This is a genomic window from Nonomuraea candida (assembly GCF_000725485.1).
GTDB classification, from domain to species: Bacteria; Actinomycetota; Actinomycetes; order Streptosporangiales; family Streptosporangiaceae; genus Nonomuraea; species Nonomuraea candida.
Map to the genome: position 1 here is coordinate 1 of NZ_JOAG01000036.1, position 54,356 is coordinate 54,356.

A 54,356-nucleotide genomic window follows, 5' to 3' on the forward strand; every position below is an offset into this window, starting at 1 on the left:
CCCTGCCCGCCCCGCCCCTGCCCCACCCCCACCCGCCGGGCCCACCGCCCGCCTCCCACCCGTCCCCCGGCCTTTCGGGGCCCGGGGGATCGGGGCCGCCCGGGCAGACCGTGCCGCCCGGGCACGCGGGTCCCGCGCCCTGGGGGACGGGGCCGGTCAAGGACGCGGGCACCATGGACCCGCGCCGCCCTCCGCGAGGCCGCCGGGGCCGCTCGCGGGCGGTGGCGGTGGCGGTGGTGGTGTCCGTCTCGGCGGTCGTGGTGGCCGGCGTGCTGGTGTGGCAGGCCCTCCCGCCGGTCACGGCCGGCGGGCCGGGGGACGACCGCGCCGCCGCGTCGGGCACGCCCACCGGCGCCCGGCCCAAGCGGGCCACGGAGCTTCCCCTCGACGTCCGGCAGCCCAGCGCGGAACCGACCGAGGAGCCCGTCCCGGAGAACCTGCTGACCCCGGACGCCATCCGCGCCATGATCGCCAAGCTGAAGCCGGTCATCGGCGGCACCAGGGTCGTCGATCTGACCGTGCACACCACGCACGCCTCCGTCGACGCCCCGCTGAAGGACGACCCGAAGCTCTACGACACCTACGACTACCGCGACGGCGAGGTCGGCGAGCCGCGCACCGGCGGCGAGGTGGACACTCAGCTCCTGGACCTGGCCGCGTTCGACTGGGACGCGCTCCCCGGGCTGCTCAAGAGGGCGGAAAAGGACCTCGGCGTGCCGAAGCCGACCTCGCGCTACCTGATCGTGGACCGCTTCACCTTCGTCTCGAAGGGACCCGTCATGCGCGTCTACGTCACCGACGACTACCACCGCACCGGCTACCTGGTGGCCAGCCCCCAGGGCAAGGTGCTCAAGCTCTACCCGGAGAGCTGAGGCCCTGTCAGCAGCCCTCCTCGTAACCGCTCTCCGGGATCAGCCGGCTCCACTCCGCCCTGCTCAGCGGCCCGCCCGCCCTGGCGCACACCTCGCGGGCCGTCAGGGCGGGATCGACCGCGATCTCCCTCACGGTGCCGTCCACCGCGACGCCGCGCAGCCGGGTGCCGTCCTGGCTGAAGGCCAGCCCGTTGGCCCACGAGGTGACCTTGCCGACCTCGCGCAGCGCCCGCGTGTCCCAGAGCGACATGCGGGCGGCGTCCACGGCCAGCAGGTCGCCGCCGGGGGAGAAGCGCAGCTCCTCGACCGGGGCCGTGCCGGTCTCGACGGCGCCGATCGTCCTGCGCTCGCGTACGTCCACCAGGAGCACCCGGCCGCCCTCCAGCCCCAGCGCCAGCCGGCGCCCGTCGGGAGAGAAGGCCAGCGCCGTCGGCGCGTCCCCGCCGGGCGGGACGGTTTCGCCGGACACGCCGGACGGCGCGGCGCCGCCGGCCGGGTCGAGCGGTGTGACGCGGCCGGTGGCCAGGTCGAGCAGGCCCGCGCCGGCGGCCAGCGTCGCGCCGTCGGGGCTGAAGGCCAGCGCCAGGTCACCCGCGCCCTCGTATGTCTTGAGCCGGCGCCCCGTGAGCACGTCCCACGTCTCCAGGGTCCCGCCGCGCGCCGTGGCCAGCGTGCGGCCGTCGGGGGACAGCGCCACAGCCGGCACGTCGCCGCCCGCCTCGATGGCGGCCACCTGCCTGCCGCCCGCCACCTCCCACACCGTCACCGGGCTGCCCGAGACGGCGAGCAGCCTGCCCGCCGCGTCGAAGGCCAGGTCGCCGGCGGTGGCGATGCGGCCGAGCTTCCTGCGCTCCTCGGTGTCGGTGAGCTCGATCGTGTTGCCGATCTCCTCGGCCGCGACCCGGCCGTTGCCCGAGAAGGCGGCCGCGTGGCCGTCGTCGGACGGGACCGGCAGGCCGGAGACGTCGAGCGAGACGACCGTGCCGGTGCCGCTGAGGTAGCGCAGCACCCGGCCGTCCGCCGAGAAGGACAGGCCGTGGCCGGGGTCCTTGAGGGGGTAGGAGCCGGCCAGGCGGCGTTCGGCCACGTTCCAGACGCGGACCTCGCCGTGGCCGGGCAGCGCCAGCAGGGTGCCGTCGGGGCTGAACACCAGCGGGCCCGCCGCGCTGCCCGGCGGCGTCTCCATCCCGTCCACGACCTCGACGCCCCACGCCCGGTCCGCCGCCCGCCCCTCCCGGGAAGCGTCCCCCTCCTCGGGAGCACGCCCCTCGGCCGGCACCGCCGCCTGCTCGCCTCCGCCCGGCCGCGCCGTCCGGGGCGCGGTGGCGTCGGGCAGGGGGGTGGCGGTCGCGCGGGCCTGGGGTGGGGCCGCGGAGGTGGACGACGGGGAGGCCAGGGCGAGCACGCCCGTGCCGGGTGAGGGGGTGGCCACCGGGATCGGCGCCGCCTCCCGGCGCGTGCCGCGCGCGTCCCCGCGGGTGCCGGACCTGTCCCGCGCCGACACCAGCGTGACCCCGTCGCGCCCGGCCACCGCCAGCGTGGTCCCGCCGGGGCTGAAGGCCAGGGCGGGCGCCGCCGCGTCCGGGCCGGTGAGCGGGGCGACCGCCACGACGCCCGTCCTGACCCGGCGGGGGGACAGCTCCCACAGCTCCACCCGCCCGTCCGGCCGCGACAGGGCCGCCCTGGTGCCGTCGGGCGAGAGCGCCACCTTCCGGTCGGTCACGTCGAACAGCACCCGCGTGCCGCGGTAGACCTTCGTCCGGTTCCCCCGGGCGAGCGTGTAGACGACCTCGGCGGGCGGCTGCCCGGTGGCGACGTCGAACGGCCGGCCGCCGGCATCCTCCGCGTGGCGTCCGTCCTCGCTCAGCGCCGTGCTGCCCACCGGCATGGCGTACGACGCCGTCCGCCGCCCTGCCGCCACGTCGTAGACCGTCACCGCGCCGGCGTCCCACCGGACCAGCTCGTCGCCGCGCAGCAGGTAACGGGCCCGCGCGTCGGCCGCCGGATCGGTGAACACGGCCAGCTCCGGCTGCACGAGCGAGTTCTGCAGCGCCGCCCGCGCCTCGAACACCGGCGACAGCCGCCACGCCGCCACGCTCAGCCGCATCGCGGTGCGCGGGTCGCTCTCGCGCAGCGCCTCGGCCCGGGCGGCCACCGCTCTGGCGTCGGCCTCGATGAGGCGTTCGCGCAGGTCGTTCTGGCCGTGCACGGAGACCACGGTCATCGTCACCGCCACCGCGAGCACCGCCCCCACCGTGGCCAGCGAGGGCACTAAAAGCTTCCTGCGCTGCTTGGACAGGGCCACGCTGTCGTTGAGGAAGTCGCGTTCGAGCTGGTTGAGCCGCAGGTGGCGGCGCTTGGTCGCGGCCCAGCCGAGCGCCGAGTCGAGCTCCGCGCCGCGCAGCAGGTGGCTGCGTCCGCGCCGGTGCTCCGACCAGTGCCGGGCGGCCTCGCGGATGCGGCGGTGCGCCGGCATGCCCTCGCGCTCGTCGGCCATCCAGCCCCGCAGCCGCGGCCAGGCGCGGTAGAGCGCGGCGCTGGCCGGCACCACCCGGTCGTCGCTGACGGCCACGAGCTTGCCGACGGGGGTCTCGGTGGACGGGACGCGGACGCTGCGGCGCACCAGCAGGCCGGCCTCCATGAGCGGGCGCAGCACGTCGCCCTCGTCGTGCGGGCTCTCGCCGTCGAGCAGCCGCAGCAGCGCCCCCGGCACCGCCTCCTGCTGGCCGGGCGTGAGCGACAGGTAGACCTCCTCGGCCAGCTCGCCCAGCGATTTCGGGCGTACGTAGGCCGGCGGCGGGCGCAGCTCGCCCGCGCCGTCGATCCGCAGCTCGCCGGCCGCCGGCCGCTGGGCCGGGTCCTTGGCCAGCGCCCGCCCGACCAGCTCGCCCAGCGGCTCGGGCAGGCAGCTCAGGTCGGGGTCGAAGGTCAGCAGCCGGCGCAGCACCGCGCCGAGGCTCTCCCCGTGGAACGGGTCGCGGCCGGTGGCGGCGAACAGGACCACCGCGCCCCACGCGAACACGTCGGCCGCCGCCTCCGCGCCCTGCCCGGTCAGCACCTCGGGCGCCTGGTACGTGCACGTGCCGCCCACCGGCGGACTGGCGGGCAGGCCCAGCTCGATCACCTTGGGGCCCTCGTCGGCCAGCAGCACGCTCTCCGGGTTGAGCCCCCGGTGCGTCAGCCCGGCCGCGTGCAGCGCGTCGAGCGCGACCGCCAGCGCCGCGGCCAGCGCGACCAGCTCGTCACCGGAGTAGGGGCCGTGCAGCTCCACGGCCTGCCGCAGGTCGGGCCCCGCCACGAACTCGCTGACCACGAAGGGCACGCCGTCGTCGGACCCGACGGACACCACCTCCGCCAGATGGCGGCAGGTCACCCGCTCGAACCGGCTTCTCACCTCGCCCCGGGGGACGGTGACGGCGAAGCGCCGCCCCTCGTCGTCGTACGCGTCGTAGACGACACCGCGCCCGCCCGCGCCCAGCCTGGCGGCCAACCAGCAGCCGCCAAGCCTCTCGGGGTCACCTGGCACCAAGCGCATCGTCACTGATGCTTAGATGCACGACACCGCCCATTGGTTGTCCGGATCCGCGTCACCGGAAAAGACGCCACAGGTCCCCCGCGCGCCTCGGGGGACCCATGCGTCATGATCATTATGCCAGGCTTCCGGATCTGGCCTGCCACTCCGGCCGCAGGATGGACATGAGCACGGCGTCGTGCCATCGGCCGTCCCACAGGAGGGCGTCGCGCTCGACGCCCTCCTCGACGAAGCCGACCTTCTTGTAGACGTGCCGCGCCCGCTCGTTGAAGGCGTAGACGCCCAGGCTGATGCGGTGCAGCGGGGTCGTGCCGAAGGCGTGGGCCAGGACCAGCTCGATCGCCTCGGTGCCGTAGCCCTTGCCGGCGGCGCGCGGGCCCAGCATGATGCGCAGGTTGCACGCCAGGTTGTCGGTGTCGAGCTCGTTGAGCACGATCTCGCCGGCGTATTCGCCGCCGGCCGTGATCGCCAGGTCCAGCCGGTCGGCCTGGCCGGCCCGCGTCGAATACCACAGCCGCAGGCTCTCGGCGTCGAACGGCGCGTGCGAGCCCGTCAGGCGGCGCACCTCGGGGTCGGTGACCGCTTCGAGCAGGCCCGCGACGTGCTCGGGACCGACCGGGCACAGCGTCACGCGCTCACCCTTCAGCGTGGGTTTCTCGGCGAACATCCCCTTTGGCTATCAGTCGCGATCAACGGCGGGCAAACCCATTTTCTCCAGCACCTCGTCACGGACCTGCTCGGGCCGGAGCACGCCGACGTCGCAGATCAGGTCGGCCACCTCCTGGAAATAGCGCTCGCGGCGGGCCCGCATCTCCGACGGGTCGTAGTCGGGGCGGTGGTCGCTGGTGCGCATCCGCTGGAGCAGCACGTCGTCGTCGGCGTCCACCCAGACGACGAACGCCCCGCGCATCGCCTCGCGCACCCGGGCGTTCTCCAGCGTGCTGGCCGCCGCCGCGATCACCTTGGGCTCGCCGGCCAGCTCGTGCAGCACGTGCTCGGCTTCGTACCGGTGCAGCGCCTCCTTCCCCTCGCGGGCGGCGATCGGCGCGGAGGTGGCGCCGTGCGTGCGCTGGAGGTACTGATCACTGTCGCTGAACGGCAGCCCGAGCGCCTCAGCGATCAACCTGCCCGAGGTGGTCTTCCCCGAGCCCATGAGTCCGATCATCACGACTGGTTTGTTTTTCGACATGTGGATAGAGGTTCCTTCGTGTCAAGGAGGTAAATCTGATGACCATCGCCGGAAGCATCATCCTCATCATGCTCGGTGCGATCCTCACCTGGGCCGTCGAGTTCGACCTCGCCGGCCTCGACATCAACGTAGTGGGCGTCATCCTCATGCTCGGCGGTCTGGTCGGACTCCTGTTCGGCATCTACCGGATCAGGGTCACCCGGCGGGCGGTGGGCCCGATCGACGAGCCGGTCCATCGGCACGAGATCCACGAGGAGCCCGAGGCCCGCAGGACCACGGTGTACGAGGAGCGCCGCCACTACGACGAACCGCCGCTGTAGGAGGTGAATCGACATGCCAGCCGTTGAAGAGCTGCCGTCGACGATCAAGCGTTCTCCCAAGAAGGCGCAGAACACGTGGATCAAGGCGCACGACTCGGCCGTCAAGGAGTACGGCGAGGGGCGGCGCGCCCACATGACCGCGTTCGCCGCGCTCAAGCACTCCTTCGAGAAGGTGGGCGACCACTGGGAGCCGAAGGAGAAGAAGGGGCCTTCCGACAAGGGCGCCACGGATCGCTCCGGCCGGACGGCCGAGGGAGTGGACGCCAACGCCAGCAAGGAGCACCTGCAGAAGGTGGCCGCCGAGCTGGGCGTGACCGGCCGGTCGAAGATGACCAAGCAGGAGCTGGTGACGGCCATCAAGAAGGCCAACAGGAAGGCCACGGCCAAGGCCCACTGAGGGCTCTCCGAGACATGGGGCCGGCGGGAGAGGACGCGCGGAGCGCGCCCCTCCCGCCGGCCCTCGTTCATGTCGCCGGCGGGAGGGGCGCGCTGTGACGGCACCCGGGGAAGCCGTCACAGCAGCCGCTTGACCGCCTCGGCGATGGCGCGGCGGTCGATGCGGGCGTCGGCCAGCTGCTCCTGCGGGGTCGCCGAGCCGGGCAGGTCGGTCACCGCCAGCTTCACCACCCGCGGCCCCAGCTCGCTCACCGCGTCCATCACCGCGTCGCCCAGCCCGCCCTCGATCCGGTGGTCCTCCACGGTGATGAGGTTGCCGGTGGTGGTGGCGGCCTCGGTCAGCACGGCCGCGTCCACGGGTTTGATCGAGTACAGATCGATCACCCCCACCGGGATGCCCTCCTCGCGCAGGTCGTCGGCGGCCGCCAGCGCCTCGTGCACGGTGACGCCGGCGGCCACGATCGTGGCCCGGTCGTCGGGGGTGTGGCGCAGCACCCGGGACCCGCCCACGGGGAACCGCTCGCCCGGCGGGTAGATCACCGGCGTGTCGCCGCGCGTGGTGCGCAGGTAGGAGACGCCCTCCAGGTCGGCCATCTCGGCGATCAGCGCCGCGGTCTGGTTGGCGTCGCACGGGTAGAGCACGGTGCTGCCGTGCACGGTCCGCATCATGGCCAGGTCCTCCAGGCCCATCTGCGACGGGCCGTCCTCGCCGATCGCGACCCCGGCGTGCGAGCCGACCAGCCGGATGTCGGCCCGGCTCACCCCGGCCATCCTGATGAAGTCGTGGGCCCTGGTGAGGAAGGCCGCGAACGTGGCCGCGTACGGCTTCCAGCCGCGCACCTGCATCCCCACGGCCGCCGCCACGAGCTGCTGCTCGGCGATGTACATCTCGAAGAAGCGCTCGGGGAACTCCTTGGCGAACGTCTCGGTCTTGGTGGAGTCGGCCACCTCGCCGTCCAGCGCCACCACGTCGCCGCGGGCCGCGCCGACCGCCGCCAGCGCCTCCCCGTACGCCGTGCGCGTGGCCACCTTCTCGCCCACCGGATAGGACGGCAGCTCCATCCCGTCGCTCTCGAACCGGAACGGCGTCACGTCCTCCTCCGGCCGGTTCACCGTGACCCGCACGCCGCGCTGCCCGCCCAGCTCGTCCACGGCCTTGCCGGGGTCCTTGAGCGCCTTGCCGTGCACGCCCTCGCGGTTCTCGACCTCCAGCACCCCTTCGCCCTTGCGCGTCTTGGCCAGGATCACGGTCGGCCGCCTGCGCGTGTTGCAGGCGTCGCCCAGCGCGAAGTCGATCTGCCCCGGGTCGTGCCCGTCGATCTCGATGGTGTGCCAGCCGAAGGCCCCGAACCTGCGCGCGTACGCGCCCGTGTCCCACCCGTGCCGGGTGGGACCGCGCTGGCCGAGCCGGTTGACGTCCACGATGGCCGTCAGGTTGGCCAGCCCCTCGCTCCCCGCGTGCTCCGCGGCCTCCCAGATGGACCCCTCGGCCAGCTCGCTGTCCCCGCACAACACCCACACCCGGTACGGCAGCCGCTCCAGCCGCCCGGCCATGGCCACCCCCACCCCCACGGGAAGCCCCTGCCCGAGCGAGCCGGTGGCCACGTCCACCCAGGGCAGCCGGGGCGTGGGATGACCTTCCAGCCGGCTGCCCCGCTTCCTGAACGACAGCAGCTCCTCGTCGCTGATCACGCCCGCCGCCTTGTAGAGCGAGTAGAGCAGGGGAGAGGCGTGGCCCTTGGAGAAGATCAAGTGGTCGTTGGCGGGGTTGTCCGGGTGGTCGAAGTCGTAGCGGAGGTGGCAGGCGAACAGCACCGCCATCAGGTCGGCGGCGGACATGGACGAGGTCGGATGGCCGGACCCGGCCTGGGCGGCGGCGCGCACGGAGTCGACGCGCAACTGCGCCGCCAGCTCGGCCAGGTACGGTAGATCGCGCTCAGGCATCATGACTCCTCGGAACGGTTTCTGCCCCGCCTACCCGCGCGTGGCCGCTTAACTCGGCCCGCCGGGCCCGCCGGAGGAGCGGATCCGGGAGGGCTAGGAGCGCCTGGCGCGCAGCAGCGCGGCGGCCCCGGTGGCGGCGCCGGCGGCGAGGGCGAGGAAGACCTTGGCGCGGTGCTGGGAGAGCCAGAGCTGGGGGCTGCGCCCGCTGGAGCGGGAGTCGAACGCCCCGTGCGCCCCGTAGTCGCGGGACTCGTCGGCCGGCTGCCACAGGTTCGCCACGCCCGTGGGGGACTTCTCGTCGGTCTGCTGGGAGTCCAGGCCCGTCCTGGCCAGATACCGGTCCACCAGGGCGGGGGCGACCCGCTGGGCCAGCAGGGTGGCGGCCGTGCTGACGCCGACCCAGTATTCCTTGCGCTCGGGGTGCTCGGCCGCGTACACGATGGCCCGGGCCGCCACCTCGGGCTGGTAGATGGGCGGGACGGGCTGGGGGTGGCGGCGCAGCTTGGACAGGACCCATTCGAACTGCGGGGTGTTGAGCGCGGGCAGTTGCACCATCGTGACGTGGATGCCGCTGCGGTCGGCCATCAGCTCCGTGCGGACCGACTCGGTGAAGCCCTTGATCGCGTGTTTCGCCCCGCAGTACGCCGACTGCAGGGGGATGGCGCGCTGTGACAGGGCCGAGCCGGCCTGGACGATCGCGCCCGCGTTGCGCGGGCCCATCAGGTCCAGGGCGACCTTGGTGCCCCAGACGTAGCCGAGGTAGGTGACGGCGGTGGCGCGCTCGTACTCGTCGGGGGTGATGTCGGTGAACTTGGCGAAGACCGAGGAGAAGGCCACGTTGATCCAGACGGAGATCGGGCCCAGCTCGGCCTCGATACGTTCGCCCGCCCGGCGCACCTGCTCGTAGTCGGCGACGTCGGCCTCGTAGACCTTGCCCGTGCCGCCCTCGGCGCCGACGTCCACGGCCGCCGCGCCCAGGCCGGCCGTGCCTCTGGCGATCAGGGCCACCCGCGCGCCCCGCGCGCCGAGCTCGCGGACGACCGCGCGCCCGACCCCGCCGCTCGCGCCCGTCACCACGACCACCCGCCCTCGAAGTGGTGCCATGACGCGATCAGCCCGCCTCTCCGTGGTGTCTGCTCTTCTGCCTCCGTACGGCCAGCGTGATGTCCACGACCGTCACCACGGCCAGGACCACCGCGATGCCCGCCAGCACCCAGGCGCGGGTGAGGATCCCCAGCACCGTGAACGCGAACAGGAACACCAGGATGAACGAGCCCGCCCTGATGTGCATGACGTCGCGCGGGGTCGCGGGCACCATGGCGTGGCCCTTGCGGTCCCGTTCTTCGTGCCATTCTCCATTGTCAGACATGCGGCTCACCTGCCCCTGCCGTTTGCCGCCTAACGTCGGGGGTAGCCCGCCTCGCGTGCCCGAGCGCGATCACAGTGACGCCGGACCCGGCTACGACCTGCGCCCCAGCGACCAGAGCGAGCCGGGCATCCGGCGGCGGCGGCGCGGGCGCGGGTTCGGCTACGAGGGCCCCGACGGCCGTCCGGTGCGCGACCCCGCCACGCTCGCCCGCATCAAGGCGCTGGCCATCCCGCCGGCCTGGCAGGACGTGTGGATCTGCGCCTCGCCCAAGGGCCACCTCCAGGCCGTGGGGACGGACGCGGCGGGGCGGCGCCAGTACCGCTACCACGACCTGTGGCGCGAGCAGCAGGACCGCGCCAAGTTCGACCGGGTGCTGGAGGTGGCCGAGCGGCTGCCCGCGTTCCGCAAGGCCGTGGACGAGCAGCTCCAGGGGCGCGGGCTGACCAGGGAGCGGGTGCTGGCCGCCGCGGCCCGGCTGCTCGACATCGGCTTCTTCCGCATCGGCGGAGAGAGCTACGACACCTACGGCCTGGCCACGCTGCGGATGGAGCACGTCACCTGCACGGGCGGCATCGTCGTCTGCTCCTATCCGGCCAAGGGCGACATCTCGCGCGAGGTGGAGGTGGCCGATCCGGGCGCGTGCAAGGTGCTGCGCTCGCTCAAGGCCCTGGGCGTGGAGGGAGAGCTGCTGCGCTACCGGCGCGAGGGCGGGTGGGGCGACATCAGGAGCGAGGACATCAACGAGTACCTGCGCGAGACGATCGGGTACGAGGTCACCGCCAAGGACTTCCGCACCTGGCACGCCACCGTCCTGGCGGCCGTGGGCCTGGCGGTGTCGCGGCCGGCCCGCCGGGCGGGGCCCACGAGCAAGAAGCGGGCCGTCACCCGGGTGATGCGCGAGGTCGCGGAATACCTGGGCAACACGCCGACCGTGGCCAGGGCGTCGTACGTGGACCCGAGGGTGGTGGAGGCGTACGACCAGGACAGGACGATCGCCGCGGCGCTGACCGAGCTGGGCGCGGACGCGGACTTCGGCCAGCTCGCGACGGCGGGCCCCGTGGAACGGGCGGTCATTGACCTGATTCGCGCCGTTTGAGCTGTTCATCCCCGGGCATGCGGCGACAGAAGAAGGAGGCGAGCGATGGAAGCTCCGCAGTACGTCGTGGCCCGCGTCCAGCAGGCGCTGGCCGAGGACGGACGCACGCACGAGCTCGGCATTCGCGTCGACATCAGAGGCGACCAGCTCTTCCTGCGCGGCCAGGTGAGCGGGGCCGAGCAGCGCGAGCGGCTCGGCCAGGTGGCGCACGAGACCGCACCCGAGCTGCACGTGCACAACGAGATCAAAGTCGTCGACGCCGGTGCGCCGGGGGAGGATGAGCATCTTGATTGACCTGCGCATAGCGGCCGTGGGAGACATCCACCTGGGTGAGGACGTCAGAGGCCAGTACCGGAGGAAACTGGAGGGCATCGAGGACCGCGCCGACGTGTTCATGCTGGCGGGCGACCTGACCCGGCACGGCACGCTGGAGGAGGGCCGGGTGGTGGCCGACGAGCTGCGCGGCCTGTCCATCCCGGTCGTCGCGGTGCTCGGCAACCACGACTACCACTCCGACCTGCAGTACGAGATCGCCGCCGAGCTGCGTGACGCGGGGGTCATCGTGCTGGACGACGACGGCGTCGTGATCCAGTGCGGCGACAAGAAGCTGGGCGTGGTCGGCGGGAAGGGCTTCGGCGGCGGGTACGCGGGCAAGTGCGCCAGCGAGTTCGGCGAGCGCGAGATCAAGAACTTCGTCTCCCACACGCGCTACATCGCCGAGGCGTGGAAGGTGGCGCTGAAGGAGATCGTGGCCGACCACCGGGTGGTCCTGTCGCACTACTCCCCGATCAAGGAGACGCTGGAGGGCGAGCCGCCGGAGATCTACCCCTTCCTCGGCAGCTACCTGCTGGCCGAGGCGGTCGACACGGCGGGGGCCGACCTGATCCTGCACGGGCACGCGCACAAGGGCAGCGAGAAGGGCATGACGCCGGGCGGCATCAGGGTGCGCAACGTGGCGCTGCCCGTGCTCGGCCGGGCCTACAGCGTCTACTGCCTCAACTGCGAGGACGAGTTCCACAGCCACGACTCCCAGCGCCAGGCCGGCTAGAACCCCTCCCGCCCGCCGGGCCACCCCCCGACGGCCAAGGCCCAGAGCACTCCGGGCGGCCAGGGCTCAGAGCACCCGGACGGCCAGGACGCAGATGTCGTCCTCGGCCGTGTCGCCCCCCAGCCGCTTGAGCAGGCAGTCGATCAGCTTCTCCGGATCGTCGGCCGTGCAGGAGTGCGCCGCCTGCACCAGGGCCTCCATGCCGGTCTCCAGGTCGCGGCCGCGCCGCTCGACGATCCCGTCGGTGTAGAACACCAGGACGTCGCCGGACTGGAGCTGGGTGGTGCACAGGCCGTACTCGGTGGCGTCGAACGCCCCCAGCATCATCCCCTCCACCCCGTCCACGATCGCGGCCCGGCCGTCCCTGATCAGCAGCGGGGCGGGGTGGCCCGCGTTCGTCCAGCGGAAGGTGCAGTCCTCGGGGTCGAAATGGCCGATGATCGCGGTGCCGGTGACGGTGACGCCCTCGTTGGAGTGCACGATGAGGTCGTTCAGCCAGGTCGCGAGCTGGCCGGCGGGCGCCTGCGTGTAGGCCAGGCCCGCCAGCCCCGAGCGCATCTGCAACATGATGCTGGCGGCCGTCAGGCCGTGGCCCATGGCGTCGCCGATCGCGAGCAGCACGCGGCCGTCGGGGATGAGGCGGGCCTTGAACCAGTCGCCGCCCAGCCGGATCAGCTCCTCGCCCGGCAGGTACCGCACGCCGACCGTCAGGCCCGGCAGGTGGATCAGGCCCCGGCGGATGGGCAGGATCGTGTTCTGGAGCTGCACCGTGACCTGGTGCTCCTCCTCGGCCCGCCGGCGCTGCCGGTGCGCCTGCTCGTGCGCCACCGCCAGGGCCCGCTCCCTGCGCCGGTTCCTGGTCACGTCCTGCACCAGGCAGCGCACCTTGACCGGCACGCCGTCGGTGTCGAGGATCGGCTCGCTGAAGACGCTCAGATGCCGCACCCCGTGCCGGTGCTGCACCCTGAACTCCGTCTCGACCGCCTCCCGATACTCCAGGAGCGTGCGCATCTGGTCCTCGATGATCGGCAGGTCGTCCGGGACCACCGCCCTGGGCAGCTCCTCCAGCGGCATCGGCTCCTCGTCGCGGCCGCAGCCGAACATCTCGTACATCTGCGGCGTCCACAACGTGCGGTCCGTGGCCAGGTTCCACTCGCCCCAGCCCACCTCGGCCAGGCGCTGGGCGCGTTCCCAGCCGGAGACCAGCAGCTCCTCGTCGTCCAGGGCCCGCCAGGTCACCAGCAGCCCGTCCTCCACCCGGGCCATCCGCACGCTGAGCGTGGCCGGCCACAACACGTAGTCCATGACCTCCACGAACTCCAGCGCCTCGTGGTGGATGGGCTCGCCGGTCTCGTAGACGGTGATGTAGTCGTCCAGCAGTCCCGAGCTGGCCACGCCGGGGCTGGCCGCCATCAGCCGCCGGCCGGTCAGGTCCGCGGCGGTGCGCCCCGCCGGGGTCATGGCGTGCCGGTTCGCGGCCAGGATCAGGAAGTCCACGACGCGCTCGGTGGCGTCCCTGATGGGGGAGAGGTAGAAGGCCGAGGCCTGGATGGCCTCCAGCATGCTGTGCACCCACAGGGGCGCCTCCGGGCACTCCCCGGGCTCCTCCGCGGGCCGCTCGATGCCCTTGGCGATCTCCAGCAGGTCCAGGCCGCTGTGCCGGGCCATGCGTTCGAGCTGCTCGGCCGCCTCGGCCGGCCGGATGTTCATGCCGGTCGCCAGCCTGGCGGTGGCCTCGTCGAGGATGGCCTCGCTGCGCAACTGGTGACGCAGCCGGTGGAGCTGATCGCGCACCCTCGCCGAGGCGGCACCGGTTTCGTAGCGGCGCAACGGCGGATATTTACTCACATGCTCCTCATGCCCTGCTCTCCGGAAATGAGGAGCGTCGCCGCTGATATTTGGGCAAAACTAGGTTACCGCCGGACCGTTCTCGAGGATCGGCCCGGCGGGATCGGGTGCAGGGGGCCTGTCGGACGGCGCCCCCTACACATTGAAGATGCTGACTCCACCGGGCCCGACCAGGAAACCGAGCACGATGAGCACGATTCCCCAGAGCAGGTCGCGACGGGCCAGAATCACGTAGATTCCGGCGATGACGAGAATTACCGCGATGATCCAGAGCAAAGTAGCCATGGGTCTGCACTGCCCCCACCGCGACCCGCATAACATGTTTTCCGCCACGACAAAGGGCAGGGTTCCGTCATGACGACCTTCGGATATTTCCTGTCCTGCGAGGAACACGGCCCTCAGGAGCTCGTACGGCAGGCCAAGGCCGCCGAGCGGGCCGGCTTCGAGGCCCTGTGGATCTCCGACCACTTCCACCCCTGGCTGGACGAGCAGGGGGAGTCCCCCTTCGTCTGGTCCGTGATCGGCGCCCTGGCCGAGGCCACCTCCCTGCCCATCACCACGGCGGTGACCTGCCCGCTCGTGCGGACGCACCCCGTGGTCATCGCGCACGCCGCCGCCACCACGGCCGCGCTGACCGGCGGGCGCTTCCGGCTCGGCGTGGGCACCGGCGAGGCGCTCAACGAGCACGTGACCGACTCCCGCTGGCCGCCGTTGAGCGAGCGGCTGGAGATGCTGGAGGAGGCCATCGAGCTGATGCGGGAGCTGTTCACCGGCAAGCTGGTGACGCACCGGGGCCGTCACTACAGCGTGGACACGGCCCGGCTCTATACCCTGCCCGAGGAGCCCGCGCCCATCCTGGTGTCGGGGCTGGGCAAGAAGTCGACCGCGCTGGCCGGGCGGCTGGGCGACGGCTACGTCTCCACGGCGCCGAGCGCCGAGTCCGTACGCGCCTTCCGCGAGGCCGGTGGCACGGGCAAGCCGGCGCTGGGCGGGCTCAAGGCTTGCTACGCCGGCGACGAGGCGGCGGCCCGCAAGACCGTGCACCGCCTGTGGCCGACGCAGGGCATCAAGGGCGAGGCTTCACAGCTCCTGCCGCTGCCCCGGCACTTCGCGCAGCTCGCCGAGATGGTCACCGAGGACGAGGCCGTCAACGGCAGCCCCGTCGGCCCCGACCCGGAGGCCCACGTCCGGGCCGTCCAGCAGTACGTGGACGCCGGGTTCGACGAGGTCTACGTCAACCAGATCGGGCCGGAGCAGGACGCCTTCTTCGACTTCTACCAGCGCGAGGTCCTGCCCCGCCTCCGCTGACCCGGACCGGCGGGGGCCGGCGGTGGGCCGGCGGCAGCCGTTCCGGGCGGTGGGCGGCTATTCCTCGGCCGACTTCATCAGCTTCGCGTAGGCGAGCTGCAGCCAGTCCGAGATCGCGACCGCCGTCATGGTGGCGCCCACCAGCCGGGTGACCCTCGGGGCCAGCACCAGCCCGGCGGCGTACCCGGTGGCCACCCACTGCGCCAGGCAGAACGGGCAGGCCAGCAGCTCGCCCAGCGCGTTCCGCGGCTTCTCCTGCACCTCCGAAGGGCCGCCCTGGCCCTCGTACCGGGTGAACGGGGCGCGCAGCGGGCTGGTGACCGGGTCCTTGGCCAGCCGCCGCGACACCTTGTGCGTGCAGGCCGCCATCAGCAGCACGTCCAGCACCCCGACCTGCTCGGGTGCGCGCCGGCCCGCCAGCAGCGCGGCGATCGCGGCCACGCCGACGGTTCCGCCGTACGCGCCGAGGAGGCCGACGTACCCCGCCAGCGGCCTGTCATGATCGCCTTCGTAGGCCCGTTCCGTCTTCTGCAGGATTTCCGTCATAGCACCTGGCGCTACCCGGAACCCCTCGCCTCCAACGTCTAGCCCACGATCGTCTGGGTAGCCCGCTCACATGAGTAGCCACGGGCATGCGGTCACTGACGCCATTCTTGACACCCTCAAACGGGCCAGCTCGGGACTGAAGGACGCCGGGGTGAAGTTCGCGCTGGCCGGCGGCTGCGCGGCTTACGCGCGCGGCGCCGCCCCCTCGCTGCACGACGTGGACTTCGTCCTCACGGAGCACGACGTGCCCGCCGCCCTTGAGGCGCTGCGCGGGCTGGGCTTCCAGACCGCCAAACCGCCGGAGGACTGGCTGGTCAAGGCGTACGACGAGGGGCGGCTGGTCGATCTGATCTTCCGGGTCTCCGACCTGGCGATCACCGACGCGCTGCTCGACCGGGCCGAGCCGCTGAAGGCGTCGGCGGTGATCGTGCCCGTGCTGGAGGCCACCGACCTGGTCATCTCGTGGTTGTTGCCGCTGTCGGAGCACGCCTGCGACTACGGCGCGCTGCTGGCCCAGGTGCGGGCGTTGCGCGAGCAGGTGGACTGGCCGAGGGTGGCCGCCGTGACGGCCAAGTCGCCGTACGCGACCACGTTCATCACCCTGCTGGAGCGGCTGGGCGTGCTGGACGGTCCGGTCGTGCCGTCCGGCGACCCCACCTGGCCCTGACCGCCCCGGCCCCGCCCCCTGACCCCAGCCCTCGCCCGACCGGCGGCCACCCCGGCCGCCCCGGCCCCCGCTTCCGGGCGTCAGCCGCGCCGGGTCGCCGCGGTGACCCGCTTGAGGATGCGGTCCCACTCGGTGCCGAACGGGTTGTCCTGCACGAGATAGGTCCACGTCGCCGCCGGCCGCTTCAGATCCGGCTCCGGCGCCTCGAACGACTCCAGCGAGCGCCGCTCCACCTCCGCCAGCAGCGATTTGTACTCCGCCACCGCCTCCCGGTGGAACTCGTCGATCGGGCTCATCCGGCCCAGCGCCCGCAGGTGGATGCCCTCGCGCAGGTCGGTCAGGAACGCCAGGTGCTCGGTCCAGCAGCGGTCGATGGCGTGCAGCACGATCTGCCGGGCCGTCTCGTCCCTGGTGTCCTCGGGCATCGACGCCCACCGCTCGGGGTCGGCCTGGGCCAGCGCCTTGGCCGCCGCGTCGCCGTGCAGCACCTTGTCGCGCCATTCGAGGATGAGCTCGCGCTGGTGCTCCAGCAGCCGGGTGTAGCGCCACGTGTTGCGGTGGATCTCCAGGTTGACGCCCTCGGCGACCCGCTGCGCGTGACCCACGAGGTACGCGCCGCGCCGGTGGCGCACCACGCCGTCGGCGTCGGCGGCGGGCGGGCGCTCGTCGGGGACGAACTGGGTGATCAGGTCGTCCTTCATGCTGACGAAGAAGACCGAGCCGCCGGGGTCGCCCTGCCGGCCCGCGCGGCCCCGGAGCTGGTCGTCCAGGCGGCTGCTGGCGTGCCGGCCGGAGCCGATCACGTACAGGCCGCCCAGCTCGGCCACGCCCTCGCCGAGGCGGATGTCGGTGCCCCGGCCGGCCATCTGGGTGGAGACCGTGATCGCGCCGCGCTCGCCCGCCCTGGCGATGATCGACGCCTCTTCCGCGTCGTTCTTGGCGTTGAGCACGACCGGTTCCAGGCCGCGCCGCTGCAGCAGCTTGGCGAGGTTTTCCGACTCGGCCACGTCGAGCGTGCCGATGAGGATCGGCCGGCCGGTCTCGTGGACGGTCTGGATCTCCTCCACCAGCGCCGCGTCCTTGTCGGGCACGCTCGGGTAGATGCGGTCGGGCTCGTCCACCCGCACGCACGGCCGGTTGGACGGGATGACCGCGACCTTGAGCCCGTAGAACTCGCCGAGCTGCTCGCTGACGGCCACGGCCGTGCCGGTCATGCCGCAGATCTGCGGGTAGCGGCGGATCAGGCCCTGCACGGTGATCGAGTCGAGGATCTCGCCCTTCTCGCTGGGCGGCAGCGCCTCCTTGGCCTCCACGGCCGCCTGGAGGCCGTTGGGCCAGCGCTGGAGCAGCGCCACCCGGCCGCGCGAGGGGTTGATGAGCTGCACCTTGCCGTCGCGCACGATGTAGTCGACGTCGCGGACCAGCAGCGCGTGGGCGTGCAGGGCCAGGTTGAGCTCGATGAGCGTGCCGGGCTCGTGCTCGTCGTAGAGGTCGACGCCGAGGATGTTCTCCACGCTGTCGGCGCCCTTGGGGGTGAGATAGACGTTGCGGGCCTGCTCGTCGATCTCGTAGTGGTAGCCGCGTACGAGCTGCCTGACCAGCGCCGCCATCTCCGGCACCGCGTTGCCGGGGTCGGCCGCCCCCGCCATGACCAGCGGCACCCTGGCCTCGTCGACCAGCACGGAGTCGGCCTCGTCGATCAGCGCGACCTCGGGGGCGGGCACGATGATCTCGCTCGCGTCGGTGCGCAGCCGGTCGCGCAGCACGTCGAAGCCGATCTCGCTGACCGGCCCGTACGTCACGTTCTTCGCGTACGCCTCGCGCCGCTCCTCCGGCGTGGAGTTCTGGCCGACCCAGCCCACGGAGACGCCGAGCGCCTCGTAGAACGGGCCCATCCACTCCGCGTCGCGCCTGGCCAGGTAGTCGTTGACCGAGATGACGTGCACGCGCTTGCCCTGCAACGCGTATCCGGCGGCCGCCATGGCCCCCGACAGGGTCTTGCCCTCGCCGGTGGCCATCTCGGCGACCTTGCCGTCGAGCAGGGCGAGCGTGCCCAGCAGTTGCACGTCGTAGGGCCGCAGCCCCAGGGTGCGGTCGGCGGCCTCGCGCGCGACGGCGCAGAATTCGGCCAGGTCCTTCATGTCGGGCACCGGCGGCTCGTCGAGCCCGCGCACGCGGTCGGCCTGCGCCTGCGCGGCCTTCACGATCTTCTGGTAGGGCGTCAGGGGGACGCCTCCCGGACGGTCCAGGAGGTTCCGCAGAATTCCCTTAATCGAGGCCACAGTTCCTCCAACGCACGCTTCGCCGACACCGTTCCCCATGACCCCGGGGGCGGGGGAGCGGAGCGACGATTCGGCAAGCGTCGCCGTACCGGACCTTAACTCATCCGACGCCCCGGCCCGTCACATCACGCCGCATCGGGCAGCGCGGCGAACGCGCCGGACCGGGGCGGGAAGCGCGGCTCGGGTCAGGCGGTGTCGGCCCGTGCGGCGAGCACGGCGACCGCGGCCAGCAGCAGGGCGCAGCCGCACCAGGCGAGCGGTGTCAGGTGCTCGCCGAACAGCAGCACGCCGAGCAGCGCGGCGCCCACCGCCTCCCCGAGCGAGATGATCGACACGGTGGTGGCCCGCAGGACGGTCAGCGCGCGGAAGAACAGCGCGTACGCCAGCGCCGTCGGCACCGCCCCCAGGTAGACCAGCAGCGCCGCCGACGTCCAGCTCACCTCCGGCACCACCCCTTCGGCCAGCGCGAACGGCGCCAGGCACACCGCGCCCACGACGAACCCGCCGATGGCCGCGGCCCGCGCGTCGTCGTCGCCGCCCCGCCGGGACAGCAGCGTGACGCCGGCGTACCCGGCGGCGGAGGTCAGGGCGAGGGCGATGCCGGCGGCGGCGGACGCGTCGGCCCGCAGCACGCTCTCGCCGGTGAGCAGGACGAGCCCGGCCAGCGCGGCGGCCAGGGAGCCGAGCGCGACCCGGCCGAGCCGCTCGCGCAGCAGGAAGCGGCTGCCGAGCGCGGTGAAGACGGGGGTGGCGCCCATCGTCACCACGGTCGCCAGGGCCACGCCCGCGTGCGCGATGGAGGCGAAGTAGGCGGTCTGGTAGACGGCCATCCCGGCGCCGACCAGCAGCACGCGCCCGTTCCAGGCGCGCGGGGCGCGGCGGGCCAGGACGAGGAGGAAGGCGGCGCCGAGCAGGTAGCGCCACAGGGACACGCCGACGGGGCCGAGCCCGCCGGTCTCGAACAGCAGGGATCCGGCGGCGCCGCCGGTGCCCCAGGCGGTGGCGGCCACGGAGACGTAGACGGCGCCCCGCCGGGCGGAGACATGGGTCATGACAGGAGTTCTCCGGGTGGAGTGGTCGGAATGGGCCCGGTGCGCGGGCAGCGACCACCCCCGGATCCGTCGGACCCGGAGAGCTCAGGGAATGCCGCCCGCTAGCGGGCGGGAGGCGGGGAGCAGATCAGACGCCGTGTCATGACATGTACTTTAGCGGCCGTCCAGCCGAGGCCGCCGCGCACGTTCGCGGCCGGGCCGGTGGTTCAGGGTTTGCGGGCGACGCCGCCGAGGAGGAGCTCCTCCCAGGGCGCCAGAGGGCCGGGGATGCGCTCGTCGGGGTGCCACTCGGGAAAGTGCACCACGCCCGGCTCCACCGGCGCCAGGCCGTCGAAGAAGCGCTCGATCGAGGCCCGGTCGCGGAAGTGGCCGGTGCCCATGGTGGCCTGCAGCATCACCTGCAGCGCCTTGGCCTTGGGGTTGTCCGAGGCCAGGAAGTTGGACAGGGCCAGGTAGCCGCCCCGCGGCAGCGCGTCGGCGTACGCCCGGACGAGCGCGTGCGGGTTCTCCCGGTCGGAGAACAGGTGCAGCAGCCCGATGGCCAGGATCGCCGTGGGCTGCGACAGGTCGATCAGCCGCCGCACGGCCGGGTGGCCGAGCACGCCGTCCACGTCGCGGGCGTCGGCGGTGATGGCGTCGGCGCGGTCGTTGCCGGCCAGGATGGCGCGGGCGTGCGGCTCCACCATGGGGTCGATGTCCACGTAGACCACCCGGGCCGTGGGGTCGGCGAACTGCGCGACCTCATGGGTGTTCTCGACCGTGGGCAGCCCGGAGCCGAGGTCGATGATCTGCCGGATGCCCGCCTCGCGTACCAGGAAGTCGACCACCCGGCCGATGAAGGCGCGGTTGCACCAGACGAGGTCCACCACCTCGGGCACCGCGGCCTTCAGCTTGCGCGCCACCGAGCGGTCGGAGGCGAAGTTCTCCGTGCCGCCCAGCAGCGCGTCGTGCACCCGGGCGATGCTGGCCCGCTCGGGGTCCACCCCCGGAGGAGCCCACTCGGCGCTCATCCGACCTCCTCTCGCCCGTTGCGCGGATCGTATCCACACCCGCGACTCCCGCGCCCGGACTGGCGATCGGTTGTCAGGAGAGTCAGGTCACCCTGTCGGGGGTGCGTGCCGGGCCCGCGGCGTGCGCGGGCTCCCGCTTGGACAACCACCGCTTGAGTCGCGGCGCGAGCGGCCGCTCCACGAACCGGTGCATCAGGTACGCCGCCACCAGCATGACCGCGGTCACCGCGACGAGCAGCACGTACTTGTCGACCGAGCCCTCCAGCCGGGCGAAGAGGATGAAGCCGACGTGCGCGTGGATCAGGTACAGCGGGTACGTGAGCGCGCCCGCCGTCACCAGCCCCGGCCTGGCCAGCACCCGCGTGACCCGCAGCGCCACGAACGTCATCACCAGGAAGATCAGCACCACCACGGCCGTGATGACGGCCGGCGAGTACGTCACGGAGTAGCGCTCGCCGACCGCCTCGGCGTACCCGATGGCGCGGTAGACCGCGTTGCCCAGGCAGATCGGCACCAGCAGCGCGATCTGCCACTCCAGCCCGAACCGGTAGAGCATGAACAGCGCCATCCCGGCGATGAAGTAGTGCGCGAACTCGGACTGCACGATCAGGTCGGCGACCCCCGGCAGCACGCCGAACTGCACCAGGAACGTCAGCCCCAGCCAGGCCCACAGCCCCGCCATGATCCGGCCGCGCGTCATCCCGATCCAGGTGAAGACCAGGATGAGCAGGTAGAAGCGCATCTCGGCCCAGAGCGTCCAGTAGACGACGTCCACGTTCTCGATGTTGGGCACGGCCTGGAACATCGTCAGGTTGGCCAGCACCTGCGTCCACGACACCTGGAACAGGCCCTGTCCTAACGCGACGGTCACCAGCGCGGTGATCGCGATCCCCACCCAGTACGCCGGATAGAGCCGCACCACCCGCGAGACCACGAACTGCCGCGGGGTCCTGCCCCACGCGCTCATGAGCACCACGAACCCGCTGATCAGGAAGAACAGGTCGACGCCCAGGTAGCCGTACTTCGCCCAGGCGCTCTCGGCCACGAACGTCACCGTGGTCTTGCCGCCGGCCCAGCCGGAGAACAGGTAGTGGTACAGCACCACGCACAGCGCCGCCAGCAACCGGAGCCCGTCGATCTCGTAGAGCCGTTCCGGACGGGTTCGCACGGGGGTCTCCTTTCTGATGGGGAGAGGGTGGCGCGGTCAGCTTGATGAATGGTTGCAGAACGTCAAAGAGATTCTTGCGGGTTTACATAAATTTCGACGGGTAGTTGCCTGTACGCCCGACAAGACGAAAGAAGAGAGGAACGAGCACCTATGGAGCTCTGGGACTATCGACCTGACGTCTATGACCGCGGGCAGGCACTGGACCTCGTGGGCTACCACGTCCAGGCGACGGACGGAAAGATCGGCTCCGTCGACGAGGCGACGTACGAGGTGGGCGAGAGCTACCTCATCGTCGACACCGGTCCGTGGATCTTCGGTAAGAAGGTCATGCTCCCGGCCCAGGTGATCACGAGCATCGATCCCCAGGAACGCAACGTGTTCGTGTCACGTACGAAGGCCGAGATCAAGGACGCGCCCGAGTTCGACGAGGGCAGGTTCAAGGAACCCGAATACCGGACGCGGCTCGGTGACTACTACCGCCGCTTCCCTGGGTGAGTCCAGGCCGCAAGAGGAGGGCCGCGCCTTCGGGCGCGGCCCTCTGGCGTGCGCGGCCCTGCGGTGCGCGGCCCTGTGGTGTGCGGCCCTGTGGTGTGCGGTCCTGTGACGTGCGCGGCGGATCCGCCGGCGTACCTGACAGCAGGTGACAGGTACGGCTGGAACGCTGGCCGCATGACGACGAAAGCGAAACTTCTGGCCTTCAGCATCGACTGCGCCGACCCCCGGGCGCTGGCCGCCTTCTACCACGAGGTCACCGGGTGGGAGATCACCTACGCGGAGGACGAGTACGCCGCCATCACCGACGGCGTCACCAGCATCTACTTCGGCCGGGTGCCCGAGCGCAAGCCGGTCGTGTGGCCCAGCCCCGACAAGCAGTTCCACCTCGACTTCCGGGTGCCGGACGTGGCGCGGGCGGCCGAGGAGTACGTCGCGCTGGGGGCCACCCGGCCCGAGTTCCAGCCCGGCGTCACCGAGGAGGGCGTGCGCTGGATCGTCCTGCGGGACCCGGAGGGCCACCTGTTCTGCGTCTGCCCTTCGGAGTCCTAGCCGGACCGCGGGGCACGTCCGGCCCGGGCGGCGGGCGGCGAGGAGTCGCGTCCGGCCCCGTGAAGCAGCCCGTGAAGCAGCCCGTGAAGCAGCCCGTGAAGCAACCGGCTCCGGGCCACGGGCGCTACGTTTAGTCCGGGCTCAAGGAAGCGCCACATGTTCGTGCAGGTCGAAGGCCGCATCTACCGACATTTTGGCCTAAAGGATGATTCTGGAGTCTCTCCGGCCTCTTAAGCTGGAGCAATGCTCTTGAAAGGATCCCTGCCCCTGCGCGGGCCGCGATGACCTGGGTCGGCATGCTCATCGCCCTGGCCGGAGCCCTGGGCTACGCGCTCGGCGCCGCGATCCAGCAGTACGAAGTGGTGGCCGAGGGCGCCTCGCTCAAGCTGGTCAGACGCCCCCGCTGGTGGGTCGGCGGCATCATCAGCTTCACGGGAGCGTGCCTGCACGCCGTGGCGCTCAGCTTCGCGCCGCTGGTCGCCGTCCAGCCGATCAGCGTGGCCACGCTGGTGTTCGCGGTGCCGCTGGCCGCGTTCATGTACGGGCGCAGGCCCTACCGCGCCGAGATCCTCGGCTCGATCGCCGTCGCCGTGGGCCTGCTCTGGCTCATGCTGCTGGTGCCCCCGCACAACGTCCCGCCCCGGCTGGGCGACGGCGCGGCGCTCGGCTTCATCGGCGTGATCGCGGCCGTCGCGCTGGGCACGCAGGCGATCGCGAGCAGGGTCCACGGCCCCGCCAAGGCCATGCTGCTGTCCGTGGGCGCGGGGGCGGTGACCGCGAGCGTGTCCACGTTCGTCCGGGTGATCGGCGGCGGGATGGAGGGCGACTGGGGGCGGCTGATCCACTGGTTCACGCTGGCCGTGCCCGTGCTGCTGATCTGCGCGGTGGTGCTGCTGCAGCGGTCGTACGCCGTGGGCTACTTCGGCATCGCCTACGCCGGCGTGCAGGTCATCGACCCGATCACCAGCGTGCTGGCGGGGGCGATCCTGCTCGGCGAGCCGCTGCCGACCGACCCCTCGACGGCCGTGCCCGCCGTGCTGGCCGCCGCGCTGACCATCGCTGGCACGATCACGCTCGGCCGGCTCACCCCCGACCACCACAACAAGCCGGCCGCCCCCGATCCTCGCCCGGCCGCCGCCCCGGTCCCGCCCACCGCTTCTCCGGTCGCCGCTTCTCCGGCCGGGCAGCCGCTGGAGCGGGTGGTCACCGTCCAGCAGCCGTCGGTGGACGCCAGCGCAGCAGCTCGTCCATCGACCGCAACATCAGATCTGGGCTGAGCCGGGCCGCCGCCGACAGCCCCAGGTCACGCAGCCGCACCGCCAGCGGGTTGCGCAGCTTGGTCATCCGGCACAGGGTCCACGACCGCCGCACGATCTTCGCGGTCCGCGCCATGCGGGCCGCGCTGTAGGCGGCCAGGTCGCCGTCCGCCAGGTGGGCCAGCACGACCGCGTCCTCGATGGCCTGGCAGGCGCCCTGCCCGAGGTTGGGCGTCATCGCGTGCGCCGCGTCCCCGACCAGCGCGACCCTGCCCCGATGGAAGGCGGGCAGCGGCCGGGCGGCGTGGTAGACGTCGTTGCGGATGATTCGGGCCGGATCGGCCGCCCGCAGCAGGGCGGGGATCGGGTCGTGCCAGTCGCCGAACCTGCGCAGCAGCTCCGCGCGCTCGTCGGCGAACACGGTGCCGGCGGGCAGCACGTCGGTGGCGTAGACGTACACGACGTCGCCGGCCAGCAGGTGGATGCCGAAGACCGTGCCCCTGCCCCAGCTCTCCGACCGGGGCACCGCCAGATCGCCGCGCGGGATGAGACCGCGCCAGGCCGTCACCCCTGAGTAGACCGGGCCCGGGTGCCCGGGGAAGAGCGCGCGCCGGGTCGCCGAGTGGATGCCGTCGGCCGCCACGACGAGGTCGGCGTCGAGGTCGCCCGCCCCGGTCCGTACGACGCCCCTGCCGGGGTCCACCTCCGAGACCGTCGTGTCCAGCCGCAGGCGCTCGCGGCCGAGGGCGTCGATGAGCACCTCCATCAGCGTGGCCCGCAACATGACGGCCACCGAGTCGCCGTACCGCGCGCCCGCGTCCTCCTCCGTGGTGTGCGTCATCCAGCGCCCGTCCGCGCGGCGCAGCCCGAGCCGCCCCTCGGCGGTGGCCGAGGCGCGCACCCGGTCGCCCAGGTCGAGCACGTCGAGCGCCTTGAGCGCGTTGGCGGAGATCGCCAGCCCCGACCCGACGGGCTCGATCGCGGGGGCGCGCTCCAGCACGGTCACGTCCCACCCCTTGCGGCGCAGCGCCACCCCGGCGGTCAGCCCGCCCACGCCCCCGCCGATCACCACAGCTCTTCCCATGACTCCTCCTGGAACTACGCCTGTAGTGTCAGCCTACTACGCCTGTAGTGCGGCCTCACTACCCCTGTAGTATCTGGTTCCGTGAAGCGCTCAGACCTCGTCGCCGACACGGCCATCACCCTGCTGGCGGAGCGGGGCATGCGCGGCCTCACCCACCGCGCCGTGGACGAGGCCGCCGGCCTGCCCCCCGGCTCCACCTCCAACCTGGCCCGCACCAGGGCCGCGCTGTTGGAGCTGACGCTGTCCCGGCTCACCGAGCTGGAGATGCGGGCGCTGGCGGGGGCTTACGGGGAGGAGTCGTACGAGCTGTCCGTCCTGCCGGCCCGCATGGCCGAGGCCCTGCACGTCCAGCTCATGGACCGCCGCCGCACCCTGGCCCGCTACGAGCTGGCCCTGGAGGCGACCAGACGCCCGGAGCTGCGCCGGATCTACGACGCGGCCGGCCGCCGCTTCCGCGACCCGGCCGTCGCCATGCTGGCCGCCATGGGGTCCCGTGACCCGGTGCGCCACGCCCACACCCTGGTGGCCTTCGGCGAGGGCCTGATGTTCGACGCCATCGCCGGCGCGGGCCCCGTCCCCACCGTCCCCCAACTCGAAGCAGCCCTGCGCGCCCTCCTCTCAGGCCTGCTCCACCCGCCCGCTTGAGCGGCCGGGCCGTGGGCGGTGGAGAGGGGCGGGTGAGGCCCGGGGCTGGTTGTTCGGTCAGGTCGCGCCAGGGTCCAGGGGCAGGTCCCATGTTCAGCACGTCTGGCGGTAGGGCACCTCGGGCAGGTGCCGACGCCACTCCTCGGGGGTGAGGGGGCCGTACCGCCGGCACACTTCCGCGATCGAGGCCGCGACCGGATCGGCCGGGGACGCCGGCGGGGAGCGGCGGGCCAGGTCGATGGTCAGGACCGTGCCGCGCCCGGCCAGGACGCGCAGCCACCGGCCGTCCCCCGAGATCGCCGCCTGCGCGGGCCGGTCGGCCGCGGCCGGGACCTGCCGGTCGGCCAGCAGCGCGCCCCTGTCGAGCCGCCACACCCTGACCCGCTCGTTGTCGGTGCTGACCAGGAGCTGCCCGTCCGGGCTGAACAGCAGCCGGCCGGGCGAGGGCCGCAGCCGGGCGGTGCGCGCGGGCACGCCGTCTAGGCCGTAGATCTGGATGCCGTTCTCCTCGGCGATGGCCACCCGCTGCCCGTCGGGCGCGAACGTCGTGTACTCCCAGGGCATCCGGTCCAGCCAGGGCGCCGGCTCGGAGCGGCCGAACCGCTCGATGACCGAGCGCCTGCCGTCGAACACCAGCACGCTGCGGTCGTAGGGGCCGGCCACCACGTACCGGCCGACGTGCGCGGCGCGGCGCGCCCGCAGGTCCCACGCCCACCGCTCGCCCGACTGCCTGGCCGCCGCGAACAGCAGCCCGCCTCCGGGGCTGAACCACGCCTCCTGCTCGCCGGGCGCGCCCAGGCCCCGCCCGAAGGGGCGGCCCATGGTCCGGGTGCGCAGGTCGTACAGGTACGAGCGATCGACCCCGACCAGCGCCAGCGTGTGACCGTCCGGCGACCAGGCCATCGCCCGCACGCTCTGCGCCGGGCCGGGGGAGGTGGCCAGCAGGCGGCCGGAGGCGACGTCGTACAGGCGCAGCGTGCCCTCGTCCAGGGCCGCCAGCGTGCCGCCGTCGGCGGTGACGGCGTGCAGGGTGCGCGGGCCCGCGTGCGGGTCGGCGAGCACCGCCACCGCCGGGTCGTGCGCCGTCAGCGCCCGCCGCGCCTGGGGGACCGGCGCCAGCAGGTACGCGGCCAGGCTCAGCCGGCGCGCCGTCACCGGGTCGGCGGCCCGCAGCGCCTCGGCCCGCGACGCCGCCACCGCGGCCATCGCCTCGTTCAGCCGCCCGTCGGCGACGCCGTGCTGCCACAGCGCCAGCAGAACGGCCGTCAGCGCCGCCACCAGGGCCGCCGACAGCAGGCCCGCCATGGTCGTGCGCCGCCTGCGCGCCCTGCTGCGCACCCGCGCGAGCGCCGCGTCGAGGAACGTCTGCTCGCCCGCGCTCAATGTCACCCGCCGCCGCCCGCCGGCCGCCCACGCCAGCGCCTTGTCCAGCGGCTCCCCCTCCAGCAGCCGCGCCTCGTCCCGCCCGCCCGCCTCCCACCGCCGGGCCGCCTCCGCCAGCTCGCGGTGCACGGCCAGCCCCTCCCGCTCGCCGTCCAGCCACTCGCGCAGCCGCGGCCAGGCCCGTAACAGCGCCGCGTGCGTGATCGCCGCCCGCCCGGCCCCCTCCTCGCCCGCACCCTCCTGGCCCGCGGCGCCGTCCGGAGCGGGGAGCGGCGGGGTGCGCTCGGTGATCAGGCCCGCCTTCGCGTACGCCGCCAGCACCCCGCCGATGGCCGCCACCTCGTCGGCCGCGCGCCCGGCCACCAGCTCGTCCCTGCTCACGGAGACGACGGTGTCGCGGCCGTCGGAGTCGACGCCCACCAGCCGCAGGAACACGTCCGGCACCAGGTCCTGCTCCGCCGGGCTGAGCCCCAGGTAGACGGCCTCGGCGCGGGCGCCGAGCGGCGGGTCGTCGATGGGCTCGGGGGGAAGTAATCGGCCCTGCTGGGACTGGGGGACGTCGAGGAGGGACATGAGGAGCTGGCGGGCGCTCGGGCGGCGTTCGGGGTCGCGGTCCAGCGCGGCGGCGACGAGCTGGCGTAAGGGGCGGTCGAGGCGCTCGCCGGTGCCGGCCCGCCGGTCGGGCCCGTACGCGGCGAACAGCAGCAGCCGCCCCCAGGCGTGCACGTCCGCGGCCGGCCCGCCGCAGTCGCCGGCCAGCCCCAGCCCGACCAGCCGGGGCCCCTCGGCCCCGAGGACGACCTTGTCCGGGGTCAGCGCCCCGTGCGTCGCGCCCGCCTCGTGCACGGCCGCCAGCGCCGTGGCCGTGGCGGCGGCCAGCCGGTAGAGGTCGTCGCCGGCGTAGGGGCCGTGCCGCTCCACCGCGCGGCGCAGGGTGGGCCCCGCGATGTACTCGCTGACCAGGTAGGGAGGCTCGCCGTCGAGGCGGACCTCGGTCAGCGTGGCCACCGACAGCGAGCGCACGCGCCCGGCGGCCTCGGCGCGGGCGGCGAGCCCCGCCCTGGCCCCGGCGTCGGGCAGGCAGGGCAGGCCCAGCGCATGGCGCGTGCCCGACTCGTCGTACGCCTCACGGACGATCACCTGCCCGCCGCCGTCGAGCCGGGCGCCGAGCCAATAGCCTCCCAGCCGATCGGTCATGCAGATCAGACGCCGCCCCTCTACGAAAGGTTCAAGCGGTTCCTCAGACGATCACGGTGCTGCGGCCACTCCTCTTCGAGGATGCCGAAATAGACGGTGTCGCGCCAGGTGCCGTCGGTCCTCTTGCGGTGGCGGCGCAGGGTGCCCTCGTGCACGCCGCCGATGCGCCTGATGGCGTTCTGGGAGCGGAGGTTGAGGTGGTCGGTCTTGAGCACGACGCGGTTGTAGCCGAGCGAGAAGGCGTGGTCGATCAGCAGCAGCTTGCAGCTCGTGTTGACGGCCGTGCGCCAGACGGCCCGGCCGTACCAGGTCCAGCCGATCTCGATGCTCTCGTCGAAGCCGGGCACGTCGCAGTACGTGGTCCAGCCGACCGCCCGGCCGCTCTCCTTCGCCACGACGGCGTGCGGCACGTGGACGTCGTCGTCGATGAGCTTCCTGGCCGTCTTGGCCAGCTCCGCCTCCGAGCGCGGGGCGTCTATGGGCAGCCAGCGCCACAGCTCCTCGTCCCCGCCTCCGGCGGCGAACAGGTCGGGTACGTGGTCCATGGTCAGCGGCTCGAGCCGGACGACGTCGTTCTCGAGCACCACGGGCGCGGGCAGCTTTGCGGTCATGAGGGAACCCTACGGAACCACACGCGTCACTTTTATGGCCACCTGACCACTTTTACGGGGAACCACCTGTCGACACTCATACCGGCCGGTCGGTAGGCTCAGCGCCATGGACTTCGCCTTCGACAAAGTCACCGAGGACCTGCGCGAGCGCCTGCTCCGCTTCATGGACGAATGCGTCTATCCCGCCGAAGCCGCTTTCGAGGAGCAGGCGGAGACCAGCGGCTGGAGCCCGCCGCCGCTGCTCGAGGACCTGAAGGACGAGGCCAGGAAGCGCGGCCTGTGGAACCTGTTCCTCCCGGGGGAGCACGGCGCCGGCCTGACGAACCTCCAGTACGCCCCGCTGGCCGAGATCATGGGCCGCAGCCCCGCCCTCGCCCCCGCCGCCACCAACTGCGCCGCCCCCGACACGGGCAACATGGAAGTGCTGTCCATGTTCGGCAGCGAGTGGCAGCGCGAGGAGTGGCTGCGCCCGCTGCTCGACGGCGAGATCCGCTCGGCGTTCGCGATGACCGAGCCCGACGTGGCCTCCTCCGACGCCACCAACATCGCCACCTCCATCGCCCGCGACGGCGACGAGTACGTCATCAACGGCCGCAAGTGGTTCATCTCCGGCGCGATGAACCCCAACTGCAAGATCTTCATCGTCATGGGCAAGACGAACCCCGACGCGCCCAAGCACCGGCAGCAGAGCATGATCCTCGTCCCCCGCGACACCCCCGGCGTGCACGTCAAGCGCGGCATGCACGTCTTCGGCTACACCGACGCCGACCACGGCGGGCACGCCGAGATCGTGTTCGAGGACGTCCGCGTGCCGAAGGAGAACCTCATCGGCGAGGAGGGCGGCGGCTTCGCCATCGCCCAGGCCAGGCTCGGCCCCGGCCGCATCCACCACTGCATGCGCCTGATCGGCATGGCCGAGCGCGCGGTCGAGCTGATGTGCAGGCGGGCGCTGGCCAGGACCGCCTTCGGCAAGCCCGTCGCCCAGCAGGGCGTGGTCCAGGACTGGATCGCCGAGTCCCGCATCCGCATCGAGCAGGCCCGCCTGCTCGTGCTGAAGACCGCCTGGCTCATGGACACGGTGGGCAACCAGGGCGCCCACACCGAGATCCAGGCCATCAAGATCTCCACTCCCATCACCGTGGAGTGGATCCTCGACAAGGCCGTCCAGGTGCACGGCGCGGGCGGCGTCTCCCAGGACTTCCCGCTGGCCGCGCTGTGGGCGGGCGCCCGCTCGCTGCGCCTCGCGGACGGCCCCGACGAGGTCCACAAGCGGTCGCTGGCGTATCGCGAACTGAAGAGGTGGATGTGAACGAAACGGACATCAACCAGCGCGTGGCCGCGTTCCTGGAGGAGCACGACCCGGGCGGGGACCGCCTGGAGTTCCTGCGGGCCAGGTTCGACGCCGGGCTGGCCTGGGTGTGGTTCCCCGAGGGGCTCGGCGGGCTGGGGGCTCCGCGCGAGCTGCAGCAGGTCGTGGAGCGGGAGCTGGCCGACACGCCCCAGCTCAACAGCGGCAAGCAGGCCATCGGGCTGGGCATGGCGGCGCCGACGATCCTGGCGTTCGGCACCGCCGAGCAGCAGCGCCGCTTCCTGCGGCCGCTGTGGACGGGGGAGGAGATCTGGTGCCAGCTCTTCAGCGAGCCCGGCGCCGGCTCCGACCTCGCCACGCTGGCGACCCGGGCGGTCAGGGACGGTGACGAGTGGGTGGTGGACGGCCAGAAGGTGTGGACGTCCGGCGCCCACCACGCCCGGTGGGCCATCCTCGTCGCGCGCACCGACCCCGACGTGCCCAAGCACCGCGGGCTGACGTACTTCGTGTGCGACATGCACGCCCCCGGCGTCGAGGTGCGGCCGCTGCGGCAGATCACCGGCGAGGCCGAGTTCAACGAGGTGTTCCTGACCGGGGTGCGGCTCTCCGACGACCTGCGGCTGGGCGAGGTGGGCGACGGCTGGCGGGTGGCGCAGACCACGCTGATGAACGAGCGGGTCGCCATCGGCGGCGCCCCCACGCGGCGCGGCGGCGGCGTGATGGCCTCGGTGGTGTCGGCCTGGCGCGAGCATCCCGAGCTGCGCACGCACGAGCTGCACCAGCGGCTGCTGGCGCTGTGGGTGGAGGCGGAGGCCACCCGCCTGTCGGGGGCGCGGCTGCGCGAGCAGCTCGCCGCGGGGCAGCCGGGGCCCGAGGGGTCGGGGATGAAGCTGGCGTTCGCCAAGCTGAACCAGGAGCTGACCGGGTTCGACGTGGAGTTCCTGCGCGACCTGGGCTACGACGACTGGGCCTTCCGGCGTTCGGAGGACGTCGACTTCTTCGGCCGCGGCCCCGGCTACCGCTACCTGCGGGCCAAGGGCAACTCCATCGAGGGCGGCACCTCCGAGATCCTGCGCAACATCATCTCCGAGCGGGTGCTCGGCCTGCCCTCCGAACCCCGTATCGACAAGGACGTGCCCTGGAAGGACCTGCCGCGATGACGCTGCTGTACTCCGAGGTCGAGGAGGAGCTCAGGTCCTCCGTACGCGGCCTGCTCGCCGACCGCTGCCCGCCCGCCGCGGTGCTGCAGCGCGTGGAGTCCGAGCCGAACGACCTGGACCTGTGGAAGACGCTGGCCGGCGAGATCGGCGTGGCCGGGCTGCTGATCCCCGAGGAGCTGGGCGGCGCCGGCGCCGGGCCCGGCGAGGCGGCCGTGGTGCTGGAGGAGCTGGGCCGGTCGGTGGCGCCGGTGCCGTTCTTCACCAGCTCGGTGCTGGCCACGCGGGCGCTGCTGCCGACGCGGGACGCGCTGCTCGGGGAGCTGGCCGAGGGGCGGCGGACGGCGGCGCTGGCCGTGTCGTTCGCCGCGTCGCCGTACGCGCCCGCGCGCGGCTCGTCGGTGACCGTGGACGGTGACGGGCGGCTGTCGGGCACGGTCTCCGGTGTGGCCGGCGCGGACGTGGCCGACGTGCTGCTGGTTCCCGTGGACGGCGACCTGTACGCGGTCGAGGGCGCCCCGGTCACGGTCGTGCCCTCGCTCGACCTGACCAGGCCGGTGGCCACGGTGACGTTCGCCAGGACGCCGGCCCGGCGGGTGGGCGCCTGCGACGTGGCCGCGGTGCTGCGCTTCGGGGCCGGGCTGCTGGCCTCCGAGCAGCTCGGCGTGGCCGAGTGGTGCCTGGACACGACGCTGGCCTACGTCAAGGAGCGGCACCAGTTCGCCCGGCCGATCGGCTCGTTCCAGGCGATCAAGCACCGGCTGGCGGACCTGTGGCTGGACGTGGTGCGGGCCAGGGCCGCCGCCAGGAACGCGGTCGCCGACGCGTCGTCGGTCTCGGTGGCCGTGGCCGCGTCGTGGAACGCGGGCGTGGCCGTGCGCGTGGCGGAGGAGGCCCTGCAGCTCCACGGCGGCATCGGGATGACGTGGGAGCACCCCGTGCACCTCTATCTCAAGCGCGCGAAGGCCGCCGAGATCGCGCTCGGCACGCCCGGCGACCACCGGGAGGCCCTGGCCTCACTCGTCGGGGTCCCCGCCCCCGGCGCCGAGTGAGGCCCGGCTCAGGCTCCGGGAATCGCTTCGGGCGCGGCTCCGGACGGGGTTTCCGGGGCGGCGCCGAGTGAGGCGAGCAGCAGGTCGGCGAAGTGTCTGCCCACCTGGGCGCCGGTCAGCGGGCCGTCCGCGTGGAACCAGGTGCCCAGGTGGTGCACCGAGCCGAAGAAGTAGTCCACGACCAGCTCGGCCGGGACGCGGTCGCTGAAGACGCCGGCGCGCTGCCCCTCGGCCACGAGCGCGCGGAAGCGCTCGTGGTAGCGGCGGCGCTCGGCGCGGACCGTCTTCTGCGTCTCGGGCGCGAGCAGGTGGATCGACCTGAAGAAGATCTTCGAGTCGTCGAGGTTGGCGGCCGTCGTCTCCACGACGTCGGCCGCGGCCCGGTGCAGGCGCTGCTTGACGGTGCCCGTGCCGTCGGCGATCTGGGTGAGCCGCTCCATCTGCATGCGCAGCACCCGGGCGTAGATCTCGTGCAGCAGATCATCTTTTGAGTCGAAATAGTGGTACATAGCGCCTTTGGTGACACCCGCCGCCAAGACGATCTCCTGTACCGAGGTACTCTCGAAGCCGCGCTCGGCGAACAGCCGGGTGGCCTCGGCCAGCAGGCGCTGCCTGACCGGTTCCTCTTTCACATGGTCCCCCTTGGTCACCGCCTTAGCATACCGACTGGTCGGTTGATGGGCTTGCGGGTACTAATTCCGTCACCTTAGGCTCACCTTGGTTGGGGAGCGGGTATCTCTTGACCGGCGAGGGATCTTCGGCGTGGCAGATCCTGCACAACATCTACTCATTCGGGGAGTTTGCCGTGCCCGGTGGCTCTATCTATGTGCAGCCCAACGAGAAATACACAGGGTCTTCCCCGCAGTGGTGGTACGAGAAGTTCTGGCGAGAAGACGCCCCCAACCGTCGCAAGCTGCGCTACGTCAAGGCCGGCGTGGGCTTCGTCATCGGCGTGGCGCTGGGCCTGCGCTTCGAGCTCGCGGGCGCGTCCGCGCTCACCGGCCTGCTGCTCGCGGGCCTGGTCTACGGCGGTGACTGGCTCCTCGACTGGTACTCGTTCTACCGCACCGCGGTGTGGCGGGGCGCCCGCCGCGGCGAGCTGATCACCGGCCGGGTGCTGCGCAGAGGGCTGCGCCGCCACGGCTACCAGGTCCTCGACGGCCGGGCCATCCGCGGCCAGGCCTCCATCGACCACATCGTGATCGGCCCCGGCGGGGTCTGGATCGTCGACAACGAGTCGTGGCCCCCGGACATCGAGATCGCCTGCTACGCGGGCCGGCTGTTCTTCGGCGAGAAATACGGCAGCAAGACCGCCAAGGCGCTGGTCGAGCGGGCCGAGGCGTTCGCCGAGCTGCTCACGCGCGAGACCGGCGTCCCGGTGACCATCACGCCCATGATCGCGGTGCACTGCGGCATCCTGCCCAAGGGCCGTCCCGTGGTGCAGGCGGAGGGCCTGACGCTGCTGCGCCCGCGCACGGCGGCCAGGTGGATCAGGGCGGCCGACGGCGGCGTGCTGAACGACGCGCAGATCGAGCTGCTGGCCCGCACCGCCGCCCGCGAGCTGCAGCGGGTCTGACGGCTGACCTGGAGAGCCGGCCGACCGGCGGGCCGGCTTCTAGGCCAGCGTCTCGATGAACGCGGTCAGCTGGGCGACGTTGCGGCACTCGAACATGGGCACCACCGTGCCGTAGTCGCCGGCGACCGAGTCGCCCGTGTCCCACTGCGCCCTCGGCTCAGGGTTGAGCCAGTAGGCGTGGCGGGCCCTGGACGCCAGCGACTTCAGCACGTCCAGGGCGGGCGGCTGGTAGTTGGAGCGGGCGTCGCCCAGGATCAGCAGCGACGTCTTGGGGCCGATCGCGTCGCCGTACCGTTCGGCGAAGCGCTCCAGCGAGTGGCCGTAGTTCGTGCGGCCGAAGCGCACCATGTCGGCCTCGTTCGCCAGCCTGGTCATCGCCTCGACCACGTCGGCGCCCGGCAGGAAGAACCGGGTGATCTCGTCCACCGTGTCCACGAACCCGAACGCCCGCACCTTCGTGAACTGCTCCCGCAGCGCGTACGTCAGCAGCAGCGTGAAGTGCGCGAACGACGAGACCGAGTCGCTGGTGTCGCAGAGGACGACCAGCTCGGGCTTGTGCGGCCGGGGCGGTTTGAAGTGGGTGGTCAGCGGCACGCCGCCGCTCTGCAGCGAGGCGCGCACGGTCCTGCGGAAGTCGAGCCTGCCGCGCCTGCCCTTCCGGTGCCGGATGGTCAGGCGGGCGGCCAGGCGCCGGGCCAGCGGGTGCACCTCGCGGCGCAGCCGGGCCAGGTCGGCCTTGGTGATGCGCAGGAAGTCGACCTGGTCGAGCGGCGGGCGCACGGCCGAGCGGGCGATGCGCTCGATGCCCGCGTCCTCGGCGATGCGCCGGCGCACGTCGGTGGCCACGGCCTCCTCGAAGCGCCTGATCCCGGCGTTGACCCGCCGGCGCGCGGTCTTCTCCGCCAGCCCGCCGCGCTCGTGACCCTGCAGCACCTCGCGCAGGATGCCCGCCATCAGCGTCTCGGGGGACAGGGCGCGCAGGACGCTGTAGGAGAACCAGTTCTGCCGGCCGGGGCCGGCCTCCTGCCGGCCGAACCGCTCCACCATGGCCTGGGCGAACGCGCGCAGCTCCGGCTCGGTCGAGCCGGTCAGCAGCTCGGCCAGGTACGCGCGCAGCTCCTTGACCTCGGCCGTCATCGGGTCGATCCGGGCGGCGGCCCGCCCGGCGGCGCCCAGCCCGGTGGTGGTCGCCGGGAACCACAGGTCGAACAGCACGTCGAACCCCGGCCGGTAGGCGGGCTTCTTGACCAGCGTGGCGGCGTACGCGGCCCGCAGCGACTCGCGGTCGGCCAGCTCGATCGCCCGCAGCGCGTTGGCCGCGTCCAGCCCTTCGGCGACCGACACCGGCACCCCGGCCTCGCGCAGCGCGTGCACGAACCCGACGTGCCGATCCACCAGGGACGGCTGCTCAGGCATCGGGCAGTCCCAGCTCCTTGATCGCCCGCGCGTGGTCGGAGGCGTGCTTGAGCACCACGCCCAGCGTGCCGGCCACGGTCGCCTCGTCCAGCTCGGCCCGCCCGAGCGCGAGCAGCGTGTTGGCCCAGTCGACGGTCTCGGCCACGGACGGGGCCTTCTTCAGCTCCAGCGCGCGCAGCGTCGCCACCGTCCTGGCGAGCTGCTCGGCCAGCTCGGCCCGCAGCCGCGGCACCTGGGCCAGCACGATGTCGCGCTCGCGCTCGGGGGTGGGGTATTCGAGGTGCAGGTAGAGGCAGCGCCGCTTGAGCGCCTCGGACAGCTCGCGGGTGGCGTTGGAGGTCAGCACCACGTAGGGCCTGCGCGTGGCGGCGATCGTGCCCAGCTCGGGGATCGTCACCTGGAAGTCGGACAGCAGCTCCAGCAGCAGCCCCTCGACCTCGACGTCGGCCTTGTCGGTCTCGTCGATGAGCAGCACGGTCGGCCGGTCGGACCTGATGGCCTTGAGCAGCGGCCGCTCCAGCAGGAACTCCTCGCTGAAGATGTCGTCGTCGGCGCTGGTGGCCTGGATGCGCAGGAGCTGCTTCTTGTAGTTCCACTCGTACAGGGCCCTGGCCTCGTCGAGGCCCTCGTAACACTGGAGCCTGACCAGGTCGGACCCGGTCGTCAGGGCCACCGCCTTGGCGAGCTGGGTCTTGCCGACCCCCGCCGGGCCCTCGACCAGCAGCGGCTTGCCCAGCGCCGCGGCCAGGAACACGGAGGTGGAGATGGCGTCGTCGGAGAGGTAGTCCACGGCGGCGAGCCGCTCCGTCACGTCGGCGGGCGAGTCGAACATGCATGATCCTGTCTGCCGGAGCCTGTGAGCCGAACTTTATTCTAGCGGGTGGGGTCCCGGGAATTCCGATTCGACCAGGATGCGGATCACCGGTATATTCCTTCCTGCCAGCGCCGCTAGCTCAGTTGGTCAGAGCAGCTGACTCTTAATCAGCGGGTCCGGGGTTCGAGTCCCTGGCGGCGCACCGCACGAAACCCAGTCCGGCTTGCCGGGCTGGGTTTTCCGGTTTCCGGAGCCGCCGGCGTCAGGTCACCTCCGGGGGCCGATGCCCTCCAGGGTGAGCTCCTGTTCCACTCCCGTCGCCCGACGGCACCTCGGCGCCGGTGTCGGTGGGCGTCGCGGACGTGTCGTCGCCGGTGTCGCCGGTGTCGCCGGTGGTCGTGGTCAGCGTGGCCGTCTGGGGGATCGTCCGTGCGGGCGTCATCCGGCGGCGGCAAAACCGGAGGCGGTCGTCGGGGGCGAGATGGTAGGAAACAGGCCATGACTACAGGTGTTCGACTGATTCGTAATGACCAGCTTGCCCAGACCGTTGAGTACGCCTATGCCGCCGCCGTGGACGCCCCGATGCGTGCCATCTGGGTGGCGGGCGCCTGCCCGCTCGACATCGACGGCGAGACGGTGGCCGTGGGTGACTACGCGGGGCAGGCCCACCAGGTGATGCGCAACCTCGTCACGGCCCTCGAAGGCGCGGGCGCGTCCCTGACCGACGTCGTCAAGACGACCGTGTACGTGGCCTCCTCCAAGCAGGAGGACCTGGTGAAGGCGTGGCAGGTGTACCGGGAGTACATGGGCGAGCATGACGTGCCGAGCACGTTGCTGGGCGTCACCGTGCTGGGGTACAACGACCAGCTCGTCGAGGTCGAGGCGGTGGCGGTGATCCCGGGCTCCGAGTGACGGACCCGCCGTGCGTGCCGGCGACCTCGATCCTGTTCGCCGGCACGCCTCGGGAAGCGCCGGCACGCCTCGGGAAGCGCCGGCACGCCTCGGGAAGCGCCGGCACGCCTCGGGAAGCGCCGGCACGCCAGCGCCGGCACGCCTCGGGAAGCGCCGGCACGCCTCGGGAAGCGCCGGCACGCCTCGGGAAGCGCCGGCACGCCTCGGGAAGCGCCGCCGGGGCCTCCGGAGTTTGCCGGTTCCCCGCTACGAACGGTAATCGGGATGCCACAATTTGCTCATGAAAATGTTTCGCTCGGCTGTAGGTCTGCCCCAGCACGGCTGCGGAGCACTGGGACAGGTGGCGCACGGAGCGCTGACGGAGCCGCTCCACTCGCCGGAGGAGGCGGGTCTGCCCCGGCTGTTCCTCGGCTACAACACGCTGCCCGACGCGCCGTTCCCGATGGTGGGCTTCCTGGAGTACGACATGGACCGGGGGGCGGCCGATCACGACCTGAGCCACGTGCTGCGCATGCTCGCCGAGTCGCTGCGGTCGCAGCCTGTGCCGCCGGAGGGCACGTTCGACGAGACGCACCGGCGGATGGCGGTCCTGCTGCGCGCGGACGCCATGGTGATCGTGTTCTCGGGGCGGGCGTTCAGCCCCGAGCAGAGCCCGCCCGCCCGCGCCCTGTGGGAGAACCTGGTCGAGGGCTACTACCACGAAGGCGACGCGGAGGCGTGCGCCGGCGCGCGGGAGGCGTCGGTCGGGCTCGGCGTGGACCGGGCGGACGGCCGGGTGCTCCTGATGGCCGAGCGGAGCCCGTCCGGCGAGCACGCCCCGCCGCAGCGGGTCGGCGACGACCCGGAGGGCACGCTCTTCGACCTGCTGGGCGAGATCCTGGAAGCCCAGTACGCGTGGACCCGCGCGGCCTTCGGCCTCTGAACTCCTAGACGGCGAACACCTGCGAGTCGTCCGCGAACGCCTTGAACTCCAGGGCGTTGCCCGCCGGGTCCAGCAGGAACATCGTCCACTGCTCGCCGGGCAGCCCCTCGAAACGCAGGTACGGCTCGATGACGAACGCCACGCCCGCCTCCCGGAACCGGTCGGCCAGCTTGTGGAACTCCGGGATCGTCAGGAGCAGCCCGAAGTGGGGGATCGGCACGTCATGGCCGTCCACCGGATTGTGCGCCTGCTCCTCCCGGCGCGACGGGGCCAGGTGGGTGACGAACTGGTGGCCGTGCAGGTTCCAGTCGATCCACCGGTCCGAGCTGCGGCCCTGGGCGCAGCCAATCAGCTCGCCGTAGAAGCGGCGGGCGGCGTCCAGGTCGTCCACGGGGACGGCGAGGTGGAAGCGGGGGAGCATGGTCATCCGGGGTTCCTTCCGGTGGTGCGGCGCCCGATGATCACTGTAGGTACCCGGAGCCGGTCAGACGAACACTTTCCGGGTGCCCGTCCGCGTCACCAGCCCTGCTCGAAGTCACAGATGTTCACCGTCATGCTCTTCTGCATGCGCCCGGGGGAGACGACCTCGAAGACCACGCGGTACGCGCCGGCCCGCTTCCAGGTGATGGAGGGGAGCAGCGGCCGGGAGGAGACGGTGCCCCGCCCGCCGGAGCCGAGCCGGCCGAGCAGCCGGTACGCCCCCACTGCCGCCGGGTCGTCCTCCCGCAGCGGTTCGACATGCGCCATGAGAGAAGTGGGCCGCCGGCTGGCTCACCGAGGACGGCCTCTTCGTGGCGAACTTCGACACCCGCTCCGTCCGCCTCCCCGGCGGCGTCCCGGCCGGCCGCCGCCTCACCTCGGCGCTGCGGTCGCAGGGGTGGGCGTACGACGGCCGCACCCGGCGCATCCGCCGCACCGGCCGGGGGCACCGCCGAGCTGCCCTACCGCTACCTCGGCGCCGACGACCGGGCCGGCCCCAACTACACCGGCCAGCCCGCCGTCGACTCCTACTACGCGCCCGCCGCCGGCCCCCGGGATCGAGGGAGGTGAAACCGGCCGGGACCATGCAGTGGCGGGTCAGTAGTGGCGGGCCTGGGGGAGGGAGACGGCGACGATCAGGCCGCCGCCCTCCCGGGGCCGCGCCCGCACGTCGCCGCCGTGCGCCACCGCCACCGACCGCACGATCGACAGCCCCAGCCCCGCGCTCTTCCCCGTCACCGCCCGCTCGCCCGCCTGCCGGTGGAACGGCTTGAACAGCAGCGGCACGTCGTACGGCGGTACGCTCGGCCCGGTGTTGCCGACCTCCACCTCGACCTTCCCGCCCGACACGGTACGGCTGGCGATCCGCACCCATCCGGTGCCGTCGTCGAGGTTGTAGCGGATGCCGTTCTCCACCAGGTTGTGCACGAGCCGTTCGAGCAGCAGCGCGTCCCCGGTGGTGGGGGCGGGGGCGATGGCCTCGTACACGGTGACCTTGGCCGCGGCGGCGTCGGCGGCCGTCTGGGCGGTGACGTGGGTGACCACGTCGGCCAGGTCCACCGGCGAGCGGTCCGTGATCTCCTGCTCCGACCTGGCCAGCAGCAGCAGGCCGTCGATGAGGCGCTCGTGGCGGGCGTTGATCTCCAGCAGGCTCTCGCCCAGCTCCTTGACGTCGGAGGAGGCCGTACGGCGGTGCATGGCCAGCTCGACCAGCGCCCGGTTCAGGGTCAGCGGCGTGCGCAGCTCGTGGGAGGCGTTGGCGACGAAGCGGCGCTGGCCGTCGAAGGAGTGGTCGAGCCGCTCCACCATGGTGTCGAACGTGTCGGCCAGGTCCTTGACCTCGTCCTCCGGCCCCTGCAACGCGATCCGCTCGTGCAGGCCCCGCTCGGCCATGGGCGCGGCGGCGATCTTGCGGGCGGTGTCGGTGACCAGGTGCAGCGGGGCCAGCACCCGGCCGGCCACCCACCAGCCCAGCCCCACGGCCCCGCCGCCGACCACGACGAGCGCGACGGCGCCCTGGGTGAGCAGCGAGGTGACGGCGGCGCTGCGCACCTTCTGCTCCTGCACGCGCAACCACTCGACCGCGGCCTCGCCGCGCAGCTCGACGCCGTCCTTGAGCAGGAACACCTGCTTGGTGCGGCCGGGCTCGGGGACGTATCGGTCCTCGAAGGTGCGGTTGAGCTGCTGGTTGAACAGCAGGTACGTGACGCCGAGCAGGGTCAGCCCGGCCAGCAGGAAGACGGCGCCGTACACGAGGGTGAGCCGCAGCCGCAACGTGGGCCTCGGCCGCACGGCGAGCGGCGGACGCGGCGAGGGCGGGGGCGGGGGCGGTGGGGGGCTGCTCATGCGATGCGGTACCCCACGCCGGCCACGGTCTCCACCACGGGCGGGTCGGCGAGCTTGCGGCGCAGCTTGAGTATGGTGAGCCGGACCGCGCCCGTGAACGGGTCGGCGTGCTCGTCCCACGCCTTCTCCAGGAGCTGCTCGGCCGAGACGACGTTGCCGTCGGCCCGCATCAGCTCGGCCAGCACCGCGAACTCCTTCTTCGACAGCGGGACGAACCGCCCGTTCCTGAACACCTCCCTGCGCGCCGGGTCCAGCGTGATCCCGGCCCGCCGCAGCACGGGCGGCGCGGCCGGCCGGGAGCGCCGCCCGAGCGCCAGCACCCTGGCGGCCAGCTCGGGGAAGGCGAACGGCTTGGTCAGATAGTCGTCGGCGCCCATGCACAGGCCGGTCACCCGGTCGTCGAGCTGGGCGGCGGCGGTGAGCATCAGCACCCGCGCGGCGCACTCGGAGGCCACCATCTCCCGGCAGACCTCGTCGCCGTGCACGCGCGGCAGGTTCCGGTCCAGCACGACCACGTCGTAGTCGTTGACCGCGATCCGTTCGAGCGCGGCCTCGCCGTCGTGCGCCAGATCGACCGCGTGCGTCTCCTCACGCAGCCACTCGGCAATCGCGTCGGCGAGCATCGGCTCGTCCTCAACCACCAGCACGCGCATGACGTTTCTTCGACCCTTCTCTCCGCCTACAGAGCCGAGTGTGACGGAGGCGCCATTTGCTCCGAATAAGCCGCCGCGGCGGGCCTCCGGCGTCCGGTGGCAAGCCGCCGCGGCGGGGCGCCCAGCGCGCTGGTCACGGCCCCGCTAGCGCTCACCCTGCTCCTGACGGGCTGCGGCGGGGACGGCGGCGGCGGATCGGACGTGGCCTCGGTCAGCGGCGGCACGGGGGGCCAGACCGCGGCCGGCGCGAAACCCAGCACGAACCCGCAGGAACAGGGGCTCAAATTCGCCCAGTGCATGCGGGAGAACGGCGTCGACGTGCCGGACCCCGACTCCAGCGGCCGGTTCATGATGAAGTTCGACAAGAACACGCCGCAGGAGAAGGTCCAGGCGGCCCAGGAGGCGTGCAAGCAGTACGCCCCCAGCGGCCAGCGCAAGAACGGCGGCGACCCCAAGATGGCCGAGAACCTGCGCAAGCTCGCCCAGTGCATGCGTGACAACGGCGTCGAGGCCTACCCCGACCCCGAGGGCGGCATGATGCGCATCACCGGCGAGGTCGGCGACGACCCGGACTTCGAGTCCGCCCAGCAGAAGTGCCAGAAGGAGTCCGCCGAGGCCGGCATGGGAGGTTCTTGATGGGCATGGCCACCCTTGACGGAAAGGCGGAGCCCGAGGCCACGCCACCCCGGCGGCGCCGCCGCGGCGGCCGGGGGAAGCTGGTGGCCGGGCTCCTGATCGCGGTGGCCGCGGTGGGCGGCGGGCTCGTCGCGGTGAACGGCACGGGCCTGCTGGAGGGCGGCGCCGGACCGACGCGGTCGGCCGCCGCCCTGCCGCCGGCCACCACGACGGTGACCAGGCAGACCCTGAACGACACCAGGGACGCCGACGGCGAGCTCGGCTACGGCCCGGTCACCACGGCCACGACCCGCCGTCCCGGCACGATCACCTGGCTGCCGGAGAGCGGCGCCACGATCAGCCGGGGCCGCTCGTTGTACCGGCTGGACAACAAGCCGGTCGTGCTCATGTACGGCGACACTCCCGCCTACCGCGACCTCAGGATCGGTACGGAGGGCAAGGACGTCGAGAACCTGGAGCGCAACCTCAGCAAGCTCGGCTACGACGGCTTCACGGTGGACGACGAGTACACCTACGACACCTACCAGGCGGTCCTGGAGTGGCAGGAGGACCGCGGCCTGGACGAGACCGGCGTGGTCGAGCTGGGCCGGGTCGTCTTCGCCCCCGGCAAGGTGCGGGTGGAGAGCCTGGACGCCGAGGAGGGGCAGCCGGCGCAGCCCGGCCAGAAGGTGCTGACGTACACGGGCACATCCAAGGTCATCACGGTCCAGCTGGAGGCCGACGACCAGCGGATGGCCAAGAAGGGCGCCAAGGTCGAGGTCACGCTGCCCGACGGCAAGAGCGTCGGCGGCAAGGTGACGGAGGTGGCCACGGTGATCGTGCCGGGCGAGGGCCAGAACGCGGACCCGGAGACGCGGGTGGAGGCGCTGGTCTCGATCGGCGACGCGAAGGCGGCCAGGGAGCTGGACAAGGCGTCGGTGGACGTCACGTTCACCGCCTCCCAGCGCAAGGACGTGCTGACGGTGCCGGTCGCGGCGCTGGTGGCGTTGCAGGAGGGCGGGTTCGGCCTGGAGGTCGTCGAAGGCGGCGGCACCCGGTACGTCGCCGTCGAGACGGGCCTGTTCGCCGGCGGGCGGGTCGAGGTGTCCGGCGACGGGCTCAGCGAGGGGATGACCGTGGGGATGCCGAAATGACGCACCCCATGATCGCTCTGACCGACGTGTCCAGGACGTACCCGGGAGGGGTGGCGGCGCTGAAGTCCGTCTCGCTGCGCATCGACCACGGCGAGCTGGTCGCCATCGTCGGGCCGTCCGGGTCGGGCAAGTCGACCATGCTCAACGTCGTCGGCACCCTCGACCGGCCGTCCTCCGGGACCATCCGGATCGACGGGTACGACGTCTCGGAGCTGTCCGACAACCAGCTCTCGGCGCTGCGCGCCACCACGATCGGCTTCGTCTTCCAGTCCTTCCACCTGGCCGCGAAGGTCCCGGCGCTGGACAACGTGGCCGACGGTCTGGTCTACACCGGCCTGAGCAGGGCCGAACGCCGCCGGCGCGCGGCGGCGGCGCTCAAGCGGGTGGGGCTGGAGCACCGCATGGACCACGAGCCGCACGAGCTGTCCGGCGGCGAGCGGCAGCGCGTCGCCATCGCCAGGGCCGTGGCGGGCGACCCGCCGCTGCTCCTGGCCGACGAGCCGACCGGGGCGCTGGACTCGGTCTCGGGCACCGGCGTGATGGAGCTGCTGCACGAGCTGAACGCGGCCGGCACCACCATCGTGATCATCACCCACGACCGGGAGATCGCCGCCAGCCTTCCCCGGCAGGTGCGGATGCGCGACGGCGAGATCATCTCCGACTCCGCCAGGGAGCCCGAGCCGGTGGAATCAGGAGTGACGTGATGACAGGTGTCGAGCGGCCTGCGGCCGTACCCGGGGGTGGCGTGATGACGGGTGTCGAGCGGTCCCGGCCGTACCTGGGGGTGGCGTGATGACGGGTGTCGAGCGGCCCCGGCTGTATCCGGCCCGGATGCGGCCGCGTGACGTGATGCGGGTCGGCGCGGTCGGCCTGCGGACCCGGCCGCTGCGGGCGTTCCTGTCGGCGCTGGGCATCGCCATCGGCATCGCGGCCATGGTGGGCGTGGTCGGGCTCTCGTCCTCCTCGGGGGCCGAGCTGGACCGCCAGCTCTCCGCGCTGGGCACGAACCTGCTCACCCTCTCCTCGGGCTCCACCCTCACCGGCGAGGCGGCCCAGATGCCGGTGGACGCCGAGGCGATGATCGAGCGGATCGGGCCCGTCGAGGCGGTCTCGTCCATCGGCAAGGTGCCCGAGGCCAAGGTCTACCGCTCCGAGCAGATCCCGGAGGCCCAGACGGGCGGGCTCAACACGTACGCGGCCCGCCTGGACCTGCCGGCCACGGTCGGCGCGACCCTGCGCAGCGGCACCTGGCTGAACGCGGCCACCGAGCGCTACCCGGCCGCCGTGATCGGCGCGGACGCCGCGCAGCGGCTCGGCATCGGGGCGGCGGGCCCCGACACGCAGATCGTCGTCGGCGGCGTCCGCTTCACGGTCGTCGGCGTGCTGGAGCCGGTGGCGCTGGCCACCGACCTGGACGCGGGCGTCCTGGTGGGCTGGCCGGTGGCGGAGGAGCGGCTCGGCTTCGACGGCCACCCGACCACGCTCTACACGCGCTCGGAGGAGGCCAAGCTGGAGTCGGTGCGCCAGGTGCTGGCCGGCACGGCGAACCCGGAGGCGCCGAACGAGGTGGACGTCTCCCGCCCGTCCGACGCGCTGGCCGCCAAGAAGGCGACCAGCGAGGCCTTCACCAACCTGCTCCTGGGCGTGGGCGCGGTGGCGCTGCTCGTGGGCGGGGTCGGGGTGGCCAACACGATGGTCATCTCGGTGCTGGAACGCCGCGCGGAGATCGGCCTGCGCCGCTCGCTCGGGGCGACCAGGGGGCAGATCCGTACGCAGTTCCTGGCCGAGTCGCTGCTGCTGTCCGCGATGGGCGGGGCCGGCGGCATCCTGCTCGGCTCGGGGGTCACCATGGGGTACGCGCTCTACAGCGGCTGGCCCTCGGTCGTGCCCGCCTGGGCCACCGTGGGCGGCCTCGCCGCGACGCTGGCCATCGGCGCGGTCGCCGGTCTCTACCCCGCGGTCCGCGCCTCCCGCCTGTCCCCGACGGAGGCCCTGTCCACGCCGTGACCCCACGGCCTCCCGTCCGCAAGCGCCGCCCGCACGGTGATCGTCACCGGCCCGGCCTTCGCCCGAGGCCCCGCCCGTGAGCTCCGCGGGCCCGTCGCGCGCCCGGCACCCGGGCGCGCGACGCCGTGCGCGTCGGCGTCGAGCTGTCCATCGCACAAGTGCACAAAGGGGCAGGGACGCCTGCCGATCGCCGTCGAATAAATCCGTCTTTCTGGGGCAGATCCCGACTTGTACGGCCGACGCCCCACACCGGAGCCGGATGACCTTCGACGAAAGAACTGACCGAGTACGCGTCACCCTCGTTCCGCACCCCTTCGGCCTGCGAATCGCCGGCGAGATCGACCGCGGCAACCGTCCCCTGCTCCAGGGCGTCCTCGACTGGGCGCTGCACGCGGGCAGCCAGGACATCCGGTTCGACCTGGCGGGCCTGACGTTCATCGACGTGAGCGGCATGCGCCTGATCGTCGCGGCCGCCGCGCGATTATCGCCGGACCGGAAGCTGATCCTCGACCCGGTCTCGCCCCTGGTGCGCCGCCTGCTGTCGGTGACCGGCTGGGAGCACGTCCCCGGCCTCCGCGTCGGCCCCGAGCGGCCGTGCCCGTGACGCCGGGCGCCTCTAGGGACGCCAGCGGCGCAGGTCCGTCTCCTTCTCGTACGCCTGCGGGTCCGGGTAGCTCACCAGCTCGACGGTCGCGCCCCAGGGCGTACGGAAGTAGACGAACCTGTTGCGCTCGCCGGCCTCGGGCCCCGGCAGCGGCACCGGCTCCGACAGCCGCGCCGCGCCCGCCTCCGTCGCCCGGCGCAGCGCCTCCTCCAGGTCGTCCACGTACAGGGCGACGTGCTGCCAGCCCAGGTCGCACGGCAGCGCCGCGCCGGCCTGCCGCGGCCCGCTGAACTCGAACAGCTCGATCCCCGGCCCGTTGGGCAGGCGCAACATGCGCACCGCCACCTCGGCCGTGCCCTGCGGCACCCCGAGCCGCCGCTCGGTCGCCCACCCGCCCTTGGGCCCCCGCTCGCGGGGGAGGGTGTCGTAGAGCACCTCGGCGCCGAACGCGCGGGCGAAGAACTCGGTGGCCGCGTCGAGATCGGGCACGGTCACCCCGACGTGGTCGATGCCGCGGACGGTCATGGCCTGTCTCCTGTCCTGAGAGGCGTCCGTCATGCGCGTCCGCTCCGGAACCTGCCGATCAGGCCCAGCTCGTCCACGCAGCGGCCCAGCCCGAGCGCCACGCACTCCAGCGGGCGCTCCGCCCGCCGCACCGGCATGCACAGCGCCTCCCGCAGCCGCCGGCCGAGCCCGCGCAGCAGCGCCCCGCCGCCGACCAGCATCACGCCCCGCTCCCCGAGGTCGGCCGCCAGCTCGGCGGGGCAGCGCTCCACCGTCTCCATCGCCGCCCGCGCGATCGACTCGGCGGGCGGCCCGGCGGCCTCGAAGATCTGCCCCGCGGGCACCGCCAGCTCGCGTTCCCTGCCGGTGTCGCGGTCCCGGCCGCGCACCACGACCTCCCGGGCCCCGTCGTGCGCGCGGCGCTTGGCCGACTCGGCCTCGGACTCGTCCAGCAGCAGCCCGTGCTCGCGTTCGACGAGGCGGATGACGGCCCGGTTCACGGCCTGCCCGCCGTAGGGCACGGAGGAGGCCGCGACCACGGACTCCCCGGACAGCACCGCGATCCTGGCGGTGTCGCGGCCGATGTCGATGACCATGTGCCCGGCGCAGTCGGTGACCGGCAGCCCCGCGCCCAGCGCCGCCGCCAGCGCGTGCGGCACCAGCCGCACGGTCCTGGCCTCCGCCTCGTACGCCACGTCGTGCAGCGCCGCCCTGTCGATCGGCGTGGAGTCGCCCGGCAGCGCCATGACCAGGCGCGGGCGGGCGTACGGATGCCAGTGCACCTTGCGCAGGAAGTGCCGGACCATGCGCCGGGCCAGCTCGGCGTCGGCCGGCAGCCCGCCGCGCACCGGCCAGCACGTGCGCCCGCCGACGCCCACGGCGGCGGCCTCCGCGCCGTACGCGATGATCTTGCCGGTACGGCCGTCGCACATGACGGCCGAGGGTTCGTCGAGCACGATGCCCTTGCGCTTGACATAGATCCGCGTGCTCGCCGCCCCCAGGTCCATTGCCAGGTCACGACCGAGGAGTCTCATCGCCGGACCTATTTCCCGGCCCGCTCCAACCCAACACCACGAACGGAACGGTTCCCCTTTACCCGTCCTCGCGCCCGGGCCGCCGACGCCCCCGAACGCCGGGATCGGCGGCCCTCCTCCGCGTGGGGCGGGAGCGCGGAGCTGAGCCCGGTTTCGCGTCATAAGCGGCTCCGTGCGAAGCTGTGATAGTCCCCAACACCATGGAGGTCCTCATGGCGGATACACCGGAGCCGGAAGTCAGCGAAACTCCCGAGGACGAGCTGAAGCGCAAGTTCCGCGAGGCGCTGGAGCGCAAGCGCAACCAGCAGGCGGGATCAGGCGCGGGTGGCAGGGGCGTCGACCCATCGAAGATTCACGGGGCGCACGGTCCGGCTGCGAGTAAGCGATCGTTCAGGCGCAAGAGCGGCGGCTGAGGCTGGAATTTCGCTGGGGGTACGGCATGCCGTGCCCCCTTTCTCTTTGCCGACGTAGGTAGATCTTTCGACCGATTCATGGTGAATCGTTTGCGAGTGTCCGTTTCCGTAGTTAGAGTAATCGCCATTACCAGCCGGTGACCGAGTCCTTACCCAAGATGGACGGCCGGTTGGCGCCGAATCCCGAGCAGTCGGGAACCGGGGACCCACCTCGTTGGGGTGAATCCGGCCGCGTGCCGGTAGGGCATCTCCACGCCCGAACCCGTCAGCTAACCCGGTAGGCGTGATGGAGAGGACAAAACTTACCCATGCAGCAGCGCGTCGTACCCCCGGACCGCGTCCTGACGGCCGCCTTCTGAGCGGCCCCCTTCCCTGAAGGCTCGTATCTTGCGCTCCGCGTGGCGAACGCCGGGTGCCCCTGGCGCGCTGCGCGCTTTCCCCCGATGAGTGCAACCTCCCTGTCCCCTCGTGAAGGGTTTGCTACTTCATGTCTGCTCGTTCTGGCCTGCGTTCCCTCGCCATGCTCACCGCCACCGCCGTCAGCGCCCTGACGATCGGTGCGACGGCCGCCCACGCCGACCCCGGCGCCGGCTCCGACACGGAAGAGAAGATCCTGCTCAAGGGCTCGACCACGGCCTCGTACTTCTGGGACGACGGCTCCGGCCGCGCCGGTGACACGGGCATGCCGGCCAGCGGCAAGCCGATGCAGAAGGGGCTGGCCGCCAGCCCGAGCTGGCCGCTGCTGACCGAGGGCTACGTGCTCTACGACGGCAAGAAGATGCCGTTCTTCGTGGGTGACCGCGGGCCGGGCGAGCCCTCCAACCGGGGCATCATGCTGGACCTCGACGCCAAGACCTTCGCCGAGCTGACCGGCGGCAGGTTCAACCCCGGCACGCTGGGCGTGGACGGCAACGGCGGCAAGGGCCACATCGACGTCGAGTACGTCATCACCAAGTGGGGCGACGGCCCCGGCAAGAAGAACCACCCGGTGCCCTTCTCCACCCGCGCCTGGGCCGAGCGCGACCGGAACCCGGCCACCCCGCCGGCCGAGGAGCCCTCGGAGGAGGCCGCGCAGGGCGGCGGCAGGCTCGTCGAGGCCCCCGCCTCCGCGAGCGTCCGCGCCGGCGCGGCCGGTTCTGACGCGGCCGGTTCCGATGTGGCGGGCGCCGAGGAGGCCGGCGCCCAGGAGTCCGGCGTCGTCGGCGGCGCGCTGATGGCCGGCGCCCTGGCCGTGGCCGGCGGCGGCGTGGTGCTCGGCGGCGAGCGCCTCCGCACCCTCCTCAAGCGCTGACCCGCCGCGCGGCTTTCCCGCGCTTCGCCCGCGCTTCGCCCGCGTGCTTTACGGGGTTATTAGTAGAATGTCATTCTGTTCTCCGTGACCACCCGCGTAGCCGCGAACGGCATCCACATCGCCTACGAGAGCTTCGGCTCCCCCTCGGGCCGTCCCCTGCTCCTCATCATGGGACTCGGCGCCCAGCTCATCCAGTGGGACGAAGGGCTCTGCGAGCTCCTGGTGGAGCGCGGACACCACGTCGTACGGTTCGACAACCGCGACGCCGGCCTGTCCACGCACCTCCACGAGCACGGCGTCCCCGCGCCGGGGACGCCCCCGCCGTACCTGCTGGACGATCTGGCCGACGACGCCGCGGCGCTCATGGACGCGCTCGGCTGGCCGGCCGCCCACGTGGTGGGCGCCTCGATGGGCGGGATGATCGCCCAGACGCTGGCCATCCGCCACCCCGCGCGCGTGCTGACCCTGACCTCGATCATGTCCACCACCGGCCCCTCCGTCGCGCCGCCGACGGAGGCCGCGTCGGCCGTGCTGTTCCGCAAGCCCGCCGCCGACCGGCGGCAGGCGATGGAGCAGGCGGTGAGCACGTGGTCGGTCATCGGCTCGCCCGGTTACGAGCTGGACCGGGAGAAGGTCGCCGAGCTGGCCGGGCTGGCCTACGACCGCTGCCACGACCCGGCGGGCGTGGCCAGGCAACTGGCCGCGATCATGGCCTCGGGCGACCGCACGGAGGCGCTGGCCGGGGTGCGCGTGCCCACGCTGGTGGTGCACGGCGAGGCGGACGCGCTGGTCCCGGTGGCGGGCGGCCGGGCCACGGCGGCGGCGGTGCCGGGGGCGCGGCTGGTGACGTACCCGGGGATGGGGCACGACCTGCCGCGCGCGCTCTGGCCCGACCTGGTCGCCGAGATCACCAAGCTCACCGGCTCGGCGAGCTGACCACTACGGGGCCTGGGGGTCGTCGGGGAGCAGGGCCCGCTCGTCGGGCTTGTGGATCAGCACGTTGTCCACGTAGGACTTCGCCGCCGCCGTCAGGCCCACGTCGGCGCCCTCCTGCTCCGACAGGTACCAGCGGTGGTCCAGGATCTCGTGGAAGAGCTGCGCGGGCTCCAGCTTGCCGCGCAGCTCGACGGGGATGGAGTCGACGGTCGGCTGGAACACCTCCGCCAGCCACCGGTGCGCCACTATGGCCTCGTCCTCGTGCCGCAGCCCCTTGGCCACCCGGAACCCGTCGAGGTCGTTGAGCAGCCGCCGCGCCTGGTTCTCCTCCACGTCGAGCCCGGTCAGGCGGAGCAGCCGCCGCTGGTGGTGCCCGGCGTCCACGACCTTGGGCCGCACGATCAGCCGGCCGGTGCCGACCTTGCGCCGCACCATCATCTCGGCCACGTCGAAGCCCAGCAGGTTCAGCCGCCTGATGCGCTGCTCGACGCGGTGCCAGTCCACCTCGTCGATGATCTCGCTCTCGTTGATCTCGTTCCACAGGCGGTGGTAGCGGGCGACGATGTCCTCGGCGGTCTCCATGGGGTCGATCGACGGGTGCAGCAGCCCGCCGGCCTCCAGGTCGAGCATCTCGCCGAAGATGTTGGTGTGGGCGTTGTCGATGTCGGTCAGCCGCTGCCCCTCGCTGATCATCGGGTGCATCTCGCCGGTCTCGGCGTCCACCAGGTAGGCCGCGAAGGCCCCCGCGTCCCGGCGGAACAGCGTGTTCGACAGCGAGCAGTCGCCCCAGTAGAAGCCGTTCAGGTGCAGCCGCACCAGCAGCACGGCCAGCGCGTCCAGCAGGCGGGTGAGCGTGTCGGGGCGCAGGGTGCCGGACATGACCGCGCGGTAGGGGAGCGAGAACTGCAGGTGCCGGGTGATCAGTGCGGCGTCGAGGCCGTTCTCGCGGCCGGTGACGTACGCGACCGGCTCCACGGCCGGGGCGTCGAGCCGGGCCAGGTCCCACAGGAGCTGATACTCCCGCCTGGCGTAGCGCTCGCTGATCTCCTTGATCGCGTACACCTTGCCGGACAGCCGGGCGAACCGCACCACGTGCCGGGAGATGCCGCGCGGGAGATCGACCAGATGGTGCTGGGGCCACTCTTCCAGAGGGGTCTCCCAGGGGAGGCGGATCAGGTCAGGGTCGCCTAGCGCGCCAGTGATCTGCAGGGGCATTTGCACAGGATATGGTGCACCGGTGGACGAGTTTCTCAAGTGGTACTTTTCTGACCGTCCCGTCGTCGCCGCCCTCCTGGGGGCCGACGGTTACGATCACACCCTCGGCGATTTCACCGCCTCCGCCTGGCAGGCTCGTGAGCGGGAGCAGATCCTCTGGCTCGAACGCCTGTCGGCCGCCGAGGCCCCCACACTCGACGACGCCATAGACAGAGACCTCGTCCTGTCGCAACTGCGGGGCTCGATCGCGATGGCCGCCTGGCCCGAGTGGCGCCGCGACCCCGGCGTCTACCTCGGGGCGGTCTTCGGCTCCCTGTACGCGCCCTTCCAGCACCGGCTCAAGCCCGAGCCCGAGCTGGTCGCCGCGGCCCTGCTCCGCCTGGCCGAGGTGCCCGGCGTGCTGGCCGCCTGCCGCGCGAACCTGGACCCCGACCTCGCCGCCCCGCTGCTGGTCCAGCGCGGCCTGGGCCAGGCGCGCACCGGCCGCAACTTCCTGACCCGCACGATCCCGGCCATGGTCGCCGACGAGGCCCTGCGCGCCAAGCTGGCCGCCGCCGCCGAGCCGGCCGCGCGGGCGTTCGACGACCTCGTGACCTTCCTGGAAGGCTTCGAGTGCGGCGGCACCTGGCGCATGGGGGAGCGGCTCTACTCCACCCTGCTGCGCGAGCGCGAGCTGCTCGGATACGGCGCCGCCGAGCTGCACGAGAAGGGCAAGGCCGCCTGGGCGGAGCTGGACGCGCGCATGCGCGAGGTGGCCGTCCGGGTCAACGGCACCCAGGACTGGCGGGCGGCCATGGAGTCCCTCATGGACGACCACCCGGAGACGCTGGCCGACATGCGGACCGAGTACGAGGCCGAGACCCTGCGGGCGCGCGACTTCGTCAGGGAGCGGGACCTGGTCACCTTCGCCGAGGGCGAGGAGTGCCAGGTGCTGCCGTCGGCCGAGTACAGCCGGCCGGTCCTGTCCGTGGCCCACTACCTGTCCCCGCCGCCGCTCAGCTCCTCGCGGAAGGGCGTGTTCTTCGTGCCGTACACGCCGGACGACTTCACCGCCGAGCAGGTGCGGCAGCGGCTGCGGACGAACTCGCGGGCCCAGATGCCCTCGATCGCCGTGCACGAGGCCTACCCGGGGCACCACTGGCACCTGTCGTACATGGCGGAGAACCCGCGGACGGTCAGGAAGGTCTTCAGGACGCCGTACTTCACCGAGGGCTGGGCCCTGTACGTCGAGAAGATGCTGCACGAGCAGGGCTACTTCGACACCCCCGCCACCGAGCTGGCCCACCTGGACTGCCGCATCTTCCGGGCCGCCAGGATCGTGGTGGACACCGCGCTGCACTGCGAGGACATGTCGATCGAGGAGGCCGAGACGTTCATGGCCACCAAGGCGTCGCTGTCGCCCGGGACCGCGCAGGGCGAGGTCAACCGCTACTGCGCCTGGCCCACCCAGGCGCCCTCCTACCTGACGGGCGCCATCGAGATCGACCGCATCCGCGCGTCGTTCCAGGGCTCGCTGAAGGAGTTCCACGACCGGATCGCCGGGTCGGGCGGGCTCCCGCTCGGGCTGGCCGAGCAGGCCGCCCTGGCGAAGTAGCGGCGCGTCCCGCCTCCGCCTCAGAGCGCGGGGGCGGGCCGGGCGGGGCCTCCGGGCGGGCGGGGCGTTCGCTCAGAGCGGGGGCGGGTTGAGCATGCGGTCGACGACGGCGGCGAGCTGATCCTCCGTGAGGACGGTCGGCTTGCCGACGCCGAGCGCCCTGACGTACACCTCGCACAACCACTCCAGCAGCCGGGTGGCCTCGAACGCCTCCTCCAGCGTCGCCCCGAGGGTCATCCCGCCGTGGTTGGCCATCAGGGCGGCCCGCTTGCCGCCCTCCAGCGCGGCGCGCACGTTCGCGGCCAGCTCGGGCGTGCCGTACGTGGCGTACTCCGCCACCCTGACCGTCCCGCCGAGCAGCAGCGCGTTGTAGTGCACGGGCGGCAGCTCGGTCATCGTCGTGGCCACCACCGTCCCGAACACCGAGTGCGTGTGCACGATGGCCCGCGCGTCGGTGGTCTCGTAGACGGCCAGGTGCATGGGGGTCTCGCTGGAGGGCCGCAGCTCGCCCTCCACCCGCCGGCCCGTCAGGTCCACGACCGGGCACGACTCGGGCGTCAGCCGGTCGAGCGCGACGCCCGACGGGGTGACCGCGACCAGGTCGCCCTCGCGGACGCTGAGGTTGCCCGAGGTGCCGATGACCAGGCCCAGCTCGACGGCGCGGCGGCCGTACTCGCACAGTTGCTCGCGAAGGCTCATATGTCTGGAATGTAGCCGATCACAGGCCGTCCAGGGTGGCCAGCATGATGCGCTCCACGTCGGCCCGCCGCAGCCGGTCGGGGTAGAGCAGCAGGTGCAGGCTGAGGCCGTCGACCAGGGCGAGCAGCCGCTCGGCCAGGTCGTCCAGGTTCTCGTCCGTGCGCAGCTCGCCGTCGGCCCTGGCCCGGGCCAGCAGCCCGCGTACGGCGGCGCGCAGCTCGCCCGCCTCGGCCCGCTGCACCTCGGCCAGCCGCTCCGAGGCCAGGCTCCGGCTCCAGAAGCTGACCTCCAGCCGCGTCTCCCGGGTGCGCTCGCCGTCCAGCGGCAGGTTGTCCAGCAGCACCTCCCGCAGCGCCGCCAGCCCCGTCACGCCCTCGGCCTTGCGCGTCAGCCGGGCGCGGATGCGCTGGTGCGACTGGCGCAGCGCGGACAGCAGGATCTCGTCCTTGTCGGCGAAGTAGTGGGTGAGCACCCCGTTGGAGCAGCCCGCCTCCTTGGCGATGGCGCGCGTGGTGGCCGCGTCGATGCCGTCCCTGACGATCACCCGGCGGGCCGCTGACAGGACCTCGCGCCGGCGCTCGTCGTGATCGACGATCTTCGGCATCGGCGGCCTCCTCTGCTCATTGACTTTTTAGTCGGACGTCTGTCTATATAAACCATGACCGTCGTCACAGTCGGCGTCCACATCGTCGACATCCTCACCAGGCCCGTCGATCACATCCCCGAGGGCCAGGACACCGTGCTGGTCGAGCAGATCCGCCTCACCGCCGCCGGCGCCGCCGCGGGCACGGCGGTCGACCTGGTCAAGCTGGGCAACGACGTGGTCACCATGGGCGCGGTCGGCGACGACGAGCTCGCCGACTTCCTGCTGATGGTGCTGGCCAAGCGGGGCGTGGACGCCTCCCGGCTGGTGCGCAGGGCGGGGGAGCAGACGGCGGCCTCGATCCTGCCCATCAGGCCCGACGGCGGGCGTCCCAGCTTCCACGTCCCCGGCGCGAACCTCAGCGTGACCCCCGCCGACCTCGACCAGGCCGTGTTACGGCAGGCCAGGGCCGTGCACCTGGGCGGGATGGACGTCACGTTCGGCCTCGGCGACCCGGCCTTCTTCGGGCTCCTCGACGAGCTGCGGGCCTCGGGCGCCATCGTCACGATGGACCTGCTGTCGGAGATGCCCGACCTGCTGGCGATGGCCCGCGCGTTCCTGCCCCACGTCGACTACGTCCTGCCCAACGAGACCCAGGTCCTCGCGATGAGCGGCGAGCAGGACGTCGAGGCGGCCGCCCGCGC

56 protein-coding genes, 1 tRNA gene, 1 pseudogene and 1 riboswitch (1 of these 59 running past the window's edge) are annotated in these 54,356 nt (G+C 72.6%); of the genes and pseudogenes, 29 read left to right on the forward strand and 29 right to left on the reverse strand.

Translation table 11 applies throughout. The features are described 5' to 3' along the window. A pseudogene (locus IO39_RS30280) lies at positions 1 to 872 on the forward strand (serine/threonine protein kinase); the annotation flags it as partial. Between the two features lie 7 nt (positions 873 to 879). Here IO39_RS30280 and IO39_RS30285 read toward each other — a convergent pair. The 3 genes from IO39_RS30285 to IO39_RS30295 form a co-directional block, all read right to left on the reverse strand. Further along, positions 880 to 4,398 carry a protein kinase family protein gene (locus IO39_RS30285; RefSeq protein ID WP_169789144.1) on the reverse strand — a complete coding sequence of 1,173 codons (3,519 nt, stop codon included), beginning with the start codon at positions 4,396 to 4,398 and terminating at the stop codon, positions 880 to 882. Positions 4,399 to 4,519: 121 nt separating this feature from the next. Further along, on the reverse strand, positions 4,520 to 5,071 hold the full coding sequence (locus IO39_RS30290; protein ID WP_043630140.1) for a GNAT family N-acetyltransferase: 552 nt from the start codon (positions 5,069 to 5,071) through the stop codon (positions 4,520 to 4,522). A 12-nt stretch (positions 5,072 to 5,083) separates the two neighbouring features. Continuing rightward, positions 5,084 to 5,569 (reverse strand): shikimate kinase, encoded by a 486-nt coding sequence (locus IO39_RS30295; protein WP_245642409.1) that lies wholly within the window; start codon positions 5,567 to 5,569, stop codon positions 5,084 to 5,086. 62 nt (positions 5,570 to 5,631) lie between these two features. Here IO39_RS30295 and IO39_RS30300 point away from each other — a divergent pair, with 62 nt between their 5' ends. After that, positions 5,632 to 5,913, forward strand: coding sequence for a hypothetical protein (locus tag IO39_RS30300; protein WP_043630142.1), 282 nt, complete (start codon positions 5,632 to 5,634; stop codon positions 5,911 to 5,913). Positions 5,914 to 5,926: 13 nt separating this feature from the next. Next, the gene (locus IO39_RS30305) at positions 5,927 to 6,310 is read left to right on the forward strand and encodes a ChaB family protein (RefSeq protein ID WP_043630144.1); all 384 of its coding nucleotides are present in this window, start codon (positions 5,927 to 5,929) and stop codon (positions 6,308 to 6,310) included. A gap of 116 nt (positions 6,311 to 6,426) precedes the next feature. On the opposite strand, the gene IO39_RS30310 is transcribed toward IO39_RS30305, so the two are convergent. From IO39_RS30310 to IO39_RS30320, 3 genes are all read right to left on the reverse strand, one after another. Further along, on the reverse strand, positions 6,427 to 8,253 hold the full coding sequence (locus IO39_RS30310; protein WP_043630445.1) for a transketolase: 1,827 nt from the start codon (positions 8,251 to 8,253) through the stop codon (positions 6,427 to 6,429). 93 nt (positions 8,254 to 8,346) lie between these two features. After that, complete coding sequence (locus tag IO39_RS30315) at positions 8,347 to 9,357, reverse strand: SDR family oxidoreductase (protein ID WP_043630146.1); 1,011 nt, start codon at positions 9,355 to 9,357, stop codon at positions 8,347 to 8,349. A gap of 7 nt (positions 9,358 to 9,364) precedes the next feature. Beyond that, a complete protein-coding gene (locus IO39_RS30320; RefSeq protein WP_157549080.1) occupies positions 9,365 to 9,622 on the reverse strand; it encodes a hypothetical protein in 258 nt (85 codons plus the stop codon). Positions 9,623 to 9,677: 55 nt separating this feature from the next. Here IO39_RS30320 and IO39_RS30325 point away from each other — a divergent pair, with 55 nt between their 5' ends. The 3 genes from IO39_RS30325 to IO39_RS30335 are packed head-to-tail and all read left to right on the forward strand — an operon-like array spanning position 9,678 to position 11,766. Then, complete coding sequence (locus IO39_RS30325; RefSeq protein WP_245642380.1) at positions 9,678 to 10,718, forward strand: DNA topoisomerase IB; 1,041 nt, start codon at positions 9,678 to 9,680, stop codon at positions 10,716 to 10,718. A gap of 45 nt (positions 10,719 to 10,763) precedes the next feature. Next, a complete protein-coding gene (locus tag IO39_RS30330) occupies positions 10,764 to 11,012 on the forward strand; it encodes a BON domain-containing protein (RefSeq protein ID WP_043630149.1) in 249 nt (82 codons plus the stop codon). Continuing rightward, positions 10,996 to 11,766: a metallophosphoesterase family protein gene (locus IO39_RS30335; protein ID WP_245642381.1), complete on the forward strand. Its 771-nt coding sequence runs from the start codon at positions 10,996 to 10,998 to the stop codon at positions 11,764 to 11,766. Before IO39_RS30330 ends, IO39_RS30335 begins: the two co-directional genes overlap by 17 nt. Before the next feature lie 66 nt (positions 11,767 to 11,832). Here IO39_RS30335 and IO39_RS30340 read toward each other — a convergent pair whose 3' ends face one another. Next, a complete protein-coding gene (locus IO39_RS30340) occupies positions 11,833 to 13,614 on the reverse strand; it encodes a SpoIIE family protein phosphatase (RefSeq protein ID WP_157549082.1) in 1,782 nt (593 codons plus the stop codon). Between the two features lie 135 nt (positions 13,615 to 13,749). Next, positions 13,750 to 13,899 carry a GPGG-motif small membrane protein gene (locus IO39_RS56175; RefSeq protein WP_020543887.1) on the reverse strand — a complete coding sequence of 50 codons (150 nt, stop codon included), beginning with the start codon at positions 13,897 to 13,899 and terminating at the stop codon, positions 13,750 to 13,752. Between the two features lie 69 nt (positions 13,900 to 13,968). On the opposite strand from IO39_RS56175, the gene IO39_RS30350 reads away from it, so the two are divergent. After that, on the forward strand, positions 13,969 to 14,922 hold the full coding sequence (locus IO39_RS30350) for a TIGR03557 family F420-dependent LLM class oxidoreductase (RefSeq protein ID WP_043630156.1): 954 nt from the start codon (positions 13,969 to 13,971) through the stop codon (positions 14,920 to 14,922). Between the two features lie 57 nt (positions 14,923 to 14,979). On the opposite strand, the gene IO39_RS30355 is transcribed toward IO39_RS30350, so the two are convergent. Further along, positions 14,980 to 15,468: a DUF1360 domain-containing protein gene (locus IO39_RS30355; RefSeq protein WP_043630157.1), complete on the reverse strand. Its 489-nt coding sequence runs from the start codon at positions 15,466 to 15,468 to the stop codon at positions 14,980 to 14,982. Positions 15,469 to 15,538: 70 nt separating this feature from the next. On the opposite strand from IO39_RS30355, the gene IO39_RS30360 reads away from it, so the two are divergent. Continuing rightward, positions 15,539 to 16,135, forward strand: a complete 597-nt coding sequence (locus tag IO39_RS30360; protein ID WP_043630159.1) for a nucleotidyltransferase — start codon at positions 15,539 to 15,541, stop codon at positions 16,133 to 16,135. Between the two features lie 80 nt (positions 16,136 to 16,215). On the opposite strand, the gene secA2 is transcribed toward IO39_RS30360, so the two are convergent. From secA2 to IO39_RS30380, 4 genes are all read right to left on the reverse strand, one after another. Then, the gene (gene secA2, locus IO39_RS30365; RefSeq protein ID WP_043630160.1) at positions 16,216 to 18,417 is read right to left on the reverse strand and encodes an accessory Sec system translocase SecA2; all 2,202 of its coding nucleotides are present in this window, start codon (positions 18,415 to 18,417) and stop codon (positions 16,216 to 16,218) included. 185 nt (positions 18,418 to 18,602) lie between these two features. Continuing rightward, positions 18,603 to 19,469: a DMT family transporter gene (locus IO39_RS30370; protein WP_043630162.1), complete on the reverse strand. Its 867-nt coding sequence runs from the start codon at positions 19,467 to 19,469 to the stop codon at positions 18,603 to 18,605. 206 nt (positions 19,470 to 19,675) lie between these two features. Beyond that, a complete protein-coding gene (locus IO39_RS30375; RefSeq protein WP_043630164.1) occupies positions 19,676 to 20,479 on the reverse strand; it encodes an SAM-dependent methyltransferase in 804 nt (267 codons plus the stop codon). 82 nt (positions 20,480 to 20,561) lie between these two features. After that, the gene (locus IO39_RS30380; RefSeq protein WP_052423561.1) at positions 20,562 to 21,647 is read right to left on the reverse strand and encodes an acyltransferase family protein; all 1,086 of its coding nucleotides are present in this window, start codon (positions 21,645 to 21,647) and stop codon (positions 20,562 to 20,564) included. 150 nt (positions 21,648 to 21,797) lie between these two features. On the opposite strand from IO39_RS30380, the gene IO39_RS30385 reads away from it, so the two are divergent. The 3 genes from IO39_RS30385 to IO39_RS30395 all read left to right on the forward strand — a co-directional run bounded on the left by IO39_RS30385 (position 21,798) and on the right by IO39_RS30395 (position 23,968). Continuing rightward, positions 21,798 to 22,142: a hypothetical protein gene (locus IO39_RS30385; RefSeq protein WP_043630165.1), complete on the forward strand. Its 345-nt coding sequence runs from the start codon at positions 21,798 to 21,800 to the stop codon at positions 22,140 to 22,142. A 174-nt stretch (positions 22,143 to 22,316) separates the two neighbouring features. After that, positions 22,317 to 22,691 carry a VOC family protein gene (locus IO39_RS30390; RefSeq protein ID WP_043630166.1) on the forward strand — a complete coding sequence of 125 codons (375 nt, stop codon included), beginning with the start codon at positions 22,317 to 22,319 and terminating at the stop codon, positions 22,689 to 22,691. A 281-nt stretch (positions 22,692 to 22,972) separates the two neighbouring features. Then, positions 22,973 to 23,968 carry a DMT family transporter gene (locus IO39_RS30395; protein ID WP_169789145.1) on the forward strand — a complete coding sequence of 332 codons (996 nt, stop codon included), beginning with the start codon at positions 22,973 to 22,975 and terminating at the stop codon, positions 23,966 to 23,968. On the opposite strand, the gene IO39_RS30400 is transcribed toward IO39_RS30395, so the two are convergent. Beyond that, positions 23,895 to 25,031 (reverse strand): FAD-dependent monooxygenase, encoded by a 1,137-nt coding sequence (locus IO39_RS30400; protein WP_043630168.1) that lies wholly within the window; start codon positions 25,029 to 25,031, stop codon positions 23,895 to 23,897. The genes IO39_RS30395 and IO39_RS30400 overlap by 74 nt on opposite strands. 81 nt (positions 25,032 to 25,112) lie before the next feature. Between IO39_RS30400 and IO39_RS30405 the strand changes: the two genes are divergently transcribed. Further along, the gene (locus IO39_RS30405) at positions 25,113 to 25,676 is read left to right on the forward strand and encodes a TetR/AcrR family transcriptional regulator (RefSeq protein WP_043630170.1); all 564 of its coding nucleotides are present in this window, start codon (positions 25,113 to 25,115) and stop codon (positions 25,674 to 25,676) included. A 93-nt stretch (positions 25,677 to 25,769) separates the two neighbouring features. Here IO39_RS30405 and IO39_RS30410 read toward each other — a convergent pair whose 3' ends face one another. Beyond that, on the reverse strand, positions 25,770 to 28,256 hold the full coding sequence (locus IO39_RS30410) for an nSTAND1 domain-containing NTPase (RefSeq protein ID WP_043630172.1): 2,487 nt from the start codon (positions 28,254 to 28,256) through the stop codon (positions 25,770 to 25,772). A gap of 20 nt (positions 28,257 to 28,276) precedes the next feature. Beyond that, positions 28,277 to 28,867, reverse strand: a complete 591-nt coding sequence (locus IO39_RS30415) for a GNAT family N-acetyltransferase (RefSeq protein ID WP_043630173.1) — start codon at positions 28,865 to 28,867, stop codon at positions 28,277 to 28,279. 106 nt (positions 28,868 to 28,973) lie between these two features. On the opposite strand from IO39_RS30415, the gene IO39_RS30420 reads away from it, so the two are divergent. Genes IO39_RS30420 through IO39_RS30430 form a run of 3 tightly spaced genes read left to right on the forward strand, consistent with a single transcriptional unit; the run spans position 28,974 to position 32,385 of the window. Next, positions 28,974 to 30,176 carry an acyl-CoA dehydrogenase family protein gene (locus IO39_RS30420; protein ID WP_043630175.1) on the forward strand — a complete coding sequence of 401 codons (1,203 nt, stop codon included), beginning with the start codon at positions 28,974 to 28,976 and terminating at the stop codon, positions 30,174 to 30,176. Beyond that, positions 30,173 to 31,336, forward strand: a complete 1,164-nt coding sequence (locus tag IO39_RS30425) for an acyl-CoA dehydrogenase family protein (protein ID WP_043630176.1) — start codon at positions 30,173 to 30,175, stop codon at positions 31,334 to 31,336. The genes IO39_RS30420 and IO39_RS30425 overlap by 4 nt, the downstream gene beginning before the upstream one ends. After that, complete coding sequence (locus IO39_RS30430) at positions 31,333 to 32,385, forward strand: acyl-CoA dehydrogenase family protein (RefSeq protein WP_043630178.1); 1,053 nt, start codon at positions 31,333 to 31,335, stop codon at positions 32,383 to 32,385. The genes IO39_RS30425 and IO39_RS30430 overlap by 4 nt, the downstream gene beginning before the upstream one ends. Before the next feature lie 8 nt (positions 32,386 to 32,393). Here IO39_RS30430 and IO39_RS30435 read toward each other — a convergent pair whose 3' ends face one another. Continuing rightward, positions 32,394 to 33,017, reverse strand: coding sequence for a TetR/AcrR family transcriptional regulator (locus tag IO39_RS30435; protein WP_245642385.1), 624 nt, complete (start codon positions 33,015 to 33,017; stop codon positions 32,394 to 32,396). A gap of 173 nt (positions 33,018 to 33,190) precedes the next feature. On the opposite strand from IO39_RS30435, the gene IO39_RS30440 reads away from it, so the two are divergent. Next, on the forward strand, positions 33,191 to 33,961 hold the full coding sequence (locus tag IO39_RS30440) for a nuclease-related domain-containing protein (protein WP_043630458.1): 771 nt from the start codon (positions 33,191 to 33,193) through the stop codon (positions 33,959 to 33,961). A 39-nt stretch (positions 33,962 to 34,000) separates the two neighbouring features. On the opposite strand, the gene IO39_RS30445 is transcribed toward IO39_RS30440, so the two are convergent. Together IO39_RS30445 and IO39_RS30450 are read right to left on the reverse strand one after the other, a co-directional pair. After that, positions 34,001 to 35,377 (reverse strand): vWA domain-containing protein, encoded by a 1,377-nt coding sequence (locus IO39_RS30445; RefSeq protein ID WP_043630179.1) that lies wholly within the window; start codon positions 35,375 to 35,377, stop codon positions 34,001 to 34,003. Beyond that, entirely contained in the window at positions 35,370 to 36,209 is an 840-nt protein-coding gene (locus IO39_RS30450; RefSeq protein ID WP_043630180.1) for an AAA family ATPase, read from the reverse strand. Before IO39_RS30450 ends, IO39_RS30445 begins: the two co-directional genes overlap by 8 nt. Positions 36,210 to 36,319: 110 nt before the next feature. On the opposite strand from IO39_RS30450, the gene IO39_RS30455 reads away from it, so the two are divergent. Further along, positions 36,320 to 36,393: transfer RNA gene (locus IO39_RS30455), tRNA-Lys, on the forward strand. A gap of 60 nt (positions 36,394 to 36,453) precedes the next feature. Here IO39_RS30455 and IO39_RS55010 read toward each other — a convergent pair. Further along, positions 36,454 to 36,633: a hypothetical protein gene (locus IO39_RS55010; RefSeq protein WP_157549086.1), complete on the reverse strand. Its 180-nt coding sequence runs from the start codon at positions 36,631 to 36,633 to the stop codon at positions 36,454 to 36,456. Positions 36,634 to 36,689: 56 nt separating this feature from the next. Here IO39_RS55010 and IO39_RS30460 point away from each other — a divergent pair, with 56 nt between their 5' ends. Both IO39_RS30460 and IO39_RS30465 read left to right on the forward strand, forming a co-directional pair. Next, positions 36,690 to 37,103, forward strand: a complete 414-nt coding sequence (locus tag IO39_RS30460) for a RidA family protein (RefSeq protein ID WP_043630181.1) — start codon at positions 36,690 to 36,692, stop codon at positions 37,101 to 37,103. Between the two features lie 280 nt (positions 37,104 to 37,383). Continuing rightward, positions 37,384 to 38,025, forward strand: a complete 642-nt coding sequence (locus tag IO39_RS30465) for a hypothetical protein (protein WP_157549088.1) — start codon at positions 37,384 to 37,386, stop codon at positions 38,023 to 38,025. A 4-nt stretch (positions 38,026 to 38,029) separates the two neighbouring features. Here IO39_RS30465 and IO39_RS30470 read toward each other — a convergent pair whose 3' ends face one another. From IO39_RS30470 to IO39_RS30485, 4 genes are all read right to left on the reverse strand, one after another. After that, positions 38,030 to 38,452, reverse strand: coding sequence for a VOC family protein (locus IO39_RS30470; RefSeq protein ID WP_043630184.1), 423 nt, complete (start codon positions 38,450 to 38,452; stop codon positions 38,030 to 38,032). Between the two features lie 89 nt (positions 38,453 to 38,541). Continuing rightward, positions 38,542 to 38,772: a hypothetical protein gene (locus tag IO39_RS30475; protein ID WP_043630186.1), complete on the reverse strand. Its 231-nt coding sequence runs from the start codon at positions 38,770 to 38,772 to the stop codon at positions 38,542 to 38,544. A gap of 330 nt (positions 38,773 to 39,102) precedes the next feature. Then, a complete protein-coding gene (locus IO39_RS30480; RefSeq protein ID WP_084773750.1) occupies positions 39,103 to 40,350 on the reverse strand; it encodes a sensor histidine kinase in 1,248 nt (415 codons plus the stop codon). Then, positions 40,347 to 41,003 (reverse strand): response regulator transcription factor, encoded by a 657-nt coding sequence (locus tag IO39_RS30485; RefSeq protein WP_043630187.1) that lies wholly within the window; start codon positions 41,001 to 41,003, stop codon positions 40,347 to 40,349. Before IO39_RS30485 ends, IO39_RS30480 begins: the two co-directional genes overlap by 4 nt. A gap of 96 nt (positions 41,004 to 41,099) precedes the next feature. Here IO39_RS30485 and IO39_RS30490 point away from each other — a divergent pair, with 96 nt between their 5' ends. From IO39_RS30490 to IO39_RS30510, 5 genes are all read left to right on the forward strand, one after another. Beyond that, the gene (locus IO39_RS30490; protein ID WP_043630189.1) at positions 41,100 to 41,639 is read left to right on the forward strand and encodes a hypothetical protein; all 540 of its coding nucleotides are present in this window, start codon (positions 41,100 to 41,102) and stop codon (positions 41,637 to 41,639) included. A 5-nt stretch (positions 41,640 to 41,644) separates the two neighbouring features. Beyond that, on the forward strand, positions 41,645 to 42,772 hold the full coding sequence (locus IO39_RS30495) for an efflux RND transporter periplasmic adaptor subunit (protein ID WP_245642387.1): 1,128 nt from the start codon (positions 41,645 to 41,647) through the stop codon (positions 42,770 to 42,772). A gap of 8 nt (positions 42,773 to 42,780) precedes the next feature. Next, entirely contained in the window at positions 42,781 to 43,476 is a 696-nt protein-coding gene (locus tag IO39_RS30500; RefSeq protein ID WP_157549090.1) for an ABC transporter ATP-binding protein, read from the forward strand. A gap of 88 nt (positions 43,477 to 43,564) precedes the next feature. Further along, positions 43,565 to 44,779, forward strand: coding sequence for an ABC transporter permease (locus tag IO39_RS30505; RefSeq protein WP_043630195.1), 1,215 nt, complete (start codon positions 43,565 to 43,567; stop codon positions 44,777 to 44,779). A 259-nt stretch (positions 44,780 to 45,038) separates the two neighbouring features. Next, positions 45,039 to 45,383 carry an STAS domain-containing protein gene (locus IO39_RS30510; protein WP_043630197.1) on the forward strand — a complete coding sequence of 115 codons (345 nt, stop codon included), beginning with the start codon at positions 45,039 to 45,041 and terminating at the stop codon, positions 45,381 to 45,383. Positions 45,384 to 45,395: 12 nt separating this feature from the next. On the opposite strand, the gene IO39_RS30515 is transcribed toward IO39_RS30510, so the two are convergent. Then, the gene (locus IO39_RS30515; protein WP_043630199.1) at positions 45,396 to 45,908 is read right to left on the reverse strand and encodes a VOC family protein; all 513 of its coding nucleotides are present in this window, start codon (positions 45,906 to 45,908) and stop codon (positions 45,396 to 45,398) included. A 29-nt stretch (positions 45,909 to 45,937) separates the two neighbouring features. Beyond that, complete coding sequence (locus tag IO39_RS30520) at positions 45,938 to 46,921, reverse strand: rod shape-determining protein (protein WP_063765371.1); 984 nt, start codon at positions 46,919 to 46,921, stop codon at positions 45,938 to 45,940. A 212-nt stretch (positions 46,922 to 47,133) separates the two neighbouring features. Between IO39_RS30520 and IO39_RS53110 the strand changes: the two genes are divergently transcribed. The 3 genes from IO39_RS53110 (at position 47,134) to IO39_RS30530 (ending at position 49,561) form a co-directional block, all read left to right on the forward strand. After that, positions 47,134 to 47,334, forward strand: a complete 201-nt coding sequence (locus IO39_RS53110) for a DUF5302 domain-containing protein (RefSeq protein WP_084773784.1) — start codon at positions 47,134 to 47,136, stop codon at positions 47,332 to 47,334. A gap of 164 nt (positions 47,335 to 47,498) precedes the next feature. Next, positions 47,499 to 47,633, forward strand: a riboswitch (cyclic di-AMP (ydaO/yuaA leader). Positions 47,634 to 47,821: 188 nt separating this feature from the next. Continuing rightward, positions 47,822 to 48,625, forward strand: a complete 804-nt coding sequence (locus tag IO39_RS58090) for a hypothetical protein (protein ID WP_245642389.1) — start codon at positions 47,822 to 47,824, stop codon at positions 48,623 to 48,625. 84 nt (positions 48,626 to 48,709) lie between these two features. Further along, on the forward strand, positions 48,710 to 49,561 hold the full coding sequence (locus IO39_RS30530; protein WP_043630201.1) for an alpha/beta fold hydrolase: 852 nt from the start codon (positions 48,710 to 48,712) through the stop codon (positions 49,559 to 49,561). Positions 49,562 to 49,564: 3 nt separating this feature from the next. Here the strand turns inward: IO39_RS30530 and IO39_RS30535 are convergent, their stop codons facing one another. After that, positions 49,565 to 50,776, reverse strand: coding sequence for a DUF4032 domain-containing protein (locus IO39_RS30535; RefSeq protein WP_211267227.1), 1,212 nt, complete (start codon positions 50,774 to 50,776; stop codon positions 49,565 to 49,567). A gap of 22 nt (positions 50,777 to 50,798) precedes the next feature. Here IO39_RS30535 and IO39_RS30540 point away from each other — a divergent pair, with 22 nt between their 5' ends. Then, entirely contained in the window at positions 50,799 to 52,370 is a 1,572-nt protein-coding gene (locus IO39_RS30540; protein ID WP_052423564.1) for a DUF885 domain-containing protein, read from the forward strand. A 72-nt stretch (positions 52,371 to 52,442) separates the two neighbouring features. On the opposite strand, the gene IO39_RS30545 is transcribed toward IO39_RS30540, so the two are convergent. Together IO39_RS30545 and IO39_RS30550 are read right to left on the reverse strand one after the other, a co-directional pair. Next, entirely contained in the window at positions 52,443 to 53,069 is a 627-nt protein-coding gene (locus IO39_RS30545) for a class II aldolase/adducin family protein (RefSeq protein ID WP_043630202.1), read from the reverse strand. 19 nt (positions 53,070 to 53,088) lie between these two features. Next, on the reverse strand, positions 53,089 to 53,673 hold the full coding sequence (locus IO39_RS30550; RefSeq protein WP_043630203.1) for a TetR/AcrR family transcriptional regulator: 585 nt from the start codon (positions 53,671 to 53,673) through the stop codon (positions 53,089 to 53,091). A gap of 54 nt (positions 53,674 to 53,727) precedes the next feature. Between IO39_RS30550 and IO39_RS30555 the strand changes: the two genes are divergently transcribed. Next, a protein-coding gene (locus tag IO39_RS30555) for a carbohydrate kinase family protein (RefSeq protein ID WP_043630205.1) crosses the window boundary here: on the forward strand, positions 53,728 to 54,356 show its 5' portion. Its footprint extends 289 nt past the window's final position; the window shows 629 of its 918 coding nt (coding positions 1–629); it begins with the start codon at positions 53,728 to 53,730; its stop codon lies beyond the right edge, outside the window.

Coding starts and splice junctions, on each gene's coding strand:
- IO39_RS30290 (WP_043630140.1), bottom strand. CDS start 5,071: ATGTTCGCCGAGAAACCCACGCTGAAGGGTGAGCGCGTGACGCTGTGC.
- IO39_RS30295 (WP_245642409.1), bottom strand. CDS start 5,569: ATGATCGGACTCATGGGCTCGGGGAAGACCACCTCGGGCAGGTTGATC.
- IO39_RS30300 (WP_043630142.1), top strand. CDS start 5,632: ATGACCATCGCCGGAAGCATCATCCTCATCATGCTCGGTGCGATCCTC.
- IO39_RS30305 (WP_043630144.1), top strand. CDS start 5,927: ATGCCAGCCGTTGAAGAGCTGCCGTCGACGATCAAGCGTTCTCCCAAG.
- IO39_RS30310 (WP_043630445.1), bottom strand. CDS start 8,253: ATGCCTGAGCGCGATCTACCGTACCTGGCCGAGCTGGCGGCGCAGTTG.
- IO39_RS30315 (WP_043630146.1), bottom strand. CDS start 9,357: ATGGCACCACTTCGAGGGCGGGTGGTCGTGGTGACGGGCGCGAGCGGC.
- IO39_RS30320 (WP_157549080.1), bottom strand. CDS start 9,622: ATGTCTGACAATGGAGAATGGCACGAAGAACGGGACCGCAAGGGCCAC.
- IO39_RS30330 (WP_043630149.1), top strand. CDS start 10,764: ATGGAAGCTCCGCAGTACGTCGTGGCCCGCGTCCAGCAGGCGCTGGCC.
- IO39_RS30335 (WP_245642381.1), top strand. CDS start 10,996: ATGAGCATCTTGATTGACCTGCGCATAGCGGCCGTGGGAGACATCCAC.
- IO39_RS56175 (WP_020543887.1), bottom strand. CDS start 13,899: ATGGCTACTTTGCTCTGGATCATCGCGGTAATTCTCGTCATCGCCGGA.
- IO39_RS30350 (WP_043630156.1), top strand. CDS start 13,969: ATGACGACCTTCGGATATTTCCTGTCCTGCGAGGAACACGGCCCTCAG.
- IO39_RS30355 (WP_043630157.1), bottom strand. CDS start 15,468: ATGACGGAAATCCTGCAGAAGACGGAACGGGCCTACGAAGGCGATCAT.
- IO39_RS30360 (WP_043630159.1), top strand. CDS start 15,539: ATGAGTAGCCACGGGCATGCGGTCACTGACGCCATTCTTGACACCCTC.
- IO39_RS30370 (WP_043630162.1), bottom strand. CDS start 19,469: ATGACCCATGTCTCCGCCCGGCGGGGCGCCGTCTACGTCTCCGTGGCC.
- IO39_RS30375 (WP_043630164.1), bottom strand. CDS start 20,479: ATGAGCGCCGAGTGGGCTCCTCCGGGGGTGGACCCCGAGCGGGCCAGC.
- IO39_RS30385 (WP_043630165.1), top strand. CDS start 21,798: ATGGAGCTCTGGGACTATCGACCTGACGTCTATGACCGCGGGCAGGCA.
- IO39_RS30390 (WP_043630166.1), top strand. CDS start 22,317: ATGACGACGAAAGCGAAACTTCTGGCCTTCAGCATCGACTGCGCCGAC.
- IO39_RS30395 (WP_169789145.1), top strand. CDS start 22,973: ATGACCTGGGTCGGCATGCTCATCGCCCTGGCCGGAGCCCTGGGCTAC.
- IO39_RS30400 (WP_043630168.1), bottom strand. CDS start 25,031: ATGGGAAGAGCTGTGGTGATCGGCGGGGGCGTGGGCGGGCTGACCGCC.
- IO39_RS30410 (WP_043630172.1), bottom strand. CDS start 28,256: ATGACCGATCGGCTGGGAGGCTATTGGCTCGGCGCCCGGCTCGACGGC.
- IO39_RS30415 (WP_043630173.1), bottom strand. CDS start 28,867: ATGACCGCAAAGCTGCCCGCGCCCGTGGTGCTCGAGAACGACGTCGTC.
- IO39_RS30420 (WP_043630175.1), top strand. CDS start 28,974: ATGGACTTCGCCTTCGACAAAGTCACCGAGGACCTGCGCGAGCGCCTG.
- IO39_RS30430 (WP_043630178.1), top strand. CDS start 31,333: ATGACGCTGCTGTACTCCGAGGTCGAGGAGGAGCTCAGGTCCTCCGTA.
- IO39_RS30445 (WP_043630179.1), bottom strand. CDS start 35,377: ATGCCTGAGCAGCCGTCCCTGGTGGATCGGCACGTCGGGTTCGTGCAC.
- IO39_RS30450 (WP_043630180.1), bottom strand. CDS start 36,209: ATGTTCGACTCGCCCGCCGACGTGACGGAGCGGCTCGCCGCCGTGGAC.
- IO39_RS55010 (WP_157549086.1), bottom strand. CDS start 36,633: ATGACGCCCGCACGGACGATCCCCCAGACGGCCACGCTGACCACGACC.
- IO39_RS30460 (WP_043630181.1), top strand. CDS start 36,690: ATGACTACAGGTGTTCGACTGATTCGTAATGACCAGCTTGCCCAGACC.
- IO39_RS30465 (WP_157549088.1), top strand. CDS start 37,384: ATGAAAATGTTTCGCTCGGCTGTAGGTCTGCCCCAGCACGGCTGCGGA.
- IO39_RS30470 (WP_043630184.1), bottom strand. CDS start 38,452: ATGACCATGCTCCCCCGCTTCCACCTCGCCGTCCCCGTGGACGACCTG.
- IO39_RS30475 (WP_043630186.1), bottom strand. CDS start 38,772: ATGGCGCATGTCGAACCGCTGCGGGAGGACGACCCGGCGGCAGTGGGG.
- IO39_RS30480 (WP_084773750.1), bottom strand. CDS start 40,350: ATGAGCAGCCCCCCACCGCCCCCGCCCCCGCCCTCGCCGCGTCCGCCG.
- IO39_RS30485 (WP_043630187.1), bottom strand. CDS start 41,003: ATGCGCGTGCTGGTGGTTGAGGACGAGCCGATGCTCGCCGACGCGATT.
- IO39_RS30495 (WP_245642387.1), top strand. CDS start 41,645: ATGGCCACCCTTGACGGAAAGGCGGAGCCCGAGGCCACGCCACCCCGG.
- IO39_RS30500 (WP_157549090.1), top strand. CDS start 42,781: ATGATCGCTCTGACCGACGTGTCCAGGACGTACCCGGGAGGGGTGGCG.
- IO39_RS30505 (WP_043630195.1), top strand. CDS start 43,565: ATGACGGGTGTCGAGCGGCCCCGGCTGTATCCGGCCCGGATGCGGCCG.
- IO39_RS30510 (WP_043630197.1), top strand. CDS start 45,039: ATGACCTTCGACGAAAGAACTGACCGAGTACGCGTCACCCTCGTTCCG.
- IO39_RS30515 (WP_043630199.1), bottom strand. CDS start 45,908: ATGACCGTCCGCGGCATCGACCACGTCGGGGTGACCGTGCCCGATCTC.
- IO39_RS30520 (WP_063765371.1), bottom strand. CDS start 46,921: ATGAGACTCCTCGGTCGTGACCTGGCAATGGACCTGGGGGCGGCGAGC.
- IO39_RS53110 (WP_084773784.1), top strand. CDS start 47,134: ATGGCGGATACACCGGAGCCGGAAGTCAGCGAAACTCCCGAGGACGAG.
- IO39_RS58090 (WP_245642389.1), top strand. CDS start 47,822: ATGTCTGCTCGTTCTGGCCTGCGTTCCCTCGCCATGCTCACCGCCACC.
- IO39_RS30535 (WP_211267227.1), bottom strand. CDS start 50,776: ATGCCCCTGCAGATCACTGGCGCGCTAGGCGACCCTGACCTGATCCGC.
- IO39_RS30545 (WP_043630202.1), bottom strand. CDS start 53,069: ATGAGCCTTCGCGAGCAACTGTGCGAGTACGGCCGCCGCGCCGTCGAG.
- IO39_RS30550 (WP_043630203.1), bottom strand. CDS start 53,673: ATGCCGAAGATCGTCGATCACGACGAGCGCCGGCGCGAGGTCCTGTCA.